Here is a 57,671-nt window from a genome sequence, read left to right as displayed (position 1 = left end):
AATGAAAATGTTGAAGGAGTTGCTGCGCCAAAACCTCCTAATCCTCCTAAAAAGGCTAGAGCGGTGTCAGGAGTTGTTGTCAGTAATAATCATAATTTTACCTACAGTTCTGCTGGATTCGGCCGTTCCAATGGGCCGAAAAGCTGGAAAGAAATTAAAGTGCCCAACTTGGGGAATAAGCTCCTATTAAAATTGGATAATGTTTATATCGAAGGGTATAAGGGAAAAGACGTGCTGATTACGGCCAAAGTGGAGGAAAGTGAAGAAAATGACCGCGCCAAAGGCCTACGTGTGATCAATGGCTCGGGCTTATCGGATAATTCAGGGCTTGGTATGAATATCAAAACAGAAGGTGGGGTGACTGAAATAAGTATGGTAGGGATGCCCTTAGAAGATTCTATTCGTATCAGGATACCGATGGATCTGCCTGTGACGATCAAAGGCGGTCGTGGAGCGATGTTTAATGCTGGGGAAATCGAATTAAAAGATATCCGGGCTGAGGTCGAAGTTGCTAGTACAATGGGGAATGTGAATTTATTGAACGTGACGGGGCCGATCAATGTCAAGGTTGCACAGGGAGATGTAACGGCCAAATTTGTTCAACCTGTTAAAGGACCGATTTCTTTGGTCGCAGCAATGGGGGCCGTAGATGTGGCCTTTCCAAAGAATTTTGGTGCTAATGTGGATGTGAAATCAGCCATGGGGAACATCTATGCAGCAGACGAGTTTCAGTTTGAGAAACAGTCTGAAGAGCCGAAGTCAACGCCAATGGGAAATGCGGTGAAAGGCAAAATGAATGGTGGTGGACAGGATGTTATCTTAAAAACATCCATGGGAGATATTTACATAAGAACACAGAAATAAAAAAAATAGCCTGTTAGAATAACAGGCTATTTTTTTAGTTCCATGCGGACGAGGTATTGATCATTCTCATCTTCATACAAAATTTGGACAACCCAGCCCAGTTCGTGCGAAATTTTAATCAACAAATCCTGATCTAAGTAGAGCCATTTGAACAGGTTTCCTTTTTTGCCTTTGTATTCGTATTGATATTGAATTTCCCCAAAATAATGCGCTGGTTTTTTGATGTTATAATCTTTGTACAGATAACTGATGTCTGAAGAGTCAAAAATCAGTTGGCCATTTTCAGTCAATAATTCTTTGCTATGCTGTAATAGTTTTCGAAAGCCATCTACGTCGCCAGCAAGGCCTATTCCGTTCATCAAAAGCAAAAGTGTATCGTATTTTTGGCCTTCGAATTTATAGAAATCTTCGCAGATAATATGTTGTACCCCGCGTTGTTGCATAATATGGCAGGCGGTCTGCGAGAGTTCCAGTGCATCTACTTCAAAACCTTTTTCTTGTAGATAAAGGCTATGGCTGCCAACTCCAGCTCCAACATCCAGTACACGTCCATCACATAAGGATAGACCAATAAATTCCAGTTCAGGGAAATCATCAGGTTCACGAAAGAAAATCTCGACCGGCATTTCGTCTCGGTCGCCATAACTCGTGTGGAGTACTAAAGGAAATTTTTCTTCTTGATGTACGAAATAATCATCTAAAGCTTCACCGTATACGTCTCTATGCATTGTCATCATCAATCATTAGTACTTTTTTTGCTATATATATGGAGTCTTCATCTCCCGTATGTTTCATGGGTTCGTCAGATAGTTTGATGACCGGGGTCCATTGATCATCTTCTGGCAAAGCGTCGGTCATCTTAATGACGATATTCATGGGTTTAAGACCGACATCATTGGTGAAATTGGTGCCAACGCCAAAGGAATGCAAGATTTTTCCCTCACAGTAGCTCGCGATTCTTTCGACTTTCTCATAGTCCAGTCCATCCGAGAATATAATTGTTTTGGAGAGGGGATCGATTCCATTCTTCTTATAATGTGCGATGACCTTATCTGTAAATTCAAGTGGATCTCCACTGTCGTGTCGGACTCCATCAAATAATTTGGTTAATTTTTTGTCAAACTGCTGAAAGAAGACTTCCGTCGTATAGGTGTCCGATAGTGCTATTCCGAGGTCACCCCGGTAGACATCAGACCAATGTTCAAGGCCAAGGAGATTCGCCATTTTATATCCGTATTTGGCAGCGTGGAACATAAACCATTCATGGGCATGTGTGCCGATTGGTTTCGTCTCATATTTCATTGCTAAATGTACATTGCTGGTGCCTATAAATGTTTTTTCGCCGTATTGCTTCAGTGTGCGAACGACCAAATCGTGGACTTCATAAGAATGACGTCTGCGCGTGCCAAAATCAGCAATTGTGATATTGAGTTTTTTATATTTTTCGATTTTATCTTTGGCGGTGGCGATCACAGCTGCATCCGAGGCACGTTGTAGACCTTGGGATTCATAAAAAAGTTCACAGATAAGCGACATTAATGGGACTTCCCAAAGAATAGTACGGTACCAATACCCTTCGATAATGACTTCAAGGTCGGGGCCATCCTGAAATATTTTGATTTCCTCGGGATCGTAGCGATAACCTTGAAGAAAATCGAAATAGGTTGGGTCTATATAAGGACATGTCTTGGCAAAGAAAGCCTTTTCTGCTTTTGTTAACTTCAAATTAGCCATCTCATGGACGGCCTCCCTCAGGAGTACATCAAAACCATCGGGAAATTTATGATGTCCCCGATTAATAAAATGATAACGTGCCTTGGCCTTTGGAAACAACTTGACCACGGCATGCTGCATGGTGAATTTGTAAAAGTCATTATCTAATATAGAGGTAAATGAAGCCATCTTTATCGATCTGTTTTTTGTTTGAAGCGGTAAATTTACTAATTAACGTGAAAATGTATGGATTGTTCATGATAAATATAAAAAGACATGCATATAAAAGGCGGGTAAAATTTTTCATTTTACCCGCCAGATGTGAATTATTATTTTATTCGGCTGTCATTATCTTGTTCTAGATCTTTCTGATCCTTGCGAAGAACGTCCAGAGTTACGTTCGCCTGAGCTTTCTGAAGACCTTGATCGAGATACTGAGGATGAATTGTCTGTATTTGATCTACTTCTTGTGTTTTCGTAGCTCCGATTTTGAGTTGGTTGTGCTACAGGTTGCGACACAGGTTGGCTCGAACGAGTTCTGTTGCCATCATAATTTCCATTTCGTTGCGGCGTTGTCGTAGGTTGCGCAACTCTTGGCGGCACAGCCTGATCGGAACCGTTCGCACTAGACCGCGAGCGTGAATTATAATCTGTGTTTCTATTGTAGTCTGTACTTCTGCCGTTGGCTACACCATTATTGTCAACGGAGCGATTTTGCCTATCCCTAGTGGTAGATGTAGGGTTGTTATTGTTTGAAGCATCCGACTGGCGACTTGATCGCGTTCTAAAATCATAGTTATTCGAATTAGGTTGTGTACCATTCGTATTTCTATTTATAGTACCATTGTCTCCGGTTCGAGTATTATTAATTGAACTACGGCTTGAACCACCGCTGTTGGCATCATTACGAGACCTTACAGAAGCATTTCCACTGTTGTCAATATATAACTCACGATTTCCTGATCTCGAGTCGATGTTATCTCTGTTGGTTATGACACGATTGGTTCGATCTGAAATCTCACTATTGTTATTTCGTGTTCGGGTAGAAGCATCTACGACATTCGTGGGGCGTGCAGAGGATCTTGTATTATGGTCTACATTCGGACGGTACATACTGATTTCATTACTGCGGTTGCTGCTACTGCGAACAGACCCAGGTCTATCGACACTTGCGATTCTATTCACTGTTACGCTTCTTCCTGTCGAACGTTCAATATCGGATCTTCGCGGACCGCCAACATAATAGTTGTTGTTAATTATCGTGGTATTATTGATAATGGTGGTTCTGTTGTAGATATTATTGTAATTTCTTCTATTAACATAATATCTATCCATGTCTCGCCGCATAAAGTGATTGACTCCCACAAATGTCCAAAAGTTCATTGGAATATTAACAGATACATTAATATTCATGCCTGGGCCCAGAGGAGCCCAACCGTAGTAGTCATTACTTTGACGCCAATTTACCCATGCTGGTCCCCATTCATAGTCAGGAACCCATCCCCAGCCATAACGGTCATTGTAGTTCCAGCGACCATAGTGGAAAGGGGCCCAACCCCAGTCATAATTGGATACCCAGGTATTTCCAAAGTCAGTCATTGTCCAATAACCATTGGTTGCATAGGGCTGGAAGTTCGGACCAACGTCCGGGATCCAAACATAGCCATAATTGGGATCATTAACCCATTGTCCATAAGGTGAAAGCTGATCATAGAATAGCTGGAACGAAACTCCATCATTGTTATAATTGTTATAACCAGTATTGTTATAACCATTATTATATCCACCCCGTTGGGCCATTGAAGTAGCGCAACTTGAAAAAGAAGCGATACCGATAAAACCAAGTACCCAATATTTTATGTTGCCTAAATTTTTCATTTCTGTAATATTTAAAAGTGTGACAAACTCTATGCTATTGTCTTTGTTATTATGACAGCATAACGTATAAAATGGTTTAATCGGTACATTAGAAATCTGATTTTTTATATATAAAAGTCAAATTGATGATCTTTTTACATAAACGACAATTTTAGATACATATTTTTATTTACCTTTACCGCTCGAATTGCTACGTGTTTGTTCAGCATAAGACGTGTTTTAAAACACATTAATTTGAAATAGACATCATTTAAATGGCTAAAAAACTTCAGACTTTTTTTCTAGAATTTGCAAACATTCACCGTTTTTTGCTACGGTTTTGGCGTGAATTGGTAACTCCACCCTATGAATTTAAAGAGATTGTCCGTCAGTGCTATGAAATAGGCTATAAATCGTTGCCTTTGATCAGTTTAACGGGATTTATTGTTGGATTTGTTTTTACAAAACAGTCACGTCCTTCTTTGGAGGAATTTGGAGCGACTTCGATGTTGCCTTCGCTTATTTCGATCGCTATTGTTCGTGCATTAGCACCATTGGTGACGGCTTTAATAGCTTCGGGTAAAGTGGGCTCGCAAATTGGGGCAGAACTAAGTTCGATGAATGTCACGGAGCAAATCGATGCGATGGAAGTTTCGGGGACTAATCCATATAAGTTTCTTATTGTAAGTAGAATATTAGCTACAACTATTGGAATTCCAGTACTGTGTTTTTATGTGGCAGGTATAGGCCTTTTAGGTGGTTACCTAAGTATGATGAGTAAAGATGACTTAAGTTTTTTGAGTTTTTTTACGCAAGTATTTGAAACGATAGCATTTAAGGATTTAGGCGCTATGGTGTTGCGGGCAGTTATATTTGGTTTTACCATTGGAGCTGTAAGTTGTTATTGCGGTTATTTTTCTTCAAAGGGAACTGAAGGTGTTGGAAAGGCAGCGAATGCGGCCGTTGTAGCTTCGATGTTCCTTGTCTTTATTGAGGAAATAATTATTGTTCAAGTTTTATCGTTCTTTGGATAGTGAGCTATGGAAAAGATTAAGTCAACCATCGACCATTCGAAGCCGGTCATTGAAATTAGGGATGTTAGTAAATCTTTCGGTGATAATCACGTCCTACGTGGTGTCAATCTGGATTTATATAAAGAAGAAAATCTCGTTGTGCTTGGGCGTTCTGGAACAGGGAAATCGGTGTTGATCAAATTGATTTCGGGCTTATTAAGACCGGATGAGGGGACGATCAATGTTTTGGGAGAGTCAGTTCTTGAATTAAATGATCGTGAATTGCGTGAATTACGTTTGAAAATAGGGTTTTCTTTTCAGAATAGCGCACTTTATGACAGTATGACTGTGCGCGAAAATTTGGAATTTCCATTGGTTCGAAATAAACGCAACTTAACACGTTCGGAGATCAATCAAGCTGTAGAAGAGGTGTTGGATGGTGTAGGGCTTTCGCAAGCGATCAATCAGATGCCTTCAGAGTTGTCTGGTGGACAGCGGAAGCGAATTGGTATTGCGCGTACCCTGATTCTTAGACCTGAAATCATGATGTACGATGAGCCAACAGCAGGGCTCGATCCGATTACTTGTTTGGAGATTAATGGATTGATTAACGAGGTTCAGGAGAGGTATAAAACAGCATCAATTATTATCACGCACGATTTGGCTTGTGCGAAAGAAGTGGGAGACCGGATTGTGATGTTGTTGGATGGTAAGTTTGAAAGACAGGGGTCTTTTGAAGAAATTTTTGATACAGATGACGCACGAGTAAGAGCGTTTTATAATTATAATTTTATTCTATAATATTCATGAGTAAGGCAGAAAATAAAAGAGCAATCATTGTCGGTATTTTTGTTTTTTTAGGCGTATTGATTCTTTTAGCGGGTATTTTTATTTTGGGTAGCCAGCAAAAGAAATTTACTAGAAATATTGAAATTACGACTTCATTTCCCGATGTCGCTGGATTGAAGGTGGGGAGTAATGTCTGGTTTTCTGGGGTTAAGGTCGGGATCATTAAGAATATACATTTTAAAAGCGTGCAGGATGTTGAGGTGGTATTGACCATTGAGGAGAAATCTGCTGAGTATATTCGTAAAGATGCCGTAACAAAATTGGGCTCGGATGGTTTGATCGGTAACAAGATCGTAGTGATTTCTGGAGGATCGCAAAACGCGCCCACTGTGGAGACAGGTGATTTCTTGCGTTCGGCGAAGACTGCGGACATGGAAGCGATGATGGAAACATTGCAGGTAAATAATGAAAACTTAGCAAAGATTACCACTGACTTTGTAGAAATATCACGTGGATTGGCGGATGGAAAAGGAATGGTTGGCGCGATGTTGACCGATACGTCCATGGTAAATACATTGCGTGCGACGTTATTATCGATCAGTGCTGCAATGAATAATGCAAACAAAGCTTCTGCTAATTTGGTCACCTTGACAAACTCTTTAAATAGCAATAAGGGCTTGATTCATGATTTAACGACCGATACCGCTATATTCTCTAATCTGCGTCAGTCTGCAGCGCAGTTGCAAGGAGTTTCCCAGACAGCAAATGCATTGATAAACAATTTGAATAATGCATCTGGCCGCTTGAATGATAAAGATAATGCGGTGGGCGTTTTGTTGAATGATCCAGCATCAGCAAATCAGATTAAATCGGCAATCAATAACCTGAATTCGAGTACCGCGAAATTGGATGAAAATATGGAAGCGTTGCAACATAATTTCTTATTACGTGGTTTCTTTAAAAAGAAGATGAAAGAGGATGCTAAAAAAGCTGAGTTGCTTAAAGCGGACACGACGAAATAAGTGGATTAAAAAGAACATAATGAAAGGCTGTACGCTTGCGTAGAGCCTTTTTTAATAAATAATACCGTCAATATGGGCTCCAATTCAACAGACATTTAGCTCTGTATAGCATTTGGATACCCCCTTTTAATTTGAAAAAATGAATCATACTGAAATTACAGATAAAGACGTCATCTACGAAGACAATCATCTCATCGCTATAAATAAGAAAGCCGGGGATATTGTGCAGGTGGATGAAACAGGAGACCTATCTTTAGAGGATATGGTGAAAGTATATTTGAAAAAGAAATATGATAAGCCAAATGATGCCTTTGTTGGTGTTATTCATCGATTAGATAGACCTGTTAGTGGTATGATTTTGTTCGCCAAAACAAGCAAGGCGCTAGAGCGAATGAATAAATTTTTTCAGGATAGACATGTGAAAAAGACCTATTTGGCAATCGTCAGACAACGTCCGCGAAAAACGGAGGGGAAACTGATCAATTGGTTGGTTAGAAATAGACAAACGCGCGTAACAAAGGCTTTTCCACGGGAGGTGAAAGGTGGAAGTTATGCTGAGTTGGATTATACCTTGGTGGGTGAGTTGAATGGATTCTATTTGCTGCGAATAGAACCTTTAACAGGTCGTACACATCAAATTCGTGCGCAACTTGCAGCGATGGGCTGTCCTATTGTTGGCGATAATAAGTATGGATACCCAAGAGGTAGTTCTTTGGGCAGTATCTGTTTACATTCGCGTTCATTGGTCTTTACACATCCAATTAAAAAGGATAAGATGGAAGTGATAGCTTCACTGCCTAAAGATGGCTTTTGGGATAAATTTGAATCTTTGGCACGCTAATCGCTAAAATTTCAGTACCTTTGTGTTATGAAATGGTTTAAATATTTACTCCTAATATTTACCTTAAGCTGCTCGGCTGTATCTGTTTCTTACGGACAGTGTGCGATGTGTACATTGAACGCTGAGAATTCTACGAAGGAAGGGAATATGCAAGGAAGAGGTCTGAATGACGGTATCTTGTTTCTGTTGGTAATACCTTATCTTGCCGCGGCAGGCCTTGGTTATTTATGGTATAAGAAGTACCGTAAGAAGAGCCCTGTAACAAAGAAATTTATAAACGAAATAAAATAGATTCTTAATGCCCACATCCAAATTCCATGCAATGATACACTCCAAATGCCCAAAGTGTCATATTGGTAATGTATTTGTAGGAAAGGTCTACAGTTTACACAAGCAGCATATGAATGATACTTGCCCATATTGTGGCGTCAAGTACGAGGTTGAGCCAGGTTACTTCTACGCTGCGATGTATGTGAGTTATGCTTTGTCTGTCGCTGAGATTGTTACTGTATCTGTTGCTATCGCAATTTTGACTGGAAGCGAGTCTCCGTGGCTTTATCTGATTGGTCTAGCTGTAACCATTTTGGTCTTTGCACCTTTTAATTTTAGATATGCCCGTTTGATTTTACTTCATTTTTTAACGCCAAAAATCAGTTATGATCAACGTTATGAATTGGCAGCAGAGATAGGTGAAACGTATAATAAGAACCTTACCAAAGATAGTAACGGTATTAATGATCTAAAAAAATAAAAGAGCGCTAAAGAGCTCTTTTATTTTTTTAGATACTTCATGGTACTGTCAAAAAGGAAAACCTTGTCTTTATATACTTCTGAAATGAGTTGTTGTAATGGAATGAGATGCACTTGCTGAAAATCTGCTACAAGCTCTTCTGTAGGAAGTATGACTTGGATGCAATAGGTCATACCTTCATGCGGCGACTGGAGCATTTCCAGAAAATGCACTTGAAATTTTTGGGATTGCACGATATTATCCTGAATCCATGAAACGACCTCTTGATGGATTGTTTCTTCTGCGATAACGGAGACGTTGTATAAAAACATACACAAAAATACGCTATTTTTCTGCTATAAAAAAGAATCTAAAGAGCAGAAGGGAGATAAGTTTGAATATTACATTTAATTACTATATCTTGTAAAAATAAGGTTGCATTTAATGCAATTTCGTATTTAATTGCAATATTTGGAATAAATGATAAGGATGTAACTGGGATTATGAGGATGAAATTTTGGATAGGTTTGTTTTTTTCTGCCATGATCATGTTGGGGTGTCAACGACATAGCGTTGATCGTATTCCAATAAATCAATTTTTTTCTACACCTGAAAAATCAAATTTTAAGATTTCCCCAAATGGTCGATTTATAGCTTACATTGGCCTAGACAATCATTGCAAAAATATCTATTTGATAGATTTGGTTCATCAGGATAGTTCCAAGCAGCTTACGTATCAAAATGATATTAATGTAAAATCTTTTGCTTGGAATAATGATTCAAAAATTTCGTTTTTGACAGAGCAATCCACACAGGATAGTTTACGTTTATATGCTGTGGATATCAATACAGAGAAAATTTGGCCATTAATTAAACCGGTTCGGGGACGATTTCGGTGGGTTCATGCCCTGGTGACCGGAAGCGATAGTTTTATTGCGGGAATCAACGATCGTGATTCTTCATTTTTTGACCTTTACCGCATCTATTTAGATGGGAGACCACGGGAATTGGTTTTACAGAATCCGGGAAATATGAGTTCTTGGGTTGTGTCCAATGATGGGCAGGTAAGATTGGCGGTAGCCAATGATTCCGTACAGCAGTCTGTGCTCTATCGAAGTTCCGAGAAAGAACCTTTTAAAGAGATTATACGCTGTGATGTGGAGAGCAGTTTTACACCTTTGGGTTATCAAGATAGTTCTGATGCGATCATTTATGCCTTATCCAATATAGACCGGGATAAACTGGCATTGGTTAGCTATGATTTGGCAAACCAGAAGGAGTTAGGGGAACTTTACAGCCATAAAGATGTTGATGTGAGTCCTGGAGGGTATTTTACGGAACAAAATAAGCTATTGTTCGTAAATTACAGTACCTCTAGACAAAATAGGCATTTTTTTGATGAAGCTACCAAAAAGAAATATGATCAGTTGTCCAAGCAGATCGATGGATTTGAATTTCAGGTGCTAAATACCGACATTTCGGGTGACAAAGTAATTATCAAAACCTATACGGACGTAAATCCAGGGGGTATTTATTTTTATGACTTTTCGACGCAAAAATTAACAAAGCTAACAGATAATAATTCCGATCTAAAAGACAAAGAGCTATCGCCCAATGAGTATATCACCTATACAGCACGCGATGGTATTCAGATTTCAGGCTATCTGACTTACCCCATACATTCCAATCGCAAAGATCTTCCAATGGTTGTATTGCCTCATGATGGGCCAAATGGGCGGGAAGTATGGGGATTTGACAATGAGGCCCAATTCTTGGCAAATCGGGGATATTTAGTTTTTCAGATGAACTATAGAGGTTCAACAGGTTTTGGCAAGAAGTTTTGGACGGCGGGATTTAAAGAATGGGGCGGGAAGATTCAGGATGATATTACCGATGGGGTGAAATGGCTGATTAAAGAAGGAATTGCTGATCGGGAACGTGTCGCTATTGTAGGGAAAGGTTTTGGGGGCTATTCTGCGCTACATGCAGCCTGTTTTAATTCTGATCTATATAAGTGCGCCGTGTCTTATTCCGGTTATACCAATCTATTCACTTACTTTAGGGATATTCCGCCATACTTTAAATCTTATGTGCAGAAAATGTATCAAATCGTTGGAAATCCGATTCGGGAGGCAGAACTATTCAAAAATATTTCACCTGTTTTTCATTCGGATAAAGTAAAGATACCGGTGTTATTGGTCCAAGGGGGGAAAGATCGATTTAGTTCGGTTCCGGACGCAAATCAATTTGTGCAGAAATTAAAGAATAATAATGTTCCTGTGCAATACATCCTGAAAGAGGATGAAGATAGAACTTTTAAACGGGATGAGAATGTCTTTGGTTACTATAATGAGCTGGAGCGATTTTTGGCGAAATATCTTGTAGACTAAAGGCGGGGAGACTATGAAAGCAGAGAAATATAGCTATCGAAAAAACTACGGCCTATTGTTGATGTTTTTCATCGTGATTAGTGGTCTGTACATTTTTGCCCTTTTTCTTTCCCGTAATTATACAGAATCGCATATAAAAAATGAATTCACTAACCGGAAATCAGAAATATTTGATCAAACCTTAATCCCTTTCAACGATTTTTTTCAAAATAGAATTCCTGAAGTTTCTTTTTATCAGGGTTTTTTGGATTCAGTGCAGGCGGGGAAATATGCGTATAGTATATTAAGTTCATATCCTTTTGTTCGGGAAATCGGTTTTTTTGATTTGCAATTTAATAATGATCATAACTTGAACTATGGTTTTATTGTTAATAATCTTAGAATTCAACCGAAGACCATAACCATTTTTACCGTTTCCCGATCCGGGCTGAATAAGAATACGATTCGAGACCGTGGGCAGATGGGCCTGCATTCTGAGGAAATTAATAATATTGGCGTCAAGCTGGCAACTTATATCGATAAATTGCAACCGAATGCCAAGCTTTCTGATAAGGATATTCTGAAGGTTTTTTATACGATAAGACCCGGACAGATTACCTACTTGAATATTCCGAGGGTCAATGACTTAATTGTCTATAAGTCCATCATGGAAGGTAATTTGGATCATACTGTGGGATATGAACAGGACATGTTCAATTTTCAGATCGATCCAATGTATCTGGAAGTAAAAAATAGCTATTCAAATCTTTATGAGAAAGTAGAAATAGTTCCGTTGGTGGGTGCCCCGATCACGCCAGAAAATGACGAGATTTCTACTGAGATGCCTTTACCAGGAGCCTTAGCTGACTATAAACTTCTTTTTAGATCGAGTAAGAGTTTTCTATCAAAAGAGATAAACCGCAGTTTTTGGCCGGTATTGGGCGGTGTATCCCTGATTTATATTATTTTAATTGCAATACTATATTTAATTTATAGAAATTTAGAAATTAACGGAAGACTTTTTAAATTGCAGTACGATTTCATCAATAATCTTACGCATGAGTTTAAGACGCCTGTGAGCGTTATAAAAATTGCTGGAAATAATATTAAGAGTGCGCAGGTACTCTCTGATGAAGAACGGAAAATGTATGGAAATATATTGGATCAGGAGGCAGACCGATTAAATAACCTGATGAATAAGCTATTGTCGTTTAGTCAGATAGAAAATAAAACCATAAAATTAAATAAAGAAGAAGTTGATTTGGAGGAATTTACCGAAAATCTAGTAGCTTCGTCAAGAATAAAATACTCGGATTTCAAGATTAGCACAAAAATTGATGTAAGGACATCAATGCTTGCAGATCCGGTACTATTGAGTAGCGTGTTTCAAAATATGATTGATAATGCCTATAAATATTCGAAAGCGGGGCATAAAATCTTGGATATTGCGATACAACAAAACAAGAAGAATTTTGTTATCACTTTTAAAGATGAAGGAATAGGGATTGAGAAGGCTGAGTTTAACAACATCTTCAAAAAGTTTTATAGAATAAAAAGTCAATATAATCAGCAAGGAAGTATCGGTTTGGGATTGGCTTTCTGTAAGGAGATTACTGAATTTATAGGCGGTGATATTACAGTAAAAAGTCAGTTGGGACAAGGGACCACCTTTACCTTGGTATTTCCGGTTTAAAAATAAATTTAAATATGAATAAAGACATCACAGTTGCTGTTATTGAAGATGATGAGAACCTACGTTTCTTGGTAAAACATCGATTGGAATCCGAAGGCTATCAGGTCATTCAAAGCGGAAATGGGAATGAAGCGGAGGGTTTGATTTTGGAAAAGAGGCCCGATGTGGTTTTGCTGGATTGGATGCTTCCAGGAAAAGAGGGCAACGAGATCTGTGAAGATGTCCGTAAAGCCGGCTTTGAGAATATCATTATCATGATGACAGCTAAATCTCAAGATGTAGACAAAATTGAAGCCTATAGCTTTGGTGTGACTGATTACATCAGCAAGCCGTTCAATATGGATGTGCTTATTGCTATGATCGATAATAAGGTGAAATTTTTCTTGCCTAAAAACAGTCCCGAAGTTTATAAATTTGGTCAGACGGAACATCATCCCAACATCCATTCCTTAATACGTGACGGAAGAAAAGTTGAGTTGACTATCTTGGAGAACCGAATTTTACTTCATTTTCTACAAAACTTAGGTCGAGAGATTACGCGCGAAGAGTTAATGGAAGTTGTCTGGGGATATAGCTCAAACGTCAACACACGGACCTTGGATATGCACGTGGTTCGTTTAAGAAAAAAGATAGAAACAAACCCTGATAAGCCACATTATCTACAGACCGTAAGGGGGCTGGGATATAAATTTGTTGATGAGGAAGAGATTTAATTATATTTAACAGGTAAGAATTTGTTTTGTTGAAAACAATTATTATCTTCGTATAGATTCGAAGCAAGACCATGTTTCCCGACGAGGGTAATATGGTCTTGTTTCTTTTTTAAAATGTAGAAAATAAGAAAAAAGATAAAATTATGGCAGAAGTAACTTATTTTACGGAAGAAGGATTGCGTAAGCTTAAAGAAGAATTGGCTTATCTGAAGACGGAAGGAAGATCTAAAATTGCCAATGCTATTGCAGAGGCAAGAGACAAAGGGGATTTGTCAGAAAATGCAGAATATGATGCTGCTAAAGAAGCTCAGGGGCTTCATGAGGCTAAAATTGCCAATTTGGAGAACACACTTGCGACAGCCCGTTTAATTGATGAGTCCAAATTGGATACATCTAAAGTTTTGGCGTTATCGATTGTTAAGATCAAGAACAAGAAGAATGGTGCTGAAATGACTTATCAATTGGTTGCGGAGTCAGAAGCGGATTTGAAGTCTGGTAAGATCTCTGTTAAGTCTCCTATTGCCCAAGGTTTATTGGGTAAATCAAAAGGTGATACAGCTGTTATTGAAGTGCCAGCAGGGAAAATTGAATTCGAAATCGTAGAGATTTCAAGATAATATATGTCGGTTATGTGCGGTATGCCATAACCGCACATCCACAAATTAACTTTATATTAAGAAGGTCGTGATATAGTAATCGCGACCTTTTTTGTTTATATTTGTTGACAGTAGAAAAACAGGGTGTGATAAAATCTACAGTTAAATTTTTAATTGTTAACATACCGAAGGCTTTGCATTTTAAAGTCTGCTTTCTGCTAATCACTGTTTAAAAGATTTATTCCAAGATTAGAATAATATGTCGACAATTTTTTCAAAAATCGTTGCTGGGGAGATTCCAGCTTACAAAGTTGCAGAAAGTAATGATTTTCTGGCTTTTTTGGATATCAGCCCATTGGCTAAGGGACACGTTCTGGTGATCCCTAAGAAAGAAACAGATTATATTTTTGATATAGCGGATGATGAATATATGGCACTTTGGGTATTTGCTAAAATTGTTGCTCAAGGTATTAAAAAAGTGATTCCTTGTGTAAAAGTCGGTGTAGCAGTAGTTGGCTTGGAGGTAGCTCATGCACATATACATCTGGTACCTATTAATAAAATTAGTGATTTAAATTTTGCTGGACCTAAATTGAGCTTGGCTAATGATGAACTTCATGAAATTGCGACTACTATTCGCGAGTCTATTGTCGGTATAACTGCTCAAAATCAATAACTAGAAAAGATTATATTACACTTGATTTACGTTCGTTTTTTAGAAGAATGCTATATTTGTACTTTGCTGTTTAAAATTTGTACAAGGAGAAGCGTAGGATTTGTTCTAAAAAAGAAACGCAATATTGATTTTTACTAAAGATTATGCATGAACTTTTGTTGTCATTTCAACAATTATTAAATCCAGAAGAGTTATTGAGCTCTGGTGGATTTTATCTGGTTATCTTAATTGTATTTGCTGAGACAGGTCTATTTTTTGGATTTTTTCTACCTGGTGATTATTTATTATTTCTTGCAGGATTATTTTGTGCACTAAATAAAATTGACGTTAATATATACACGCTTTGTTTAGGCTTGTTTGTTGCGGGAGTATTAGGGAATTTTACAGGGTATTGGTTTGGTTATCGAGCCGGACCAATGTTATTTAAGCGAAAAGATAGCTTCATCTTTAAGCGAAAGTATGTGGTCATGGCGGAAGAGTTTTACCATAAATATGGTGGAACAGCTTTAATTATAGGAAGATTTGTTCCAATAGTTCGTACTTTTGCACCTATCTTTGCCGGTGTTGTAAAATTAGATTTTAAGAAATTCGTTCTGTACAATGTTGCCGGGGCTGCTATTTGGGTACTTGTGTTGACCCTTTCTGGATATTTCCTCGGTATAGAGTTCCCTTGGATTTTACATTATGTAGAATATGTTGTCGTTGGTATGATTGTGATCGCATTTTTGCCGATTGCAATAACGTTATTAAAAAAGCGTATTAAAGATAAAAGAAACAAACAAAATATACAGTAAATTAAAAAATGAGTAAACAAAACCCTTGGCACATGGTTTCTCCAGGTGAGAATGTTCCAAATGCCGTAAATGCTATCATTGAGATTACAAACGGATCCAAAGGAAAGTATGAATTAGACAAAGAAACTGGTTTGTTGCTTTTGGACAGAGTAATGAGTTCATCTGTCGTTTATCCTGCTAATTATGGTTTTATACCACAAACTTATTGCGATGACAAAGATCCTTTGGATATTTTGGTTATTTGCTCAGTGGATATTTTACCTTTGACATTGGTTGAAGCACAGGTTATTGGTGTGATGAATATGGTTGATGGTGGAGAACAAGATGATAAGATTATTGCGGTCGCCAAAAATGATCCTGTTTTTAATTACATTAAAGATATTGATCAATTGCCTCCGCATACGATGAAGGAGATTGTACAATTCTTTGAGAGTTATAAAGCACTCGAAAAGAAACATGTCATTGTTGAGGGTGTAAAGGGACGTGAAGAAGCGCAAAGAATCTTGATCGAGGCTATCGAGTTGTACAAAAAAGAATTTGTTAACAAATAACCCCAAGCATGGCGCTCGATATATTTTGGACATTGTTTTTAGTATTGGCTAACGGCTTTTTTGTCGCGGCAGAGTTTGCTATTGTCAAGGTCCGAGTCTCCCAAATTGAAGTTCAGGCAAAAACAGGTAGCAAAGTTGCCACAATAGCCAAAAGTATAACGGAGCATTTGGATGGTTATTTGGCCGCTACACAATTGGGTATTACACTTTCTTCACTCGCCTTAGGCTGGGTAGGAGAGGCTGTAATGACCCAAATTGTGCAGGGGTTTCTCGGTTTTTTCGGTGTTGAATTGACAGGTACAATCGCGACGAATGCAGGACATATATTGGCTTTTACAATTATTACTGTGTTACACATTGTATTTGGAGAGCTCGCTCCTAAATCAATTGCGATTCAAAAACCTGTAGCAACAACCATGAAAATTGCGGTTCCACTGCAATTTTTCTACTTTATCTTTAGACCATTTATTTGGATTTTAAATGGTTTCGCTAATTTTCTACTGAAAATTTTGGGATTTGAAGTCACTAAAGGTGAATCTGCGCACTCTTCTGAGGAGTTACAGTACCTGTTGGATAAAGGTAAAGAGTCTGGTGCTTTGGATATTTCCGAGCACGAATTGATTAAAAATGTATTTGATTTTAACGAACGTATCGTTAAGAATATTATGGTACCCCGTACCAAAATTGTCGCTGTTGAAGTTAGCGCTGATGCCTCTGAGCTGATTGAAACAATGACTGAAGAGGGGTATTCCCGTCTCCCAATTTATGAAGATAACATTGATCAAATCGTTGGTATTGTACATACAAAGGATATTCTTCCCCTCTTAGCTAAAGGAAAGGAAGTTGTCATGAAAAATATCATGCGCAAGCCCTATTTCATTCCTGAAACGAAGAAGATTAATGATCTCATGGCTGAATTTCAGCAAAAGCGTCTACAGTTGGCGATTGTACTGGATGAATTTGGTGGGACAGCAGGTATGGTTACCCTGGAGGATATTGTTGAGGAGCTGGTCGGTGAGATTCAGGACGAATATGATGAGGAAACTCCAGTTGTTGAACGAATTTCTGAAACGGAATATATGGTCGATGCGGGAGCTAGTATTCATGATGTGAATGAGTTTCTCCCTATAGAATTGCCAGAGAGTCAAGATTACGATACCATGTCGGGTTTGGTGAGTGAGATTTTTGATAAAATTCCCGAAGTAGGCGAGCGGAAAGAAGAATATGGCTACGTATTCACTATTATCCGGAAAGCCCAACAGAATATTGAGTTTGTCAAATTGGAATTGGTCGAATCGGCCGATGATGATACAGAAGAATAACCTAATAACGCTAATACATGCAGTTATTTTTTACACCGGATTTAAATCCTTCGTTAGAAAATTTTATCCTTAGTGAGGAAGAAAGTAAACATGCTATTCGCGTGCTTCGTATGAATACTGGCGATCATTTACATCTCATCGATGGTCGTGGTGGTTTATACGAAGCTCAAATTATTGACCCTCATCCCAAACGTACCGTTCTTACTATTTTAAATGTCAAGGAAGACTTTCAGCAGCCGAGGTATCATCTACATATCGCTGTTGCTCCAACGAAGAATATTGATCGTATAGAATGGTTTTTAGAGAAGGCAACTGAGGTTGGCATTCAGGAAATAACTCCAGTTATCTGTGAGCATTCTGAGCGAAAAGAGGTAAAATTAGATCGTCTGAACAAGGTGGTTGTTGCAGCCATGAAACAATCATTGAAAGCCTATCTTCCCAAACTTAATCCAGCTGTATCGTTTAAACAATTTTTGAGAGATATTCCAACAGAAGGCGTTCAAAAAGCAATTGCACACTGTGTTGATGCTGAAAAAAAGTATTTAAACCAGGTTTTGGAGCCTTCGCAACATTATATTATCCTCATTGGTCCAGAAGGAGATTTCTCTGAGGAGGAAATTGATTTGGCACTACAAATGGGATTTCATCCAATTTCTTTGGGAGAAGCGCGCTTAAGGACCGAAACGGCCGCTTTAGCCGCATGTATGGAAGTTTCGCTGCTGAATAGATAAAATAAGCCGCTGCGTTGGTTTGGCAAATTGGCTCTGAAGAATAATTTGCAAAGCCAATTTGATCGTTCAAATGGACGCTAGTTTATTTTATTGGTTCCGCATCTACAATCTGGATCTCAGCATTTCCCTTAAGTGGATCTTTGGTAAAGATCATCTTCCCTTTTAATTTAATTGGATCTTCGGAAAATTTTATCGCGCTACCTTTTAACGTTACTTCAACCATGGGTGGAATTCCATTCGATCCACAGAATTGGCACTGCATCACGGGTAATACAGACATCATAAAGTTTTTATGGTTACGACCACTATGAAGAGGAACCATGTAGCCCGGTAATTCAACTATTTTATTTTCTAGGGCTTTAAGTTCTTTTGGATAGAATGGAGTATATACTTTCTTTGCCCCATTATAGGTTACTTTATAAGCCATCTTATCAATCGCTTCCCATGTTTTGTTCATCATAGGCGTATGGTCCGGAACATCCGGATTACTGCCTATTTGAGCCTGTGATTGTATTGTACAAAATATTATAAATAGTAATACTGTCAGCGTTTTTTTCATGTGTTATGCTATTGTTTTGTATCAAGAAGCTGTTCTTCTATATTTTACGTTATCCTACCTATAGGTCAAACTGCTCTTCTTATTGCGATCTTTTTTGTAGTGTATTGATCTTAGTTAAACTTATTTACTTGATAGCGTTCCAGAAATACTTGTCCTGTAAGCTTTGATTGCTGGAATGATTGCTGCGAAGATACCGATTATACAAGCAGCAAACAAAAATACCAATTCTTTGGGATGGAGTTTAAAGGCCTCAATAAAATCAGCGCTTTGACTCGCTTGATTACTGATATAGTAGAGAGCCAAATGTGCCATTATAAGTCCAATTAATCCACCAATAATAGTAATTGTAAGTCCTTCAAGGAGCACAATAGCAAAGAGTTTTCCTTTGGAGGCTCCGAGCGTACGCATGATGGCAAGATCGTATTTACGTTGCTTTAATGCATTATATAGGTTAATAAAGACACTTAAACCTGCAATAAACATAATTACATAAGCTAGTATAGATAAAGAATCTATCCCTACACCTAATAAAGAGAATAGACGTGTACTTTCCATCGCAGGGGATGCGGCCTGCATATCGGTTTGTTGATCGATCAATTTTGGTAAAATTCCGATCGCCGCAGGAGATTGATATTTGAGTAGGATGGCGGTTATTTCCAGTCCATTTTGCTTGACCATATCGGCCCCTATGGACTTCACAAACATACCTTCCTCTGTGTGTTCAGGATGGTCTTCCTGTTCGTGATGTCCTTTTTCATTCATTTCGACGGGAGAAGATGAATTTTCTGCTATATCTTCGCCGTGGTGGTGGAAGTGCGCCTTGACGGTTTCCTCCCGGTCTTCTTGATTTTCGCGTAGTTGTTTCTCTGCTGCTGTTTCTTGATGCTCATGCTCATGTGCAATGCCATGTACATCCCAAACACTTTCTAAGTTGGTCAGTATTAAGTTGTCCGTAACGTTATTATTGTGTTTTAAAATACCCACAACGGTAAAAGGATGTTCATCATGATGGTGACCATCTTTGCTCAGGCCATGTGAACTATGGATCTGATCGCCAATTTTTAGCTGTTGTTTTTTGGCAACTTGATCACCAATGACTACTTCAAAATTATTTTGCCAAATATGGCCTTCAGCTATTGAGGTTTCATAAATAGCTAAGAACGATGAATCAGTTCCAACAATGCGGTGACCTTTAAAATTGTCGCCTAAAGATAAGGGGACTGCAAGCCGAACAAGTGGATTTTGGCGTAGTGGTTCCAGTTCCTCTAGTGGGATATTACCGGTTGGATTGTCGATATGATAAATACTCGATAAGATCAATTGAAGGGGGCTTCCCTTGGCACCGACGACCAAATCAATATTTTTACTGTTATTGTCAAGCTGCTTTTCAAAAGTTTCTCCGGTGATTGAAAGCACGGCAAGGATGGAAATTCCAAACGCCGTTAACAGCATGCTGAGAAAGACCGAGCCAAACTGCCTACTTAAATTTTTCCAAACCAATTGTATCGTGTTCATAACAAATTTTAAAAACTAAAGGTGACGCGTAAATAAAGTAAAACAATTATTTTAAAAGGTACATTTTGGAGAACTGATCTTTTATTCTCTTGTCGTGTGTTGTTATCAGTAAAGTTGACCCACCAGTGTCAGCTATCGATAAGAGGAGTTCTAATACCCTATAGGTATTATTGTCATCCAGAGCGGCAGTAGGTTCGTCAGCAATTAATAAGGCTGGTTTATTGATGACGCTACGTGCAATAGCGGCGCGTTGTAACTGGCCGCGGCTTAATTCGTTCGGATAGGCATCACTTTTTTGATCTAATTGTAGTTGTTTAAGAATGAGATGGATTGCACTGATGTCTATTTTTTTTCCTGCTAAAGACTGCGCCAACTTGATGTTTTCCAAAAGTGTTAGATTTCTCAGCAGGTGTGCCTCTTGGAATATAAACCCGATATATTGGGCACGAAACTCATCCAATTTGCTGTTTGATAACAATGCTAGATCTTGGCTATTGATCTTGACCTGACCTGTTTCTGGCCGAGCCAAGCCCCCAAAAATATTCAGCAGTGTTGTTTTTCCAGAACCTGAATCCCCTAATAACAGTGTATGTTGACCTTTCTCGATATGAATATCTGGAAATTCAATTGGCCTTGAATTGGGATACTGAAATGATAACTGTGTTGTCGATACGATTGGAGTGCTCATGCGGATCAGAAATTGAAAATATATTCAAACTTAGATAAATTGCTTTTTATATGCAATATAATTGCAATTATATTGCATATAAAAAGCAATTTACTGCGGTGAGTTAACAACTGCAATGGAAGATGATCGTTCGCTTTCAACTAGCAGTATCAGGTAGCTATGTAAACCCGTTACATGACATTCATTAAGGTATAAATTAGAAAAATAACCTATTGTGTTAATAAATTAAGTGCTTAATAATTTTATTACACTCCTTTAATATGATCTCCCTGGAGACCATTCAAATACTACGCAAATTGGCCATAAACAGTCTTTTTTGCTGAAAATCGAGAAAAAATTGGCTATAGGTAACATTAAGTTAACAACTGATTGATGTAATGGTAATTTGTTGTTAATGTTAATCTAATATTCTGCTAATAGCTTTGCAGAAACAAAAAACAAATAAATTGAAACCACAATTACAACTTAAAGGAATCGCTGCTGCCATGACGCTTGTAGTAGCTGCATCAACAACAGTTTATGCACAAAGTAGTGGGAAGTTAATGGGGACTATTACGAACAGTAAAACTGGTGAAACAATCACTGGTGTAACTGTGCGTATTTTAGGAACATCAAGGGGCGGAAGCTCTGATGTATCCGGAAAGTACAGTATTCCAGCTTTACCGGCAGGTAAATATACTGTAGAATATATTTACATTGGTTACTCGACAAAGCAAGTTACCGAGGTTGAGATTAAAGCGAATGATTTGACCAATTTAGATATCGTTCTTGATAATTCAGAAGGACAGGTGTTAGATCAAGTTGTGGTTACAGGATCTTTTAAGAAAGAATCTATCGGTGCTTTATATTCGCAACAAAAAAATAGTGCATTGATTTCTGATGGTATTTCAAGTGAGCAGATCAGAAGATCGCCAGATAAAAATACATCCGAAGCATTACGTCGTGTCAGTGGTACGACAATTCAAGATAATAAGTTTGTTATCGTTCGCGGTTTGAGTGATCGCTATAATGTTGCTATGATGGATGGCTCGGTATTACCAAGTACAGAAGCCAATCGTCGCGCATTTTCATTTGATATTATTCCAGCGGCTTTAATTGATAAAATTACAATTTCGAAGACTGCAACACCTGATCTTCCGGCGGACTTTGCCGGAGGGGCAGTTCAAATTTCTACAAAAGATATTCCAGATCGAAATTTTGTCTCTTTCGGCTTGGGATATGGTTATAATTCTGCATCGACATTTAAAGATTTTTTACAAACTAAAAAGAACGTTCAGAATTATTTAGGTTTTGATGATGGATCAAGTCAATTGGCTAAAAATTTTCCATCTCGGGCAGATGTTGATGGACAGCTATCTCAAAAATGGCAAAGACTGGCGCTAAAATCACTTCCGAATGATTTTGGTATTCAGACAAAAAGTGCGTTGCCTTCACAGACATACCAATTTTCTTTGGGGCGTGTAAAACAATACGAAAATAATAGTCGTTTTGGAGCTTTATTTTCTGTAAACTATCGTAATTCGCAGAATATTCTTCCAAATATTGAACGCAATTGGTTTACCTATGATTATCGGGATCAACAGTACAAGTTCTCTACTAATTTAGGTGCTTTAGCGAATTTTGGTTATACATTTGGAAAGAATAAAATAACTTGGAAAAACTTGTACAATCGAACTTATGATAACACATATACGGAACGATTTGGAACAGATGGTAGTTCATCTTCCATTAACAAGTTTTATGCATTTGATTTGATGCAAAAATCCCTGTTTAAATCTACGCTAGATGGCGAGCATGTATTGAGTGATAAAAATGATAAGATTAAGTGGACGGCGTCTTGGAGTAATATTGGGAATAACCAGCCGAATCAAACTAAAATAAATTATCAGAAACACGAGGATTATGCAAATGACGCTTCTGTTCCATATCTTGCAAATTTGACCACTGTGGGTAAAGCGAATTCAAGGCTGTTTGCTGATTTGAATGAGAATATCTTTTCCGGAGAGGCGAGTTATTCTACGCCTTTGAATTTTTTAAACGCACCAAGTACTTTTAAAGCAGGAGCTGGAAGCCAATTTAGGAAGCGTAATTTTGACGCTCGATTTGTTGGTTTTGAGTTAAATACGTTAGCGGTTAGCGGAGAGGAACAAACACGTATATTACAGCTTGCTCCGGATCAAATTTTTTCACCTTCACTGATTGATCAAAATGTATATAAATTTGGTGAAGTAAAAGGAGATGGTGATATCTATCATGCAAAATCATTATCGACGTTTGGTTATCTAATGATGGACCAAAAATTTGCAGATAAGTTCAGGATCGTTTACGGATTGAGAGTTGAAAATTACAATGTTCAAGTTGATGCCCTGCGGATATTGTCGAGTAAGATTGAAAAAAGTGTTGATGACAGCAAACTTGATTTCTTACCGTCGGTCAATATGACGTATAGTTTAACTCCCAAAACCAACATCAGAGCTTCATACTATCGTACTTTAGCGAGACCTGAATTTAGGGAATTAGCCCCATTCTCATTCTACGATTTCGAGAATATGGGAATGATTATTGGTAACGAGAAATTAAAAAGGAGTTCTATCAATAACGCGGATTTACGTCTCGAATATTATCCTTCTGCTGGCGAAATACTTTCTGTATCAGCTTTTTACAAAGGGTTTAAGGATGCAATTGAACCGTTCCGTTACGACGTGAATTCCACACCAGATATCAGTTATTTCAACGCACCTAAAGCTGACTTATATGGTATTGAAGTGGAAGCACGTAAAAATTTGAGTTTTATTGATGAACAAGAATTCTTAAAAAATACCATAGCATATCTAAATGTTTCGTTGGTACATTCTAAGGTGAAAAACCCGACTGATTTGGATTACATTGATAAATCAAGACCTATGGTAGGGCAGTCTCCATATGTTATAAATGCTGGTTTACAACACACAGCACTTGATAATAAATTAAGCCTTAATATACTTTACAATAGAATTGGTAAACGTATAACGCAGGCGAGTGGGGTTCGTTTTGCAAGTACTTGGGAAGCGCCACGAAATGTGTTGGATTTCCAGGTGGGGTATAAATTGATGAAAAATAAAGGCGAGATTAAACTTAACGCGGGAGACATCTTAAATAATGCCATCAATGTTTATTATGATAATAAACAGTTAAATATTCCTAATGAGACCAGCTTTAAATATAAGCCAGGTTCAAACTACTCATTGTCATTTAATTATACATTTTAGATTATAATATAAAATTAACAGGAATTTAATTTAGAGGTTAAAGTAATTGAATTTATTTGTACAGTATATAAAACTTAAAAAATGAAAAAAAGATTTTTATTCTTATCCTTATCTGCATTGTTAGTTGCAGGGGCATGTAAAGAAACTACAATTACAGATAATGGTGATGGAACAGAAACTCCGACGAATCCAGGGAATCAAAATGTGGTCGAAATTTCAGGAGAAATTACAAGTAACACCACTTGGACTTCCGATAAGATTTATGTGTTGAAGGGATTTGTGTATGTATCTAATGGTGCGACGTTAACAATTCAGCCGGGTACGATTATCAAAGGTGATAAAGCAACCAAAGGAACATTGACAATTACACGTGGTGCAAAAATAAATGCTGTTGGAACTGTTGAAAAACCAATTGTGTTTACATCAGGTTTGGCATCAGGAGCTCGCTCGCATGGAGATTGGGGAGGCCTTATCATACTTGGTAAAGCGCCTGTAAACCAAGGAAACGATGTTAAAATTGAAGGTGGTTTAGCAGCTCCAACTGGTAAAGACGACAAGAATTATATCTACTATGGTGGTACTGATGCTGCGGACAATTCTGGAACATTAAAATATGTTCGTATAGAATTTGGCGGAATTCCTTTTTCCCCAGATAATGAGATTAATGGTTTGACATTGGGTGGTGTTGGTAGTGGAACAACATTAGATTATATTCAGATATATCGTTCGGGAGATGACGCTTTTGAGTGGTTTGGTGGTACGGTAAATGCAAAACATTTATTGGCAGTAGGTACTTGGGATGACGATTTTGATACCGATTTTGGTTATTCAGGAAATGTTCAGTTTGCCGTGGCTCAGCGTGCTAATGCTGCAGCCGACGTTTCGCAATCTAACGGTTTTGAATCGGATAATAACGGCAGTGGAACAGACCAAACGCCAAAAACGGCGGCGGTCTTCTCTAATGTATCTATTATCGGACCGATTTCTAAGGATGGATTTTCCCCAAATGCTAATTTCCAACATGGTATCCAACTCCGTCGTAATTCCTCTATCAGTGTTGTAAATTCTGTCATTTCAGGATTTCCTATTGGAATTTATGTTGATGATACAAAGGTTACTACAGCAGAGTCAACCTCGAAGAATGTTGTTGATGGAAATGCGTTATTTGCTAATAATTTGTTTTATGGAAATCCAGTAGGGATAAAGACGACTGCAGCGACGAGTATTGCAGCTCAGGTAGAAGCGTTAATTAAAGCAAATAATACCTTTGAAAATAAAATGTACGCTAGTAGTTTGTTTACATCTCCTTACAGTTTTGGAAAGGATTTCTCCAGTTCTCCGGCAAATCCAAACTTTACGTTATCAACTGGATCGGCAGCTGCAATAGGAGCAAACTTTACAAATGCGAAAGTTTCCGTTAGCTTCTTTGATAAAGTTGCTTATAGAGGTGCTTTTGGAACAGAGGATTGGACAGCTGGCTGGGCACATTTTGATCCGCAATCTTTGCCCTATACAACGCCTGGACAAGTGAAGTAATTATAGTTTAGTTAAATAGATAATAGAAAATCCTGCCTTGTGTAGGATTTTTTATTTAATGTGAGCGGTATGAAAAAGTGGTCCGGCTTCTGAGAGCTTTCTCGCTGCTACATGAATTAGTTGCGAAAAAATTGACTAGCTTTTTGTGGCAGAGGCTGGTCAACGTCTGGTCGAAGTTTATCCAAGGTCGATTGTTCATCAGAAGCAGACATGAGCATGGCCCGAACCAAAGCGCACTCGACTTAATTATTGGCTGGTGACTTATATTTCAGAACAGATTTTTTGTCGCATTTTCAGTCGCCAAGTCGTTATATAGTCAAATAAGATAAATTATAAAACATGAAAAAAGCGATTTTCTTGGTTGTAATCGGTGTTCTCCTTCTTTTTGGATGTAAAAAATCGGATGATACCAATGATTCCCCATCTTCTGGACTGAAAGTTGAAATAAAAGGAATTTCCGGTTGGGGTAATTTTGTAAATATCAGCATTGATCAAAATAAGACTGAAGTAAAATATTCTAAGTTACCTTCGGGTGCACCTCAAGATTCAAAAGATAAGAGGTACTATAATAAAAAGCAAATATTATTTCATTTATTTTTCCCTAATTCTTTGCTAACTTTGTTCTCCATGAGGAAGCATATTGTGATTGTTCACTTGTGATGTTTACCTTGTGTAGTGCTGGCAAATTAGTCGGCACTACTTGCTTAATAAGCTGTGCTAGAATTCACCGACTATCGACATTTTCTAAATAGAAAGCTCCTTTTCCTCTTGTTTGTTATATTTTCCATCGTACTCTTGGTCATTCTTCCAGAGCGAATAGGTTATTACTAGAAGTTTTTTTTGGACTGCTACGTAGCTTTTCATTTTTATACCATGTTTAGCATAAGTCCGCTCGTAAAGATCCTCAAAAGGGCCCACTTTCCATCTGACCACTCCGAAAGCTGGCAAGTGCAAAATTCTTCGAATATGACTATTCCCTTTCTTTGAAATTCGAGTTCTTCCGTGATGGCTCCCTGATTGGTTTTCAACGATATCATATCCTGCAAAACTAACTAATTGTCTAGCATTTTTAAATAATTTGAAGCCGTTCGTTTCTGCTATTAGCGTTGCCACAGTTCTTACTCCAACACCTTTTATCTTACATATTTTTTTACTTTTTCCGCTATTTCTTTATTTGAGTCAATGTGCTCTTGGGTTGCCATGTCCAGGTCTTCTAACTGCTTTTCAATCAGCTTAAGCCGATTAAGAAGTGTTTTATTGACAACTTTATTTTGATGCATAGCATGTTGAAGGGCGTGCATCTGGTTAACAACCACTGTTTTTTGCTCCTGGAGATTTTCTATTTCTCTAGTCAATAGTCGTAAACTATAATAAAACTCGCCGATAGGCTCCCATAGCTCAAGTGACTTTTCAGCCCCCATCTGTGCAAGTCCCTGCGAATCAATTTTGTCATTCTTAGATTTTACCCCCGAGGCCTGTAAATATCTCTTTGCATAATTTGGAAGAAGTACGGAAACCGAGAATCCAGCTTTGCTAAGATACATCGCACAATTTTCATAATAAACTCCTGTGGCTTCCATGCAAATCACCAGCGGAATCTCTTTTTGCTTTCTATGAAGTATAACCCAATCCTCAAGATCCTTAAAACCTTTAAAGGTATTTGCAATCTTGCGACTACCTTTTTAATGCTTACCCTCTGACTGCTGTCAATTGTCGATAAACAGCAGTGAATTTCTTTAGAAGAGATATCCAATCCCAGTGAATACTTTAACATAATTACCTATTTTAAAATTATAAAAGAACAGATATTCTGAATAACCATTACTCATCTTTTATACAGGATTATCTAACGTGATAGATATCTTTAAGTACTATTCTGGCTCTCTTCAGAAAGAGACTAAAGCAGGTTTCTCTGTGTCCCAGCATCCTCAATGTAAAGTGCCTAGTTAGATGTTCAAGTTGCTGCTTTAGCTCTGTTAGTTTTTAATATAAAAATATTGATTATACATTATTTTCAAAGATATGAGTTGGTGTTACACTCCCATGAAATAATATTTGCTTTTTATTATAGTACCTCACTGACGGACTTTGATGTGAATGCAGTCTAGAAATACAAAGGGATAAACAGCTTATAAGGGCCTAGCACGCTACTCATTTACTGCTGGGAGAACACTCTCAGTTATACGCGATATTACTGTGGCAGAGATCTCCATGGCACACATTTCCCTAATAAACTCACTTATAGCCCGTGTGCTCATTTCTTTGGCATACATGCTCAGCACATATCCCCTAGCTGTTCAGTGATGATTAATTGTCTTTCGGGCACTACTTTAGACTCAAACGTACCGGATTTATCATGGCCTGTCTCCAGCTCAAAAGTTCCAGTGTTAAGGCCACGTACAGTCTTTTTAGTCTTGCCATTTCGCCGGTTGCTATTACCTGACGCCTTTTCTTCATTCAGATTGCTTTGCAGTTCTCTGTCTATCTAACGAAAAATCGAATGGGGTCTTTTCTTTCATAAGCCTGTTGTTTGAATAATAGAGTATAAATAATCTTATCGAATTATTCATCTGAGACAGTTTACATTATAGTCTCGTGAGTTGTCCAATATCCAAGCTCTGTGGTTGAGGAGTAGGTTCACAGACAGAATAATATTTTCCATTGTACAAAATAGCATCACCGATAGATTGTAGATTTCTTTTACCAGATAAAAATCTTGAACCTTTGTTACAGTTAACTGCTTGTTTGAATGAGTGAAAGTTTTTGTATTGTTATCATTTTTTTTGTTGATGTATTGTTTGTAATGGTATTGTTTTTTTTGTTTTTATTTAGTTTATTATTTCTTAATATATGTTTTTTAATATTGTGGTATGAATTTTAATTTAATTTTTTTAATTAAACTCTCAATAGTTGGGGGGGGGGAATATTGTTTTTGAATCAGAGTTGTTCAAAAGATAGCGTGACTATGGAGTCACATAATAAAACTGTCATTAATTTAGAAAACAAGACTGAGGTAGTTAAATTTTTTGCATATGCTCTGAATGTTTCAGAGCGTGAAATTAAGTATGATAGTTTATCTCAAGAACTTTTTATTCCCAATACAATAGTACGGGAAAAATATAGTCGTGTTGAAAAGGAATATAATAATGCAAATATCTACAAGGCTCAAAATAATATAAAATAATGAAAAGAATAATTATTTGTTTATGGCTGTCTTTTGGTACTTTGATTTCCTTTGCAGCTCCTCAACTCAACTCATTTAATGTGCTTTCAAATTATCTTCAAGATGGAAAGATCAAAGTAACAGATAATGGAACATCTCAATTTATAGCGAGTATAACCTCTACAAGAGCTAATGCATCGTCTGGCTACGAATCTGTTCAAATGGAGGTAACCGTTTTTGCTGACTTAGCAGGAATGACAAAAGATCTTAAAGTGATAAATATAGCGACATCAGATTATGAAGGTCCCTTTTTAAAATCTGGATACCAAGTAACTGTTCAGATTCCAACAGAAATGAAAAATGCTCAAATTCGTGTAAAATATAGATATAAAGATAGTAATGGGGCATGGGTTCCAAATTATTCACCCGGTTTTCTTTCTACTAATATTAGCTATTATACGATTAATATAACCCCGCTGGCCGATCCTATTCCATTCTTTCTAATCTCCTATAAGAACATTAAATTTGGATTTAACGATGTTTTTAAACTTTCATCTAATGAAAATTTTCCTATTAATAGTTTTGACGGACATACTTCTGGTAGACAATTTTTAGCTTATTCGACAGCAGCTTCGATAGAGAAAGCTGGGGCTATTTCAATATACGAGCATAAATTTCGTATATATGATTTAAATGGGAATCCAATTCAAGATGGCAGTGAAATTTTCTTCTATACTGTAAATCCCGTTGAGCCTCCTCCAGTAGCACCATCAGGCTTTACTTATGAGCACTCTAGTTCAAGTATTGCTTTTTATGCATTTAATGTAAATCGCCCTGGAACTATTCCTGTCTATCATTGTGTTCATAGATCTGTTCCGAATATGCAATTATATCGCGTCAATAGAGATAATATTAATGAAGATTTATGGGATGTAAGGCAAATTGCATTTTATGCTTACCCAGTTCCAATTCCACATTAATATTTTTTATAGACTTAAAAAGTGAAAGTAATAGCGAAGAAATAATTTAAATTACATATTTTTTTAGCTATTACTTTTACCTCGGCTCGTAATGATAAACAATCTGATAGGACTGATTTTTAAGTTGTTCGGAGAGCTGTCCAATATCCAAACTCTGTGCTTGAGGAGTAGGCTCACAGACTGAATAATATTTTCCATTGTATAAAATGGCATCACCGATAGGGTGTTCAAATTGGACGGCCATCGTTACATGGGTGGGATAGAGCAGGGTGATCATCGGTAGATTGTAGATTTCCTTTACCAGGTAAAAAAACAAGGCAACACGGTCGTCACAGTCACTGTATTTATTCAATAGCGTTTGTTCTGCAGAAAGACGTTTCTCGGTCCCGAAATTCTCTTCGTCATTTTCATACAAGAATGCATAGCGGGTGAACCGCATTAAATAATCGACACCTTCTTGTTGATTTTTTCCTTTTAAATTTTCCTTGAGTGCAGGTATCAGCGATTGATAAGTCTCTTTGCTGAGTGGAATATTGAAATAAGTTTCGAAATCTACACCAGGATAGTTTTTAAAAAGGTCACTGATATCTTCATTCAACTTGACGTTAAAATGGTAGGCTTTATGGCCATAATTGAATTCAATTTGCTTCTCTTTATAATTAGCTGGAACAAAATCAGGTAATTTTGTGATTTTATAACTAAAATCTTCAGTAGCTTCCGGTACTTTAATCTTAACGGGGATATAAGTGTCTGCGCGTTGAAAGAGTTTCCCATAATCATGAAAATTTAAACAGGTATACTTCTTTCCGTCAATTTCAAAAAAAGGAATATCAGAAATGTCTTCTTTGTTTTGAATGAAAAATATAATCTGATTATTCCCCACAGCCAAGCGGGCATCATAACCCGATTTACACATTAAAAACCATTTATATAAAGTATAGCGTGTATAATTTTCAGCTTTGGGGGCAATTTGTTGTGCGGTGCGACGAATCAGCTGATAATAGACCCAATCATTCAAATGATGCTCATCTTTGTATTCGAGCAAACTGTTTACAAGTTGTATATAATCGGTTTGATCAGCGATTTGATAGAATTTTTGTACATGAGCTATCGTTAAGCTGTCTTTGAATGGAATGTTAAAGGCGGGTGGAACATCAATGGATACCTTCCCATCATAAAAATCGAAATCATGATGTTGCGCCCAAAGCTGTTGTGAAGCACAGGTTAACCAAATTAGCATGGTCAAAAACATCCGATGTATTTCCCTTAATTTCAATTATTAACAATTTGATAACATTGTAGTAATATAAAATTAACGATAAAATTTGCTTTTTTTGTGCATTGAAGGAATTATTATTAAAAAATTACAATCTATTTTTAGGTTTTAGATGCTCCTTTTTCATTTTTAAAATCCGTATCTTCGTGCAATGGATAATTTTATTGTTTCTGCACGTAAATACCGCCCGATTACCTTTGATTCGGTTGTAGGTCAGCAACACATTACGGGTACCTTGAAGAATGCGATACACAACAACCAGTTGGCGCAGGCATTTTTGTTTTGTGGTCCCCGTGGTGTGGGTAAAACGACCTGTGCACGTATTTTAGCGAAAACAATAAATTGTGAAAATATCTTAGCAGGCACCGAACCTTGTGGCGCATGTGATAGCTGTAAGTCTTTCCAAAATGGAAATTCCTTCAGTATTCATGAACTGGATGCGGCATCCAATAATTCCGTAGACGATATCCGTAACTTGATTGATCAAGTACGTATACCACCGCAGGCTGGAAAATATAAAATCTATATCATAGATGAGGTGCATATGCTTTCTCAAGCGGCTTTTAATGCTTTTTTGAAGACTTTAGAGGAGCCACCTTCCTATGCCATCTTTATTCTGGCGACTACAGAAAAACATAAGATTTTGCCAACTATTCTTTCGCGCTGTCAGATTTTCGATTTTAATCGGATCAAAGTGGAAGATATGGCCAGTCATTTAGCTCGTATCGCTGATGGAGAAGGCATTGCTTATGATCAGGACGGTTTGCATATCATTGCCCAAAAGGCAGATGGTGGTCTTCGGGATGCCTTGTCGATGTTTGATCAGATCGTCAGTTTTTCCAATAAAAATGTCACGTATCAAGCGGTAATCGATAATTTGAATATCTTGGATTACGATTATTATTTTAAGCTAACAGACGCTATTTTAAGGGAAGATGCGGCACAAACTTTATTGATTTTCAATGAGATTTTAAATCATGGATTTGATGGCAGTCATTTTATAGCCGGTCTGTCAGCGCATTTCAGAAATTTACTGGTGGCTAAAGAGCCAACTACGCTTAAATTATTGGAAGTAAGTGATAGTATTCGTCAAAAGTATTTACAGCAATCCCAAAAAGCCTCTCCAGGATTTTTGTTGTCTGCATTGAATATTTCCAATCAATGTGAAATAAACTATAAGACAAGTAAAAATCAACGCTTACAAGTTGAACTTTCACTCCTCAAGACATGTCATATTGCAAGTGCAATTAAATTGAGCCAGCTAGGGTCCATACAGATTCCTTCGGCAGCCGAGGGTGTAAAAAAAAAACTTCCTGAGCCAGTAGCGGGACAACCACAACAAAGCTCCGTAGCTCTTAGTCCGCAAGCGACTTCTCCAGTGAATGCTCCTGTCGTTGAAAACCAGGTAACACCGCGTCCGCAAGCTAACCCCGTAAATTATCAGGCTTCCGAGACAAAGGAAGAGGTGAAAAAAGATACTATTTCCAATGAGCCTCCTAAAGTAAAAAAAGGGGGCTGGGGAGCATCTACTGCTGCAATTATTCCGTCTTTGCCGGATTTGAATACCATATACGATAACAATACCGTTGCCAAAGAAGGTGATGAACCTGAATTAATACGTGGAAGCGAACAGCGTGATGTTTCATTCGGCCAATTTATTGCTGTTTGGAATAGTTATGCTGAACAGCTGAAAGCAGAAAACAAGATTAACTTGTATACCATGATGACTGCTATGCAACCCCGCTTAAATGGGGTATTGATTGAAATTGATGTCGAAAATGGTGTTCAGATGGATGTATTGCAAAGCGCAAAGGTTGATGTGCTGAATTACCTGCGTGTGAAACTTCAGAATTTTTCGCTTGATCTTCAGGGGGTAATGATGGAACATACTATCTCACGCAAACCCTATACTTCTCAGGAGAAGTATCAAGCTATGGTCAACAAAAATCCGCTCTTAGATACTTTGAGGAAAGAGTTTAACTTAGGACTAAGCTAATTCAAACACAATAGTTATTTTTTATTTTTGTACATTTGCAAACTCTTCTATGAAGAGGCAGATATTTAGTATTTATTATGCAAGGAAATTTTCAGAGACGTGATCGCGACCACGGGGAAAGACGTGAAGTGAATCAGATGGTATTTGGTATTCGTGCTGTCATCGAAGCAATCGATAGTGGTAAAGAGATCGAGTCATTATTTATACAACGTGGTTTGAGCGGTAGTTTGATTCTAGAATTGAAAGCCTTGTTAAAAGAACATAATATCGCTTCTCAACAGGTGCCAATTGAAAAATTAAACCGGATAACACGTAAAAATCATCAAGGTGTAATTGCGGTTATTTCTCCAATTACCTATCATGACATAGAGGAACTTCTGCCGCAGATTTATGAAAAAGGTGAAACTCCTTTACTGCTGATGTTGGATGGAGTAACTGATGTTCGCAATTTGGGAGCCATTGCACGGACTGCTGAATGTTCTGGAGTACATGCCATCATTGTCCCTAAAAAAGGCTCGGCTGAGGTCAATCCTGATGCGATCAAGACATCTGCTGGCGCACTCTATAAAATCCCTGTCTGTCGCCATGATAGCCTCTCAAAAGTTGGTAAATTTTTGATTGATTCAGGTGTGCAGTTAGTTGCCAGTACAGAAAAAACAACCTCGAGTATCTACGACGTAGATTATACTGCTCCAACTTGTGTCATTATGGGTGCGGAGGACGTTGGTGTTTCCAATGACCTAATCCGCATTGCCGACCATCTGGCCAAGATACCAATGTACGGTGAAATAGGTTCGTTAAATGTGTCTGTATCGGCCGCAGTAGTGATCTATGAAGCGATTCGTCAACGGATTGTTAAAAAATAATATAATTGATTATAGAAAAGCCTTTGTTTTTGACAAAGGCTTTTTTTGTAGGCTAGATTTTATAAATTTCTTCAATCTCCCGATCGTATTTTTGTAAGATAACTTTTCTTTTCATTTTTAAGGTCGGTGTCAATTCACCCGTTTCAACAGTCATTTCGTTGGAGAGAATAGCGAACTTCTTGATCTGTTCCCAGCCGCCAAAATTTTGATTAATACGGTTGAGTTCCGATTCGATTTTCTGCTTCAGTTCTGGACTATTTAGAAAATCTTGTTTAGAAAGATCGGCAAGGGAGGGAAAAGTTCCTTTCGACCATTCTAGCAGTTTATTATAGTTGGGAACGATCAAAGCAGCAGGAAATTTGCGGGCTTCCCCAATTACCATGGCCTGCTCGATAAACGAGGATTCCACCAGCTTAGATTCGATCTGCTGAGGAACAATGTATTTTCCACCAGAAGTCTTGAACATCTCTTTCTTTCGGTCTATAATTTTGAGAAATTTACCGTCTACCCATTCACCAATGTCTCCTGTGTAAAGCCAACCATCTTTGATCACTTCAGCTGTTGCCTCTGGATTTTTATAATACCCGATCATGTTATTTTCACCTTTGGTTATTATCTCTCCATCGGCCGCGAGCTTAATTTCAATATTAATTAGCGGTAAGCCTACAGTACCAATTTTCATACCTCGTTTATAGCAGTTTACAGCGATACATGGTCCCGCCTCAGTGAGGCCATAACCTTCATATATTGGAATTCCTGCTGCCATATACAGACGGATTAATCTTTCCTGTAAAGCAGCACTCCCGGAGGCAATCCCCTTGATATCACCACCCAATGCGTCGCGCCATTTTGAAAAAACTAATTTGCGTGCAATGCTAAGCTGAAAATCATACCACCACGAACGCCCCGCTAGTTTGTATTGTTCGCCGAGACTTAAGGACCAGAAGAATAGTTTGCGTTTAAGCCCAGTCAACTGCTCTCCGGTAGCCATAATCTTTTCATAAACTTTCTCCAATACACGTGGTACAGCCGAAAAAATATGGGGTTTTACAGATTTAAAATCTTCACCTATGGTATCCATAGACTGTGCAAAGAAGATGGTTAACCCTTTGTACATATAAACATATTGGAATACGCGTTCGTATGCATGACATACAGGAAGAAAGGAGAGGGCACGATCACCACGTTCGACCGGAAAGGAATATTCACTACTCAATGTATCTGCCAATAAATTTCGATGGGATAACATCACGCCCTTGGGGTTACCCGTGGTGCCAGAGGTGTAAATGATCGATGCCAATGTATCTGTTTGGATAGTATCACGCAATTGGTTTAGTGTCTCATCCGGAATGATAACGCCTTTCGCAACAAAGTCCTCCCAGTGATTGAGGTCATTCTCCTTGTCGAGACTGTAAATAGCTTTCAGTTGTGGACAATCTTGTTGTATCGCTAATATTTTTGTATATAGTTTCTTTGAACTAACGATACAATTTCTGATTTCCGCATGATTGAAAATATAAGCGTAATCTGAAGTCGAAATATTGGGGTAAAGGGCGACGACTACAGCACCGATTTGTTGGATTGCGAAATCCAAAATATTCCATTCGATACGGTTCTCACTAATCAATGCCACATTCTCTCCAGGTTGAACACCAAGGGCGATCAAACCTTTTGATGTCTTATTGACCCGATCAATAAATTCGGTATTACTGACCTTTACCCACTCGTTGTCTTTTTTGAAAGAAAACATAGGGAAATCTGGCGCAATAGCATATTGCAAGCTTGCTAAATCAAATAATCTCGTTGCTGTTGGCATGTTGGAAATCCAGTTCGTGTAATACAGCTAATTTACGGTTTTTTAAAGATACTATTGTATTGGCAGACGAGATTATAGTAGTTGTACCGGAAGAGGATGTAAAAGAAAAGACTCTGGCATCTCAAGCTGATCGCTTTTGTGCCAGAGTCTTTAACTCTTATGCTAAATACGAATGATTAGTATTTGCTTTTTGATTCTTTACGTTTTCCAGAGAAATCACGGAAGCCGCCACCATTGCTGCTGCGCTCACCACGATCACGACGTTCGCCACTGAATCCACCTTCGCGTCTTCCGCCACGTTCACCGCCTCCAAAACCACCTTCACGTCTTCCGCCGCGATCACCGCCACGGTATCCACCTTCACGTCTTCCGCCACGATCACCACCACGGCTTCTTCCGCCACGGTCGCCACGACCTTCACCTCTTGCTTCACCAGATACTTCGATACGTACTTGACGACCGTTGTAATCTACACCTTGGAATCCTTGGAATACTTTTTCTACTTCTGCATCTTGAACTTCGAAGAATGTGAACACGCCTTTCAAATCAATTTTACCGATTGATTTTCCTGAAATATTCGCATTGTTACAGATGAAGCCCAACATGTCTCCACGAGAGAATTCATCTACTGAACCTAAGTTCATAAATAAACGCGTGTAGCCTTTTGAACCTTCACGTGAACGACCATCACGTCTATCACCGCGGTCTTCACGACCACCGTCACGCGCTTCGATATTTAAATCAGGTGCATTTTTGTAATAATCCAAGAAACGGTTGAACTCAAGAGAAGCGAATCTTTTGATGATATCTTCTTTTGAAAGTGACTCCAAATTTTCCATAATTGCAGGCAAGAATGGGCTGATTTGTTCGTCGTTTACTTCAACATTTTCAATCTTTTTAACGATAGAAAATAATTGTTTTTCGCAAACTTCAGCGCCTTGAGGTACTTGTTTTTTCTCAAAAGGCTTACCGATGATCTTTTCGAGATGACGGATTTTGCTTAGCTCTTTTACGTTTACCAAAGAAAGTGAAATACCAGTTTTACCTGCACGGGCGGTACGGCCTGAGCGGTGTGTATAGTTTTCTGTTTCATCAGGTAAAGAGAAGTTGATAACGTGAGTTACATCACTCACATCAATACCACGAGCGGCTACGTCTGTTGCGATCAATAATTGTAAACTACGGTCACGGTAACGTTTCATCACTTTATCACGTTGTTGTTGTGATAAGTCACCATGCAGTGAATCTGCATTGTAACCATCTTTGATCAACGCTTCAGCGATATCCTGTGTTTCGATTTTTGTACGACAAAATACGATACCAAAGATATCAGGGTTTGAATCCACAATACGTTTGAATGCAGCATATTTATCTTTTGCTTTGATCAAATAATAGTGGTGTTCAATGTTGGCATTACCGGTGTTTTTTGTACCTACAGTAAGCTCAACTGGATCGGTCATATAATTCTTTGCGATACGACGTACCTCAGCAGGCATTGTCGCCGAAAATAACCAAGTTTTTTTCTCGTCAGGAGTTTCTGACAAAATGTTGTTGATGTCTTCTTTGAAGCCCATATTGAGCATCTCATCCGCTTCATCCAATACAACATATTTTACATTTGAAAAATCAATCGCATTTCTGCCGATGATATCCAACATACGACCTGGGGTCGCTACTACAATTTGCACTCCACGTCTAATTTGACGTAGCTGGTCTGAGATATTTGCACCTCCATATACAGCAACAACATGTACGTTGTCAACGTATTTAGCAAATTTTTCTAAATCTTTTGAGATTTGTAAACATAATTCCCGAGTAGGGCAAAGAATTAATGCCTGTGGGTGTTTTTGAGAAAAGTCTAATTGCTCTAATAATGGAAGACCAAATGCCGCGGTCTTTCCTGTGCCAGTTTGGGCTAATCCGACAAAATCGTCGTTACCAGTCAATAAAACAGGAATGGCTTTTTCCTGAATTTCAGAAGGTTTTTCGAAACCTAATTCTGAGATGGCATTAACAACTTCCTCACGGATTCCCAGTTCTAAAAATGGGTTCATGAAATATTTTATACAATAGGCACTATTGCCTAAGGCGTTGCAAAGGTAAGAATAATATTGGAATAAACAAATAATTTAAATAATTGATTTTTAGGGTGATCGGATTCTTTTCTGCTAAGTGATAATAAATTGAGCCGTGTTATATAGATTTAGCTCGCTTTGAAAAGTTTTATTTTGAATGTGAAACTATTTTATAGTCTACAGTTTGTTTATTCATTTATTAATAGAAACTTAATATTTCAACCTTATATTTGGTGTAGCATGAATCAAGGACCAGTTGTACATCAGCGTTGGCTGCAGGCTATAAAAGAGAATAACGATACGGCTGCATACGAGGAATTATACCGATATTGCTGGAAAGATCTTTATCAGCATGCTGCTCGTCGAATCCTAGACCGACAGGATGTGGAGGACATTCTTCAGGAGCTGTTTGTTCAATTTTGGGAACGACGTCATACCATCGATATCCAGATGAACCTCCAGGCCTATTTGAAAGGAATGCTCAAATATAAAATTATAGACTTTTTTAATTCCAATAAAGCCAAAGATAAATTGTTGGATCATTGGAGCAAACATATTTTTGATTATGTACAGGAGCATCCGGAGGATCTCAACACTTATCTAGCTTTAGAGAAGTTGTTGGAGGAAGAACTGGAGATTATGCCCCATAATATGAGACAGGCCCTTTTATTGAAATGGGAACATTTATCCATTCGAGAGATTGCCACGCGTATGGGCCTATCTGAGCAAACGGTCAAAAACAATCTTACGGAAGCATCCAAACGACTACGTAAAGCTATTTTGGGCTACCAACATGTTCAAAACGGTAGTTTCACCCTGCTCTTGGTCTTTATTATTGACGAGTTCATTAAGTAGCTTGCTTACACATTCCCAAAATTTCTATTTCCAGAACTTGGATCATTTAACAATTCTTTCATACAACATTAACTATTTCTTGAAGTACTTTGGGGCTTTTTTGCGGACTTGTATATAAACAGTGGGCATAAAAAGTGAAAAGAAGAATTTTTGAATTGTTAATGGATAGGTACCGCCAGAATAAGGCTAGTACAAGTGAACGCAGACTGATTGATCATTGGTATGCTGGACTGGACAAAGAAGAAGTGCCTGATGATAACGTTGACGAAAATCAGTTATGGGGAAGGATTCAACAACAGATTGGAAATACGTCCACGAAGAGCGTGCCCGTCCGAAAGATGCTGTATTGGTCTGGAGCGGTGGCGGCATGTTTATTACTCTGTTTGAGTGCGTTGTTTTGGAAAACAGCTGATCAAGCAGTTTCTCGCAAAGAAGCTTTACTTCAGCCAGGATATCGGATTTTTGAAACGGGCGTTGCGCAACGTAAAAAAGTTCAGCTTGCCGACGGGTCAACGGTGATTTTAAACGCACGTTCGAAGTTAAAATTGGATACAGTTTCTTTCGGTAGAAAGGATCGTGTGGTGGAACTCCTTGTTGGGGAAGCTTTTTTTGATGTTAGGAAAGATTCTACTAAAGCTTTTATTGTCAAAGCTCAACAAATACAAACTACTGTTTTAGGAACTTCCTTTACGGTGAAGAATTACCTCGAACTTGATGATATTTCGGTGTCCGTATTTACTGGAAAAGTGCAGGTCACTGCCAATAACAATCCGCTGGGTGTGCTGACCCGCGGCGAACAGATCCGTCATACCAAAAATAACCACAATAGCAATCAGGAGACTTTTGATCTGACGACACGTAATAGCTGGATTGAGGGAAGAGTTTATCTTAAGCAAAGCAGTTTTGCAGATTTGGCACTAGCGGTCAAAAATATCTATGATGTGGATATAAAAACTGACGATCAGCGGATTGTCAAACAACGGTATAGTATGCCAATATCAAAGCAGCTGTCCTGGACGGCAACCTTGGAAAGTATCAAAGCAATTCATCACAACAAATCAAGGAAGGAGGGCAGGATAGTGCATATTTACTAATTCGAGGATAAAAAAGAGAGCTGACGACGGCCATCGTCAACTCTGCATCTCGTACCATTTGGAGATGGTATAAATAACATATACAACAACTTAAGAGATATTATATACGCATACAAATTTATGAAATTTAACCAATACGTTACGCAAAACGATATTAAGTTTATGATAAGGACATCGTTGGTAGGTTTACTTCTTTCGATCGTGTCGGCCGAAATGCTCTTAGCTTCGGGCGCATACGGGCAGTTACTCAATAAAAAGATTACAGTTTCTTTTAGTGAATCCAATATTCCGGCGGCTTTCGAACGTTTGGAATCCCAAAATATACATATCGCTTTCGATGCAGCGAAATATAATCTGGCAAAGAAAAAGGTAAATGCCAAAATTTTTAAAAGTAATAGTGTTCGCGATGTCATGCGTTATCTGCTTAGGGAGACTGACCTGATGGCTCATGACAACGGTGTCTATATTACATTAGTCAAAAAACCGGTACAGCAGCATGGGTACATTTCAGGTAAAGTTATTGATGATCGCGGTCAGCCTTTGGCTAATGCCAGCATCAAACTGATCGGAACCAATAAATCAACACAGAGCGGTATCGATGGGAGCTATTTTTTGAATGCTGAACCGGGAACCTACGTACTGGAAGTCAGTTACCTCTCTTACCAGACCCAACGTATTGAAGGGGTTAGGATACAGGCCGGACAACGGACAGGGTTAAACATTGCCATGAAGATGCAGGTAAGCGCGTTGGAAACGGCAGTTGTCAGTGTATCCTTTAAAAAAGCTTCTGTAGCGGGATTGTATGCGGTACAAAAGAATGCTGCTTCGGTGACCGATGGTATTTCGGCTGAACAGATCGCCCGTACACCGGACAATGATATGGGGCAGGTTTTAAAACGCGTAACAGGATTGACAACGGTTAATAATAGAAATGTAATTGTTAGAGGAATGTCGGATCGCTATAATCAAGCGATGCTCGACGGTGTGGTGATTCCCAGCACGTCGCAGAATAGACGGGATTTTTCGTTTGATATTATTCCGACTGAGATGGTAAGTTCTGTGGTCGTTAATAAAACAGCAACACCGGACGTGTCGGCAGAATTCTCCGGTGGACAGGTTTCGGTGAATACATTAGACATTCCAGATCAGAATTTTACCACAATTCAATACGGATTAGGTGGGAATTCCCGTACAACAGGCAAAGACTTTTATCGGCTGGGGGAGCGGCATACGAGTGAATATTTGGGTTTCTTTAACAAATCGTCCAAGATGCCCGATGGAATAAAAACTTGGCAGTGGAATAGTCGGGCGATACAATTGGATGCGCCTCCCGGTTATATTTTGACTGATCCTGAATTGAACAACACTCCTTTAAATCCAACGGAGTTTGGCGATGCCGTGAAGTATAACGATTTGGATGCTATCGCACAGTCCAAGCGTTTTAATAATGATGCATTGCGACAATATAAATATAAAGCATACCCCAATCAGAATATGCGTTTTTCGCTTGGACGGGTTTATGAATTAAATAATGGACAGCGATTGGGGTTTGTGGCATCCACAAATTTTAGAAACGAACAAAATATCATTGCATTTAATAATGTACGTAATTCGGTAAGTATCAATAATTATATTGATAGTGTAGGTCTCGGTGACAATGGAGCCGGAACATCCTATCGCTTCAATAGCAGCGCCGGATTAATGGCCAATATGGGCTGGCAGGGACAAGCTTTTAAAGTTTCCTTAAAGAACATGTATGCGCGTACGTACAGTGATATTTATAATGAATCTATTCAAAAGCCCTATAGTGATTCTAATCCTGAAGTAAGCAAACTGAATTATCAATTGCCTGAAGCGATGTCTTTGCAGCAACACCAATTGGTTGGAGAGTATCAACTGCCGTGGGAGATAAAAGCTGAAGGAATGTTTACGGTCAACAAAATTAAACAGCAAATTTTAGATGAACGAAAGCTTTCCTATAGGGTCACTGCCATGATAGATAGTATTCCTTATTTTCAAACCCCGGGGTTATTAACTCATCGTAGTTCATCTGTGGCGGGGGTTTTCAGGGACTCGCGAAGATGGACAAATATTGATGAAACAGATTATAATTGGAGCGCTGCATTTTCGCGAAAATTCGGCAAAAATGCAGCTGTTCCAACGTTGGTGAAATTAGGCTATCAGGCCTGGTTGAAGAAGAGAGCGTTGGATTTATTCAATTTCGTCCCTTGGACGAGAGCATGGGCAGAAGGCACTACGAACCAGTTGCCTCCAGAGATAGAAATTCCTTATGACCAGTTATTCAGCGCCGATAATATCGGCAACGGAAATGGGCAGGCCTATTACTACGCAGATGCATTGGGCGGTCGATATTATGATGGTAAAATGTCTTCACAGGCAGTGTATCTGATGGCAGATCAAATGCTATGGCATAAATTGCGTTTGGTGTATGGTGTGCGTTCAGAATATTTTAATTTAAACTCTAAGCAGGAAGAATTATATAGGAGGACTTATCAGGATGAACCAGATCCCAATGATGTCCAAAGACATCGTTTTGGTGTAAAAGAAAATAACTGGCGGTTTTTGCCCTCTATTAATGCCACCTATAAGGTGACATCCGATTTCAATATTCGAAGTAGCTACTCAAGGACGGTAGTTAGACCAGATTTTAGAGAAGTTGGCATGTTTGCCATGTATGATTATGAGTTAGACGGTTACGTTTATGGAGAGCAAGTTAAATCCACGTTGATCGATAATGTAGACCTTCGATTTGAATGGTACCCCTCACCAGGTGAAATCATTTCTATAACGGGATACTATAAATACTTGGATAAGCCCATAGAACTTGTTCATAGTGGGGGGAACACGTATACTTTTGCTAACATGGAAAATGCGAAAAATCTTGGACTTGAAATGGAAATCAGGAAGAATTTAACATTTCTGTCGGAAAAGGAGTGGTTTAAAAACTTATTTGTCTACGCTAATGGAACACTACTCAAATCGAAAGTCAATGTCTTAAGTCATTGGGAATGGATTAATAACCCTGAAACCCAAGTTGCCGAGCGCGTTCAACAGCGCTATCCCAATCAAGATAGACCACTGATTGGGCAGTCACCTTGGTTATTGAATCTAGGCGTAGGATATTGGGGTGAATTTTTCGGAGTAACAGCAAGCTATAATCATCGAGGTTATCGAACAAACATAGCGAATGTTAATATGAATAATGTTGAATATGAGTTGGCGCCAAAACAATTGGATGCACAACTTTATACACGTTTTCTAAAGGGCAAGATGGAAGTGAAATTTAATATGGCCAATCTATTGGATGAATGGACGCGGTATTATATGAATATTCAAGATTATGAACAAGATGATACAAAGTTCTATGTATTGAAAAAAGGTAAATCTATACGATATGATAAAAACGAAGGAGATATTATTACTTATCGTAGAAGAGAGGGACAAAGGTTTAATCTTTCATTTAGCTACAATTTTTAAATAGAAAAATTTCTGCGCGAGGCAGTTTCATATCACTCCTCAATACTGTACATAAGTTCCGGGTTTGTCCAAGTCGCACAACAGGAGATAAAATAGAAAAATACAGAAAAAGGGTGATTGAAAACAACTATGCAACCTTATGAAATGCTATCCCACAGGGATGCATAGTCTAAAAAATGATCTTGTGATGGCAAAACTAGTAATTATTTAACACAAAATGAAAAAAATCTTAACAGTAGCGAGCGTATGCGCAATCGCATTGGCTTCTTGTAACAAAGACAACGTAGGACCTAATTCAGATTTGAATGCTGGTTTGCCAAACAAACCTCAGGCAACGATCCCAACTGATGCTGCCGGTATTATTACTAAAACTACGCTTTCTGCAGATACCGTATGGAAAATTGACGGAGTTGCTTTTGTAAAACCAGGTGCGACATTGACGATTCAAGCTGGTACTTATATTACTTCTGGTTTAACTAAAGCATATAATGACCAAATCACCGGAATAACACAAAATATCAAAGGCGTTTTGGTTGTTCCTAAAACAGCGAAATTGATCGCTAACGGTACTGCGTCCGCACCAATCGTATTCACTTCTCCAAATGCGGCAGGATCTCGTAACCCTGGTGATTTCGGAGGGGTCGTATTGCTGGGTAGCGCAACTACCAATCAAGCTGCCACACGGAGAATCGAAGGAATTCCTCAACCTGTGGGTGTAGATGTTACTTATGGTGGTACAAATGCTGCGGATAATTCAGGTTCATTGAAATATGTGCGTATTGAATTTGCTGGTTATAACTTAACTGCTGATAATGAGATTAACGGACTAACCTTGGGCGGTGTGGGTACTGGTACTACCTTGGAAAATATTCAGGTATCTTGGGGTAAAGATGATGCGTTTGAGTTTTTTGGGGGTACTGTAAATGCGAAATACCTGGTAGCCTTGTCGAATGACGATGATGACTTTGATTTCGATCATGGATACACCGGAACAATTCAGTATGCCTTATCATTAAAGGATCCTAATTCAACCAATAGCACATCAAGTGGTAGCTCGGATTCAAATGGTTTGGAGTCGGATAACGAAGGTACAGCGCCATATGCAGCGACACCTAAGACTCGCCCAGTATTGAAAAATTTTACATTCTTGGGAATTAAGGATGCTACTGTAGCTGCTACAAAACTGAAATTTGGTAACCGTTGGAGAAGAGCTTCACAGTACGATATTCAAAATTCGATTATCGCTGGTTATGGAACAGGTGCTGCATTTCAGGATGGTGCAACAGGTACTTTTACAGGGAATGTTGTACATGCTTATACTGCGGCATTCAGTGGTGCTACACCAACAGGAAACCAAACAAATGTGTCAACAGATGCAACGACATATTTGAATTTAGCAGGAGCTGGAAATATTTTTTATCCAACAACATCTACATTTAATCCTGCTTTTTTAAGACCATTGTCAACTTCTCCTGCATATGGTGATGGAAGTACTACTTATAAAGGTGCATTCCATCCGACAACTGCTCCTTGGACTGCGAACTGGACTCAATTTGCTCCAAAAACTTATTAATATTGATTATTTAATTGAGTGAGCCATACAATGGCTCACTTCTTTATCCTTTATATATGATTAAAAATTTATTTTGCTGTTTGATAGCTCTTTGGATTGGATCGCTATTGCCTTCCTGTCAAAAAGGTGAACTTATTGTAGAAACTGAAGAACTGGCCCGGATTGCTTTTAGATCCTATAGCACGACGTCAGTGGATGTAAAAAGAGTAACGATAGATGGAAAAGTTGCTAATCCAAGCGATGCTAATTTTATTTTTATCCGAAATAAAGATGCCGATTCTTCATCGGTCGTTGCATATAATAACAATGATCAGGTCATCCTAGAGCAACGGCTTCCTCTCAAATCGGGATTGAATACCTTTGGTGTACATAGTAAAAGTCCCATTGATCCGTCACTCGTTGTCGGGCCAAATCCATTAGGAGATAATGTCGAATCGATTCCGGGTGTGAGACAAGTAAAGATCTTAAATTATAATAAAACAATTTCACCTAATGGTGAGCCAATTCGATTGGCAGTTTATCAAGGTAAGCCTGTCTATGATGAAAGTTGGGGAATGGATATGGTCAAGTATGACGAAAATCCAATCCTGATTACCGACTTGATATCAGATAAAATTCCCGAAGAATTTATCAAAATACCGATTGATGCTACTTTTGTGCCAAAGGCGCAAGTATTGGATAAGGATTTAAAACCGATCCTTATAGATGGACAAAAAGTCTTTTTGTTTTTTAATTTTTCGGTAGACATTGGTATTGTGTATCTCGTTCAAAAAGAACCCGATGCATTTTTTGATGTTGATGCATTCTCAGAAATTGGAGGTATAGGCTATGGTTTGGATAATATCTGGTTACAGAAATAAAACTCATTACAAAACAAACACAGACACCCATCAATACTTCCATAAATGGTAAGCCATTAATTCAAAAGAAGAGTCACTATGAAAGGCATCAATGCTATAAAACATCGTAATTTATTTGCTGTCTCCCTGAAAATTCAGGGAGGTGTAGATCAGTCCATTGACGCCGCTGCGCCGCTCGCCTTACGGAATGAAATGGCGGAGCTGAATGAACTTTATCGGCAATATTTGGAACTGTTGCAGCAGCTGAAAGGCATCGTGCAGGAATATGAATCGAAGGAACGGACCATTCGTTCGAAAATCTTGTCTCCTTCTCTTCGCAAATTAGCCAAAAATGGGCAAACAGGGGCTGATCTTCGGATGGTGATTAATTCGTTAAACTCCTGTGCGCATTGATGAAACTATTTTTTTGACTTATCCTGTATACTTACTTCAATAGGTATTGTCTGATAGCTGCTGCCTATATATTTTGGACTTAAGGCATTCATTTTTTCATATGTAAGAGCAGTGCTTTTGGTGCGCGCGCTTTTAGTATTGATTATTTTCAAGGCTTCCTGTATTAACGGATCTTTACGGTCACCTATTGGAGTTAAAGGTAAATAGGCAAACTCATCCGTCACTTTCTGCGGAGTAATTCCATTGCCATAATCTCCTTGCCCTATAGTATTGTAGATTTTATAGATCATAGGGATCAAATGCCATGAACGCTCATTACCGTGGATCTCTTCGGGAGTGGAAATGGTTGTTGAAGCCATATCTTTACCATAGGTTCTGGCACCAACCTGAACAATTTTTAGGTATGGATTTAATCCATTAATCATCATTTCGGATGCGGAAGCCGTGTTCGGTCCGGTCAGGATAAAGATTCTTTTTAGTTGTAAACCTTGTTTTAGTACTTCGCTAGCGATAAAGGAATAGCCATCTGGCTGTCTCTGTAGCGTTGCTTCAAACGTTTCTTCAATAGGTTTAAGATTTTTGTTTCCTCGATATTTGGCAAAAATATCGTTTTCTTTAATATCCGCCATTAATAATGCACAGAATGCGGCAAAGGCGACTTGACCACCTGGATTATATCGAAGATCGACAATCAATTCCGTTACATGTTTTGATTTGAAATCTTTTATTACTTCTAATAAGGAATAGGCTCCGCTGAAATCAAATTGGCTTATAAAAATGTAACCGACGTTGGGAGAAGATGAAATGACTTTTGATGTATAGACAACCGGCTGTGAGATGTACGACGATGGAAGGTTGAATACTTTACCGTCAAGTCGTTTTACTTGGATCGTTGGTAAACGTAATGATTTGTTTAATAGTAATTGGAAGTTCATCTGATCCATTAATGTCGAATTCATATGGGTTAGACTGTCTCCTCTTTGAAGTCCTGCCAAGTCTGCTTCACTAAAAGGAATTACTTGGGTCACTAATTGAATAGGTCCCGACTGATTGTGTAATTGAACCATATCGAAGCCAAAAGTATTTGTTAGCGTATTTCCATAGGTGTCACTGTTTAGGGTTTGTAAGATGGTTGAAAAATGATCTTCAGGATATAGGATGCCTTTGAAAAACAAATCCGGCCTTTGTTGGTAACCTTCGGTTGATTCAATTTTATCGTTCCAGTAGTAGTACTGTTTCATCTGGTCTAATGTCCATCGGTTAATGGTTGCATTTGACCCTGGCTCGTTAAGTGGAGTATCTTTCTCGCATGAGAATAGAAACGATGAAAAAAAAGCTAAAACAATAATTTTTGATTTACGCATTTTTTAAAATTTTGCTGAAATAAAAATACGTATTATGTTGGTGATACTTGTGTTATCTTTTTGTTGTTCAAATGTTTAATTGCTTTAAATAGGGTGGGCTAATGTAGCTTTTACCCTGTCAAAATGAAAGTTCTATAGGGGGGATTAAAAAAAGGCATCACGGTGAAGTGATGCCTTTGGTTTGTTATAAATCGAAGAATATCGATTAGTAAAGCGTAAACTCTACGCGGCGGTTTTGTTGACGACCATCCGCAGTTTTATTTGATGCAATAGGTTGGTCAGGACCATATCCTGTAGCTTCAATACGTGATGCATTAGCACCCTGCGATACAAGGTATGCTTTTACTGATTCAGCACGTTCTTTTGATAAACGCATGTTCAATTCACGAGAACCTGTATTATCGGTGTGACCAGCTAGTTTTAAGCTGAAATTTTTCTCGATTAACAGTTCGGCTACTTTATTCAATGTCGCGTATGACGTAGGACGTATTGTCGCTTTTCCTAAATCGAATTCTAAGTTCTTAATGGCATCTGCAACGACTTTTCGGTCAGCCTCCGTCACAACAACCTTTTCAACCACTCTAGTTTCGTTTTTCACAACGATTGGACAACCTGCGCCGTCTACCTGTACACCTGAAGGTGTGCCTGGACATTTATCATACTTATTAGCTACACCATCGCCATCATCATCTTTCAAGTCACTGTTTAGGCCATCCAATTGATTTTGTAGCGCTTGGTTTTTAGCATTTAAAGCGTCATTTTGCGCCTTAAGATCATCATATTTTACCGTGTAGTCGTTCACTAAAGTAGCGACGGGGTTTGAATTGTTCAATGCAGGTTTGCTGCTGCTGCCCAATGCAAACTCTAAGCCACCGTGAATGTAAGTAAATAGATCGTTTTTATATTGGCCGCCTCGAATACCATCGAAGTTTTGATTAACCCAGTTTAATTGGTATCCAAGCTCAAAGTTGATTCCTTTGGCAACAGCAAATTTAAGTCCCATATCAAATGGTACATATATCTTAGAAATACCATCGGCTTCTTGAGAAGTAGAACCTGTCGTCAACGTTGTTTTGCTATTCATGACACCAACACCAATTGACGCATAAGGTTTGATAAAACTGTTGAAGAATCTCCAATTGGTATTCGCCGCTTGGAACTCTCCAGACAAAGCAGCAGACCAAGGCGTTTTCGCTTCAAAAGATTGTGTACCATCTTTAAATGCACCACCTGTTTTACCACCAAAGTAGCTCGCTTTAATGCCAAAAGAAGGAGAGATTTGTTTCTTGATATAGGCACTGTAACCCAAGTTCCAAGCTAGATCGTCGTATCCTTCACGATTGAATCCAGCAATGTTAGTCTGATTTGTCACCCCCGCGCCGATACCGATGGACCATGTTCTGTATTGCGTAGCAGGACCAAATGGGGTTGTCCCTTCAATAGATGATACCTTTGTACTTTGAGCAATTGCAGTATTGGCAAATAAGCCTGCAGATGCTAAAGCAAGTGCTAATTGTAATTTTAGTTTCATAGAATTTGTATTTGTAAAAACCGATGCAAAAGTAATGGATTAAAAATTAAGTTAGCAATCGATTTGTAGTTGATATATGACAATTGGTAAACAAAAAGGTGTTTTAATTTAAAAACACCTTTTTGCTAGTGTAATTTATTAGTTATTAATAAAGTGTGAACTCAACGCGGCGGTTTTGTTGACGACCCGCTGCATTTTTATTGGATGCAATTGGTTGGTCCGGACCATATCCAGTCGCTTCGATACGCGACGCATTGGCACCTTGAGATACTAAATATGCTTTTACAGATTCTGCACGCTCTTTTGATAAGCGCATATTTAATTCACGTGAACCTGTATTATCAGTGTGACCTGCGAGTTTTAAACTGAAATTCTTTTCGATTAATAATGCAGCAACTTTATTCAATGTGGCATACGAAGTGGAGCGAATCGTTGCTTTGCCCAAATCGAATTCCAGGTTTTTAATGGCATCAGCAACAACTTTTCTGTCTGCCTCAGTAACCACGACTTTCTCCACGACTTTAGTTTCGTTTTTCACAACAATTGGACAACCCGATCCGTCAACCTGAACACCTGAAGGCGTGCCCGGACATTTGTCATATTTGTTGGCAACACCGTCGCCGTCATCATCTTTTAGATCATTGTTTAATCCATCTAGTTGACCTTGCAAAGCTTGATTTTTAGCATTCAATGCATCGTTTTGAGCTTTCAAATCATCGTATTTAACCGTGTAATCATTCACGAGGGTTGCTACAGGATTTGAATTATTCAATGCAGGCTTGCTGCTGCTGCCCAATGCAAATTCTAGCCCGGCATGTGCATAGGTGAATAGGTCATTTTTGTATTGTTGGGGTGGGTTCGTATTATAACGATTGTCAAATCGTTGATTCGCCCAATTCAATTGGTATCCTAACTCAAAGTTGATCCCTTTTGCGACAGCGAATTTCAAACCGAAATCTGCGGGTACAAAGATCTTAGAATAGGAATCCCCATATTCGCCTCTGTTTCCACCTGCAATTGCAGCAGTTTCAGCATTCATGACCCCGACACCAATCGATGCATAAGGTTTGATAAAACTATTGAAAAATCTCCAGTTGGTATTAGCTGCCAAGAACTCACCCGATAGCGCAACAGACCATGGTGTTTTGGTTTCAAAGCCAGTTTGCTTGTCGCTGTTATCATATCCAGCTGTCTTTCCTCCGAAATAAGTTGCTTTCAGTCCGAAAGATGGTGAGATTTGTTTCTTGATATAAGCACTATATCCTAAATTCCAATCCAGTTTATCATAGCCACCATTGTTAAATTTGGCGATATTTTGCAAGCTGGTAACACCGGCGCCTACACCGATAGACCAAGTTCTGTACTGTGTTGCCGAACCTAGTGGAGTTGTGCCCTCAATTGATGCTTCTTTTGTGCTTTGCGCAAAGGATGCGGTGGATAAAATTCCTGCCGCAACAAGTAATCCTGATTTTTTAAGGCTAATTTTCATAATGCGTGTTTGTAAAATTATCTACTATAATACTGTTGTTAAATTAACTCACTGAACACTCTTGCAATAAATTTGCCAAAAATTATTTGGTTACTCTACACGTCCAAAAAAGTTTGGCACCTCAATTTCAAAAGCCAGATGCTTAACAATATTTTCTGTAAAAATGTTTTGGAAAAAAGTTTTCCTACTTTTTGTAATCAAAATAACATCAACATCTTCATCCCGGATAATGGTATGAATACCGTTTGCAATATTCTCTCGGGAACCTGCAAAATAACTTGGCGATTTGATGATATAGGAAATGTCCTCGATACCGGTTTCAGCAATGATCTCTTCAATCCAATTTTCAAGTTTATTTCCTAATGTGCTGATTTCCAGTTCGTTTTTATTGATGTGAATAAGCTGCAAATGAAAGTTTTTTCCGTACAATGGTATCGCTTGTTTGAGGACTTCAAGTTCTCCGGGTTTGAAATTTGTCAATAAAGCAATGTTGTCATTTTTGAATTTTATCGCATTTTTCGGGATGGCTAAAACGGGGATCTTCGACTCTTTAATGACATCATAAGTATTGCTTCCGATCAAAACAGATTCGAGTCCGGTAACTCCTTTTGTACCCATAACCACGGTTTGATAGTTCTCTTTTATCTCTTGTTTTTCCAATGTTTCGGCCAAAATACCATTGGCAAATAGGGTAGAAATTTTAAGCGAAGGATATTCCTGTAGAAGTTCGGCTACAAGTTTTTCCATTTGATGGCGGGCTTCTCCCTCGGTGGGGTCCACTAAATGCTTCGCATTTGCAAATTTGTTGATATGTGAAGTGAACGAATGAAAGAGTGTAATCTCATCATGTGTTGTCGCTGCGATTTGAGCTGCATAAAACGCGGCAATTCGTGCGTTTTCGGAATAATCTACGGGTATTAATAGTTTAGACATGGCTATAAGGTTATGCTTTAGTGAAAAATATTGGAACTAAGGGATGACTAAATAGTGCTTTTGCAACTGAACGCGTAAAGACACGTTCAAAGAACGATTTTCTCGATCGTGTCACCAATAATATTTTGATCTTTTCCTCATGGATCATCTCATTAATGACTTCCGGAACTGTATCGAGGTCTTCAATATCACCCTGTATTGAATCGACCTCGATAGCAATGTTGGTCACACCGATATATTTTTTGATCTTATATTTCCATACTTCAAGCTTGTCTTCGATTCTGTTTTCTGATGAATGATCGTAGTGAACATGCATCAATTTTAATTCAAAGTCTTTGCCGATAATGTTAACAAAATCCTGTACGGTCTGTACCTCTTCTTCTTTAAAATTAGACAGTAAACCAACTTTGTCAATAGGTGTAAAGGAAGCTTCAGTTGGAATGGCCAAGACAGGTATCTTGGCTTTTTTGCTGATGACATAGGTTGTGCTGCCGATTAGCTGGCTATCGTCATTGGTGATGCCCTTAGTACCCATGATGACAAAATCAAACCGATTAGGAGTGGCGAGTTCCGGTAGCGTTTCTGTAATCATACCGCGCTCACATTGCGTTGTTAGTTCAACCGAAGGATGCTTTAATTTTATTGATTCTGCCAGATTTTTGATCAGGATATCAGCTTTGAATGTTGAAGAATTAGCCTCATTACGGCCATTTTCCTCTTCAAATACTGCAGAAGCTGAAGTATAATTGTGGTAAAGATGGAGTGAATATCCTTTTTCGAGAGCAAGATCCACTGCGTAATTTACAGCATTATTAGAATGAGCCGAAAAATCTACCGGTAGTAGAATGTTTTTTTTCATTAGAAGGAATTTAATCTACAAAATCTAATCTTATTTATTTTGCCTTTAGGGAATATGCGTGAAAGTGTACTAGATTCCCTATCTTACTATCAAATGTAATAAAACAAATGTAATTGTGAATGACCTTAGGTCAAATAGTTTTTGTTGTTTTACATGTTGAATTTGACGAGCTTTAGACAAATATGAATAACGAATAACACTTTTAAAATGTTGTATTTAATATCAGTTTGTGATTTCTATCACCTATAAAATACCTGTGCCCTAATTGTCTGTATGTTATGTCCTGATTTTTTTGTTTGAAAAGTCAATATTGATTTTTGATCGTTTAGAGAAAACAGTCGTTTCAAGGTCAATATATGGAATTCTACATTGCATAACCTACCAATTTTGAGTAAGTTTGCACATATTTTTAGATAATTAAATGACAAGTAGAGAAATTCGTCAAGCCTTTCTGGACTTTTTTAAAAGTAAAGGGCATCAGATAGTACCTTCGGCACCAGTAGTTGTAAAAAATGACCCTACATTAATGTTTACCAATGCGGGGATGAATCAATTCAAAGATTTGTTTCTTGGTGAAGCACCCATCAAATTTCCACGTGTTGCCGATACACAACGTTGTTTGCGTGTTTCCGGCAAACACAATGATTTGGAAGAAGTAGGGATTGATACCTATCACCATACATTGTTTGAGATGTTAGGAAATTGGAGCTTTGGTGATTACTTTAAGAAAGAAGCTATTGCTTGGGCCTGGGAACTGTTGACAGAAGTATATAAGTTAGACAAGGATCGTTTATATGTAACTATTTTTGAAGGGGATGCAAAAGAAGGTTTAGAACGTGATATGGAAGCTTTCGATTTCTGGAAAGAATGGATTGGCGAAGATAGAATTCTCCTTGGAAACAAAAAAGATAACTTCTGGGAAATGGGCGAGACAGGACCTTGTGGGCCTTGTTCCGAAATTCACTTCGATATGCGCAGTGCAGAAGAGCGTAGACAAACTTCAGGACAGAGTTTGGTCAATGCAGACCACCCTCAAGTAATTGAGATCTGGAATCTTGTTTTTATGCAGTTTAATCGCTTGAAAGATGGTTCACTTCAGTCATTACCAGCTAAACATGTTGATACAGGAATGGGCTTTGAGCGTTTGGTGCGATGCATCCAGGGAAAGATCTCCAATTATGATACAGATGTATTTACACCTACCATTGATTTTATTTCTGGGAAGTCAGGCATAAAATACGGTACAGATGAAAAGTCTGATATTGCTATGCGTGTAGTGTCTGATCACATTCGTGCGGTTAGTTTTGCAATTGCCGATGGTCAATTGCCATCTAATAATAAAGCTGGTTATGTGATCCGTCGTATTTTACGTCGCGCGGTACGTTATGCTTATACATTTTTAGGTTTTAAGACTCCTTTTATCAACGAACTCGTCCCTGTGTTGGCATCACAGTTTGCCGGTGTATTCGACGAACTGATTCAACAGCAGGATTTTGTACAGAAAGTAATCTTAGAGGAAGAAGTTTCTTTCCTAAGAACACTGTCTACGGGGGTCCATCGATTTGAAAATTATGTAGAGGATCACAGCGTAATTAATGGTGATTTTGCTTTCGAGCTTTATGATACTTACGGATTTCCGATCGACTTAACTGAATTATTGGCCCGGGAGAAAGGGTTAACGGTTGATATGGAAGGTTTCAACCAAGCACTTCAAATTCAAAAGGATCGTTCTCGTGCTGCCACTGCTATAGATACAGGTGATTGGGTTGTGGTAAATGATGATGAGGGATTTGAATTCGTAGGCTACGACACATTAACTGCCGTTACAGAGGTTATTAAATACCGTAAGGTTGTAGCAAAAAATAAAGAGCAATTCCAATTGGTGCTTTCTGTTAGTCCTTTTTATGCTGAGGGTGGTGGCCAAGTTGGTGACTCTGGAGAATTGGTTTCCGAGGAAACGGGCGAAAAGATTTATATCACGGATACAAAAAAGGAAAATGGTCTATTTGTACATTTTACAAACAAATTGCCATTAGAATTGAAAGGAACATTTGTTGCTCGGGTCGATAAAACCAAAAGAATCGATACCGAAAACAATCACTCGGCTACCCATTTATTACATGCTGCGCTAAAACAGGTGCTAGGAAGCCATGTGAATCAAAAGGGATCATTGGTCAACGCCGATATTTTACGCTTTGACATCTCTCATTTTGCGAAAATGACTGACGAAGAGATTAAACAAGTTGAAGATATTGTCAATGCTAAAATTCGTAAAAATATTCCGCTGAAAGAGGAACGTAATGTACCTTATCAACAGGCATTAGACTCGGGTGTAACAGCACTATTTGGTGAAAAGTATGGCGATTTTGTTCGTGTGATCACCTTTGAAGATCAATATTCTAAAGAATTATGTGGTGGTACGCATGTCAAAGCAACTGGTCAAATTGGGTTTTTTAAAATTGTTTCTGAATCTGCTGTTGCAGCCGGTGTACGTCGTATTGAGGCAATTACCGGAACTCGTTCAGCTTCGGTTATCCGTGAGCATTTCGAATTGGTGCATCACCTGAAAGAGCTTATGAATAATCCAAAGGATTTCGTTTCTGCATTAGGTAAAATCATCGACGAAAATGGCGCTTTGAAGAAAGAAGTCGAGAAAAGCATTACAGAAAAATCCTTGGCATTGAAGTCAGATCTGGAAGCGAAGATTCAACAAGTTGGATCTATAAACTTCTTGTCCACAATTGTTGATCTGCCCAATGCCGAAGCTGTGAAAACCCTAGCCTATGCGGTTAAGGGGGCGGTTAACAACTTGTTTTTGGTCATCGGTGCTGAGTTTGAAGGTAAACCAAGTTTGACCGTTGTCATATCAGATGAATTGGCCAAAGAAAAAGGGTTGAACGCAAGTCATATTGTTCGTGATTTAGCGAAGGATATCCAAGGCGGCGGAGGTGGTCAACCATTTTTCGCAACAGCTGGAGGTAAGAACCCTGCTGGATTAAAGGTTGCAATTGAGCGCGCAATAGATTTTTTGAAATAAATTTTACACAATACCAAGCCATCAGATTTATTCGACATCTTCGTTGGAAGATCCGGATAAATCTGATCGTTTGCACGATTCTTTAAGTTGTGACATGTAACGTGAATCAAACGGAGCAAAGCCATTTGCGTAATGGGGAATAGGTACTTAACAAATAAAAATAAACGGATGAAAAAGGCAGTTTTTTTAGCAGTAGGGATCGTTGGTTTGATGATGGGTTGCCAAAATAAAGAGCAGTTTACCATCGCTGGAAATGTCGAAAATCCTGGCAATATCAAAGTTATTTCATTATATGAAGGTGATACCAAGCTGGATTCTATGTTTTTTGGCGATAATAACAAATTTCAGTTCATACGACCTGCTAGCCAATCCAGACTGTTGTCTTTGCGTATAGGTAAAAATCGGTATGATTTGATTGCTTCTCCGGGGGAGACGATCACATTTAAGACAGATCTTCACAAAGATGTAAATGATTATCAGGTGGATGGTTCTGAATTGTCAAAGACGATACAGCCTTTTGCCAAAGAGCGAAATTATCGCGATTATCTACAGGACTCCTTACAGTCGGTGTTTTCTAAGCTAACAGCCAATTCAACAGCAGCTGAGATCGAAAAGATTCGTGCTGAATATAAATCAAAGTTTGCTGAAGAATTGCGTACATATACAAAAAAAGCCGTCGATTTCTCTAATAAACACAATGATCTTGCAGGTTTTTATGCGATCTCTACCTTAGATCCCGAAGTCGCCGAAAATGAAATCATTACCTATGCAGAGAAAATAAAAAATGAATTTACGGAGAACAGATATGTGACACAGTTTAAAGAGGAGACCCAAAAGCTGAAAAAAATGGCAATTGGGCAACCTGCTCCCGAACTGACTTCATTTACGCCTTCCAACAAAGAGGTAAAATTGTCGAGTTTTAAAGGAAAATATACCTTGGTTGATTTCTGGGCTTCATGGTGTATGCCTTGTCGCCAGGAGAACCCCAATCTCGTTAGGTTGTACAATACTTACCACGCTAAAGGCTTTGATATACTCTCCGTTTCATTTGATGATAATCCTGGCTCATGGATGCGTGCTATCGAAGATGACAAGTTAACCTGGACACATGTATCAGATTTGAAAGCTTGGAGCTCACCAGTTGTGATTGATTACCGTGTGAAAGCCTTGCCTACCTCTTATATTCTCGATCCGAACGGCATTATTATAGCAAAGAACCTGCGCGGCGAGGAGCTGGAGGCATTTTTGAAGAAAACAATTAAATAATCAATCTGTTATTGTTAAATATTATATTACTTAATAATTTGGTAACATTAGATTAACTGATTGTTATCATTTTGTTTATAATTTAGCAAAAAAAATAAGACAAATGAGTTCTTCGAAACAAAAGATTTTAATTGTTGATGACGAAAAAGATATCTTGGATTTAATTGCATTCAACTTAAATCGTGAAGGTTATCAGGTCTCTACAGCGCAAAATGGGGAAGAGGCAATCAACGTTGCCAAACAAGTAAATCCGGACCTCATCATTTTGGATGTGATGATGCCAAAGATGGACGGAATTGAAGCTTGTCGCATCATGCGCGCAATGCCTGAATTCAAAAGTACATTTATGGTGTTTTTGACTGCTAGAAGCGAAGAGTATTCGGAGATCGCAGGATTTCATGTCGGTGCAGACGACTATATTGCAAAGCCGATCAAACCGCGTGCGCTAATGAGTCGCATCAATGCTATCTTAAGAAGAAATGCTTCCGAAGAGTCAGATGCTGCCGTTCAGGATAAAATTGAAATTGCCGATTTGGTTATTGATCGAGATTCTTTCTTAGTCTACAAAGGGGAACAAAAGATCGTTCTTGCAAAGAAAGAGTTTGAGCTATTATATTTGTTGGCTTCAAAACCGAATAAGGTGTTTACGCGTGAACAGATCTTAAAGAGCATCTGGGAAGATTCTGTTGTTGTGACTAACCGTACAATTGACGTTCACATCCGCAAGCTGCGTGAAAAGATAGGAGACGATTATGTAACCACTGTAAAAGGAGTGGGATACAAATTTGATAAAGAATAAAAAAAAGAGGCTTTGGCCTCTTTTTTTATTGATTAACTGTCTCGTCCTGAAATATCGATACACAAAAAGAATCGTTATGGAAGAAGGAACAAATTATGTAAAGCGGACTCAGCGTGATTACACTTTAA

At 38.4% G+C, this 57,671-nt stretch carries 49 protein-coding genes and 1 pseudogene (1 of these 50 running past the window's edge); 32 read left to right on the top strand and 18 right to left on the bottom strand.

All coding sequences use genetic code 11. The features are described 5' to 3' along the window. A protein-coding gene (locus BGP15_RS09090; RefSeq protein ID WP_070567332.1) for a DUF4097 family beta strand repeat-containing protein crosses the window boundary here: on the top strand, positions 1 to 864 show its 3' portion. 69 nt of this gene lie to the left of the window's left edge; 864 of the gene's 933 nt are visible here — the last part of the coding sequence; its start codon lies beyond the left edge, outside the window; its stop codon occupies positions 862 to 864. 26 nt (positions 865 to 890) lie between these two features. Here BGP15_RS09090 and BGP15_RS09085 read toward each other — a convergent pair whose 3' ends face one another. The 3 genes from BGP15_RS09085 to BGP15_RS09075 form a co-directional block, all read right to left on the bottom strand. Beyond that, a complete protein-coding gene (locus BGP15_RS09085; RefSeq protein ID WP_286752909.1) occupies positions 891 to 1,592 on the bottom strand; it encodes a class I SAM-dependent methyltransferase in 702 nt (233 codons plus the stop codon). Continuing rightward, positions 1,585 to 2,766: a nicotinate phosphoribosyltransferase gene (gene pncB / locus BGP15_RS09080; protein ID WP_070567330.1), complete on the bottom strand. Its 1,182-nt coding sequence runs from the start codon at positions 2,764 to 2,766 to the stop codon at positions 1,585 to 1,587. Before pncB ends, BGP15_RS09085 begins: the two co-directional genes overlap by 8 nt. Positions 2,767 to 2,925: 159 nt before the next feature. Next, the gene (locus BGP15_RS09075; RefSeq protein ID WP_286769289.1) at positions 2,926 to 4,455 is read right to left on the bottom strand and encodes a DUF6600 domain-containing protein; all 1,530 of its coding nucleotides are present in this window, start codon (positions 4,453 to 4,455) and stop codon (positions 2,926 to 2,928) included. 254 nt (positions 4,456 to 4,709) lie between these two features. On the opposite strand from BGP15_RS09075, the gene BGP15_RS09070 reads away from it, so the two are divergent. From BGP15_RS09070 to BGP15_RS09045, 6 genes are all read left to right on the top strand, one after another. Further along, on the top strand, positions 4,710 to 5,468 hold the full coding sequence (locus tag BGP15_RS09070; protein ID WP_046674222.1) for an MlaE family ABC transporter permease: 759 nt from the start codon (positions 4,710 to 4,712) through the stop codon (positions 5,466 to 5,468). A gap of 6 nt (positions 5,469 to 5,474) precedes the next feature. Continuing rightward, positions 5,475 to 6,248 carry an ABC transporter ATP-binding protein gene (locus tag BGP15_RS09065; protein WP_046674221.1) on the top strand — a complete coding sequence of 258 codons (774 nt, stop codon included), beginning with the start codon at positions 5,475 to 5,477 and terminating at the stop codon, positions 6,246 to 6,248. A 5-nt stretch (positions 6,249 to 6,253) separates the two neighbouring features. Next, on the top strand, positions 6,254 to 7,258 hold the full coding sequence (locus BGP15_RS09060; RefSeq protein WP_046674220.1) for an MlaD family protein: 1,005 nt from the start codon (positions 6,254 to 6,256) through the stop codon (positions 7,256 to 7,258). Between the two features lie 139 nt (positions 7,259 to 7,397). Next, positions 7,398 to 8,099 carry an RluA family pseudouridine synthase gene (locus BGP15_RS09055; RefSeq protein WP_286769288.1) on the top strand — a complete coding sequence of 234 codons (702 nt, stop codon included), beginning with the start codon at positions 7,398 to 7,400 and terminating at the stop codon, positions 8,097 to 8,099. A gap of 27 nt (positions 8,100 to 8,126) precedes the next feature. After that, positions 8,127 to 8,390, top strand: a complete 264-nt coding sequence (locus tag BGP15_RS09050; protein WP_046674218.1) for a CAMCR motif-containing small membrane protein — start codon at positions 8,127 to 8,129, stop codon at positions 8,388 to 8,390. 109 nt (positions 8,391 to 8,499) lie between these two features. After that, a complete protein-coding gene (locus BGP15_RS09045) occupies positions 8,500 to 8,850 on the top strand; it encodes a DUF983 domain-containing protein (protein WP_353681981.1) in 351 nt (116 codons plus the stop codon). A 20-nt stretch (positions 8,851 to 8,870) separates the two neighbouring features. On the opposite strand, the gene BGP15_RS09040 is transcribed toward BGP15_RS09045, so the two are convergent. Then, positions 8,871 to 9,161 (bottom strand): DUF4286 family protein, encoded by a 291-nt coding sequence (locus tag BGP15_RS09040; protein WP_286752904.1) that lies wholly within the window; start codon positions 9,159 to 9,161, stop codon positions 8,871 to 8,873. Between the two features lie 360 nt (positions 9,162 to 9,521). Here BGP15_RS09040 and BGP15_RS09035 point away from each other — a divergent pair, with 360 nt between their 5' ends. From BGP15_RS09035 to BGP15_RS08995, 9 genes are all read left to right on the top strand, one after another. Further along, complete coding sequence (locus tag BGP15_RS09035; RefSeq protein ID WP_286769286.1) at positions 9,522 to 11,219, top strand: alpha/beta hydrolase family protein; 1,698 nt, start codon at positions 9,522 to 9,524, stop codon at positions 11,217 to 11,219. 13 nt (positions 11,220 to 11,232) lie between these two features. Further along, positions 11,233 to 12,891 (top strand): sensor histidine kinase, encoded by a 1,659-nt coding sequence (locus BGP15_RS09030; protein ID WP_286752902.1) that lies wholly within the window; start codon positions 11,233 to 11,235, stop codon positions 12,889 to 12,891. A gap of 14 nt (positions 12,892 to 12,905) precedes the next feature. Further along, positions 12,906 to 13,604, top strand: coding sequence for a response regulator transcription factor (locus tag BGP15_RS09025; RefSeq protein ID WP_286752901.1), 699 nt, complete (start codon positions 12,906 to 12,908; stop codon positions 13,602 to 13,604). A 143-nt stretch (positions 13,605 to 13,747) separates the two neighbouring features. Next, positions 13,748 to 14,221: a transcription elongation factor GreA gene (greA, locus tag BGP15_RS09020; RefSeq protein WP_046674213.1), complete on the top strand. Its 474-nt coding sequence runs from the start codon at positions 13,748 to 13,750 to the stop codon at positions 14,219 to 14,221. 238 nt (positions 14,222 to 14,459) lie between these two features. Next, positions 14,460 to 14,876 carry an HIT family protein gene (locus BGP15_RS09015; RefSeq protein WP_286752900.1) on the top strand — a complete coding sequence of 139 codons (417 nt, stop codon included), beginning with the start codon at positions 14,460 to 14,462 and terminating at the stop codon, positions 14,874 to 14,876. 143 nt (positions 14,877 to 15,019) lie between these two features. Further along, positions 15,020 to 15,670 carry a DedA family protein gene (locus BGP15_RS09010; RefSeq protein WP_115047603.1) on the top strand — a complete coding sequence of 217 codons (651 nt, stop codon included), beginning with the start codon at positions 15,020 to 15,022 and terminating at the stop codon, positions 15,668 to 15,670. Positions 15,671 to 15,678: 8 nt separating this feature from the next. Beyond that, entirely contained in the window at positions 15,679 to 16,221 is a 543-nt protein-coding gene (locus tag BGP15_RS09005; protein WP_115047605.1) for an inorganic diphosphatase, read from the top strand. A gap of 8 nt (positions 16,222 to 16,229) precedes the next feature. Further along, complete coding sequence (locus BGP15_RS09000) at positions 16,230 to 17,543, top strand: hemolysin family protein (protein ID WP_115047607.1); 1,314 nt, start codon at positions 16,230 to 16,232, stop codon at positions 17,541 to 17,543. Between the two features lie 17 nt (positions 17,544 to 17,560). Then, on the top strand, positions 17,561 to 18,274 hold the full coding sequence (locus tag BGP15_RS08995; RefSeq protein WP_046674208.1) for a 16S rRNA (uracil(1498)-N(3))-methyltransferase: 714 nt from the start codon (positions 17,561 to 17,563) through the stop codon (positions 18,272 to 18,274). Between the two features lie 82 nt (positions 18,275 to 18,356). Here the strand turns inward: BGP15_RS08995 and BGP15_RS08990 are convergent, their stop codons facing one another. The 3 genes from BGP15_RS08990 to BGP15_RS08980 all read right to left on the bottom strand — a co-directional run bounded on the left by BGP15_RS08990 (position 18,357) and on the right by BGP15_RS08980 (position 21,036). Further along, positions 18,357 to 18,734 (bottom strand): hypothetical protein, encoded by a 378-nt coding sequence (locus BGP15_RS08990; protein WP_286769285.1) that lies wholly within the window; start codon positions 18,732 to 18,734, stop codon positions 18,357 to 18,359. Positions 18,735 to 18,953: 219 nt separating this feature from the next. Next, positions 18,954 to 20,348 carry an ABC transporter permease gene (locus tag BGP15_RS08985; protein ID WP_286769284.1) on the bottom strand — a complete coding sequence of 465 codons (1,395 nt, stop codon included), beginning with the start codon at positions 20,346 to 20,348 and terminating at the stop codon, positions 18,954 to 18,956. Between the two features lie 46 nt (positions 20,349 to 20,394). Further along, positions 20,395 to 21,036, bottom strand: a complete 642-nt coding sequence (locus tag BGP15_RS08980) for an ABC transporter ATP-binding protein (protein ID WP_286769283.1) — start codon at positions 21,034 to 21,036, stop codon at positions 20,395 to 20,397. A 446-nt stretch (positions 21,037 to 21,482) separates the two neighbouring features. On the opposite strand from BGP15_RS08980, the gene BGP15_RS08975 reads away from it, so the two are divergent. The 3 genes from BGP15_RS08975 to BGP15_RS08965 all read left to right on the top strand — a co-directional run bounded on the left by BGP15_RS08975 (position 21,483) and on the right by BGP15_RS08965 (position 26,480). Continuing rightward, positions 21,483 to 24,284: a TonB-dependent receptor gene (locus BGP15_RS08975; protein ID WP_286769282.1), complete on the top strand. Its 2,802-nt coding sequence runs from the start codon at positions 21,483 to 21,485 to the stop codon at positions 24,282 to 24,284. Positions 24,285 to 24,365: 81 nt separating this feature from the next. After that, positions 24,366 to 25,820: a beta-helix domain-containing protein gene (locus tag BGP15_RS08970; protein WP_286769281.1), complete on the top strand. Its 1,455-nt coding sequence runs from the start codon at positions 24,366 to 24,368 to the stop codon at positions 25,818 to 25,820. Positions 25,821 to 26,159: 339 nt separating this feature from the next. After that, a complete protein-coding gene (locus tag BGP15_RS08965; RefSeq protein ID WP_286769280.1) occupies positions 26,160 to 26,480 on the top strand; it encodes a hypothetical protein in 321 nt (106 codons plus the stop codon). Positions 26,481 to 26,564: 84 nt separating this feature from the next. Here BGP15_RS08965 and BGP15_RS08960 read toward each other — a convergent pair whose 3' ends face one another. The 3 genes and pseudogenes from BGP15_RS08960 to BGP15_RS27065 all read right to left on the bottom strand — a co-directional run. Then, a complete protein-coding gene (locus BGP15_RS08960) occupies positions 26,565 to 26,933 on the bottom strand; it encodes a transposase (protein WP_286769279.1) in 369 nt (122 codons plus the stop codon). Between the two features lie 20 nt (positions 26,934 to 26,953). Then, positions 26,954 to 27,487 carry an IS110 family transposase gene (locus tag BGP15_RS08955; RefSeq protein WP_286769340.1) on the bottom strand — a complete coding sequence of 178 codons (534 nt, stop codon included), beginning with the start codon at positions 27,485 to 27,487 and terminating at the stop codon, positions 26,954 to 26,956. Positions 27,488 to 27,952: 465 nt separating this feature from the next. Next, a pseudogene (locus BGP15_RS27065) lies at positions 27,953 to 28,305 on the bottom strand (transposase); the annotation flags it as partial. 480 nt (positions 28,306 to 28,785) lie between these two features. Between BGP15_RS27065 and BGP15_RS08945 the strand changes: the two are divergent. After that, positions 28,786 to 29,004, top strand: coding sequence for a hypothetical protein (locus tag BGP15_RS08945; protein WP_286769277.1), 219 nt, complete (start codon positions 28,786 to 28,788; stop codon positions 29,002 to 29,004). Continuing rightward, entirely contained in the window at positions 29,004 to 29,963 is a 960-nt protein-coding gene (locus tag BGP15_RS08940; RefSeq protein WP_286769276.1) for a hypothetical protein, read from the top strand. The genes BGP15_RS08945 and BGP15_RS08940 overlap by 1 nt, the downstream gene beginning before the upstream one ends. A 76-nt stretch (positions 29,964 to 30,039) precedes the next feature. On the opposite strand, the gene BGP15_RS08935 is transcribed toward BGP15_RS08940, so the two are convergent. Then, a complete protein-coding gene (locus BGP15_RS08935; protein WP_286769275.1) occupies positions 30,040 to 31,203 on the bottom strand; it encodes a hypothetical protein in 1,164 nt (387 codons plus the stop codon). 187 nt (positions 31,204 to 31,390) lie between these two features. Between BGP15_RS08935 and BGP15_RS08930 the strand changes: the two genes are divergently transcribed. Both BGP15_RS08930 and rlmB read left to right on the top strand, forming a co-directional pair. Beyond that, the gene (locus BGP15_RS08930) at positions 31,391 to 33,235 is read left to right on the top strand and encodes a DNA polymerase III subunit gamma/tau (protein WP_286769274.1); all 1,845 of its coding nucleotides are present in this window, start codon (positions 31,391 to 31,393) and stop codon (positions 33,233 to 33,235) included. Between the two features lie 77 nt (positions 33,236 to 33,312). Continuing rightward, a complete protein-coding gene (rlmB, locus tag BGP15_RS08925) occupies positions 33,313 to 34,101 on the top strand; it encodes a 23S rRNA (guanosine(2251)-2'-O)-methyltransferase RlmB (RefSeq protein ID WP_046672182.1) in 789 nt (262 codons plus the stop codon). 52 nt (positions 34,102 to 34,153) lie between these two features. On the opposite strand, the gene BGP15_RS08920 is transcribed toward rlmB, so the two are convergent. After that, on the bottom strand, positions 34,154 to 35,917 hold the full coding sequence (locus BGP15_RS08920; protein WP_286769273.1) for an AMP-dependent synthetase/ligase: 1,764 nt from the start codon (positions 35,915 to 35,917) through the stop codon (positions 34,154 to 34,156). Between the two features lie 176 nt (positions 35,918 to 36,093). Continuing rightward, a complete protein-coding gene (locus BGP15_RS08915; RefSeq protein WP_286769272.1) occupies positions 36,094 to 37,971 on the bottom strand; it encodes a DEAD/DEAH box helicase in 1,878 nt (625 codons plus the stop codon). A 261-nt stretch (positions 37,972 to 38,232) separates the two neighbouring features. Between BGP15_RS08915 and BGP15_RS08910 the strand changes: the two genes are divergently transcribed. The 6 genes from BGP15_RS08910 (at position 38,233) to BGP15_RS08885 (ending at position 46,265) form a co-directional block, all read left to right on the top strand. Beyond that, on the top strand, positions 38,233 to 38,847 hold the full coding sequence (locus BGP15_RS08910) for an RNA polymerase sigma factor (RefSeq protein WP_286769271.1): 615 nt from the start codon (positions 38,233 to 38,235) through the stop codon (positions 38,845 to 38,847). Positions 38,848 to 38,981: 134 nt separating this feature from the next. Next, on the top strand, positions 38,982 to 39,941 hold the full coding sequence (locus BGP15_RS08905) for a FecR family protein (protein WP_286769270.1): 960 nt from the start codon (positions 38,982 to 38,984) through the stop codon (positions 39,939 to 39,941). A 120-nt stretch (positions 39,942 to 40,061) separates the two neighbouring features. After that, on the top strand, positions 40,062 to 43,439 hold the full coding sequence (locus tag BGP15_RS08900; protein WP_286769269.1) for a TonB-dependent receptor: 3,378 nt from the start codon (positions 40,062 to 40,064) through the stop codon (positions 43,437 to 43,439). A gap of 217 nt (positions 43,440 to 43,656) precedes the next feature. Continuing rightward, positions 43,657 to 45,012, top strand: coding sequence for a beta-helix domain-containing protein (locus BGP15_RS08895; protein WP_286752885.1), 1,356 nt, complete (start codon positions 43,657 to 43,659; stop codon positions 45,010 to 45,012). A gap of 56 nt (positions 45,013 to 45,068) precedes the next feature. Beyond that, positions 45,069 to 45,872, top strand: a complete 804-nt coding sequence (locus BGP15_RS08890; protein ID WP_286769268.1) for a hypothetical protein — start codon at positions 45,069 to 45,071, stop codon at positions 45,870 to 45,872. A gap of 78 nt (positions 45,873 to 45,950) precedes the next feature. Then, a complete protein-coding gene (locus BGP15_RS08885; RefSeq protein WP_286752883.1) occupies positions 45,951 to 46,265 on the top strand; it encodes a hypothetical protein in 315 nt (104 codons plus the stop codon). 5 nt (positions 46,266 to 46,270) lie between these two features. On the opposite strand, the gene BGP15_RS08880 is transcribed toward BGP15_RS08885, so the two are convergent. The 5 genes from BGP15_RS08880 to BGP15_RS08860 form a co-directional block, all read right to left on the bottom strand. Next, a complete protein-coding gene (locus BGP15_RS08880; protein ID WP_286769267.1) occupies positions 46,271 to 47,629 on the bottom strand; it encodes a S41 family peptidase in 1,359 nt (452 codons plus the stop codon). Between the two features lie 205 nt (positions 47,630 to 47,834). Further along, positions 47,835 to 49,160: an OmpA family protein gene (locus BGP15_RS08875; RefSeq protein ID WP_286769266.1), complete on the bottom strand. Its 1,326-nt coding sequence runs from the start codon at positions 49,158 to 49,160 to the stop codon at positions 47,835 to 47,837. A 145-nt stretch (positions 49,161 to 49,305) separates the two neighbouring features. Further along, positions 49,306 to 50,649, bottom strand: coding sequence for an OmpA family protein (locus tag BGP15_RS08870; RefSeq protein ID WP_046672191.1), 1,344 nt, complete (start codon positions 50,647 to 50,649; stop codon positions 49,306 to 49,308). Between the two features lie 90 nt (positions 50,650 to 50,739). Next, positions 50,740 to 51,582 (bottom strand): universal stress protein, encoded by an 843-nt coding sequence (locus BGP15_RS08865; RefSeq protein ID WP_286769265.1) that lies wholly within the window; start codon positions 51,580 to 51,582, stop codon positions 50,740 to 50,742. Between the two features lie 10 nt (positions 51,583 to 51,592). Further along, positions 51,593 to 52,441, bottom strand: coding sequence for a universal stress protein (locus BGP15_RS08860; RefSeq protein ID WP_286769264.1), 849 nt, complete (start codon positions 52,439 to 52,441; stop codon positions 51,593 to 51,595). A gap of 421 nt (positions 52,442 to 52,862) precedes the next feature. On the opposite strand from BGP15_RS08860, the gene alaS reads away from it, so the two are divergent. The 3 genes from alaS (at position 52,863) to BGP15_RS08845 (ending at position 57,543) form a co-directional block, all read left to right on the top strand. Continuing rightward, positions 52,863 to 55,478: an alanine--tRNA ligase gene (gene alaS / locus BGP15_RS08855; RefSeq protein ID WP_286769263.1), complete on the top strand. Its 2,616-nt coding sequence runs from the start codon at positions 52,863 to 52,865 to the stop codon at positions 55,476 to 55,478. A 168-nt stretch (positions 55,479 to 55,646) separates the two neighbouring features. Continuing rightward, positions 55,647 to 56,744, top strand: coding sequence for a TlpA family protein disulfide reductase (locus tag BGP15_RS08850; protein WP_286769262.1), 1,098 nt, complete (start codon positions 55,647 to 55,649; stop codon positions 56,742 to 56,744). A gap of 103 nt (positions 56,745 to 56,847) precedes the next feature. Next, positions 56,848 to 57,543, top strand: a complete 696-nt coding sequence (locus BGP15_RS08845) for a response regulator transcription factor (protein ID WP_046672195.1) — start codon at positions 56,848 to 56,850, stop codon at positions 57,541 to 57,543. Positions 57,544 to 57,671 lie beyond the last annotated feature (128 nt).

The organism is Sphingobacterium sp. 40-24, assembly GCF_001899705.1.
Taxonomy (GTDB): domain Bacteria; phylum Bacteroidota; class Bacteroidia; order Sphingobacteriales; family Sphingobacteriaceae; genus Sphingobacterium; species Sphingobacterium multivorum.
This window is presented reverse-complemented; position numbering and strand designations above follow the sequence as displayed.

Excerpts from the sequence above, each read along its gene's own strand:
- BGP15_RS09085 (WP_286752909.1), bottom strand. The coding sequence starts at position 1,592 with ATGCATAGAGACGTATACGGTGAAGCTTTAGATGATTATTTCGTACAT.
- pncB (WP_070567330.1), bottom strand. The coding sequence starts at position 2,766 with ATGGCTTCATTTACCTCTATATTAGATAATGACTTTTACAAATTCACC.
- BGP15_RS09075 (WP_286769289.1), bottom strand. The coding sequence starts at position 4,455 with ATGAAAAATTTAGGCAACATAAAATATTGGGTACTTGGTTTTATCGGT.
- BGP15_RS09070 (WP_046674222.1), top strand. The coding sequence starts at position 4,710 with ATGGCTAAAAAACTTCAGACTTTTTTTCTAGAATTTGCAAACATTCAC.
- BGP15_RS09065 (WP_046674221.1), top strand. The coding sequence starts at position 5,475 with ATGGAAAAGATTAAGTCAACCATCGACCATTCGAAGCCGGTCATTGAA.
- BGP15_RS09060 (WP_046674220.1), top strand. The coding sequence starts at position 6,254 with ATGAGTAAGGCAGAAAATAAAAGAGCAATCATTGTCGGTATTTTTGTT.
- BGP15_RS09055 (WP_286769288.1), top strand. The coding sequence starts at position 7,398 with ATGAATCATACTGAAATTACAGATAAAGACGTCATCTACGAAGACAAT.
- BGP15_RS09050 (WP_046674218.1), top strand. The coding sequence starts at position 8,127 with ATGAAATGGTTTAAATATTTACTCCTAATATTTACCTTAAGCTGCTCG.
- BGP15_RS09045 (WP_353681981.1), top strand. The coding sequence starts at position 8,500 with ATGAATGATACTTGCCCATATTGTGGCGTCAAGTACGAGGTTGAGCCA.
- BGP15_RS09040 (WP_286752904.1), bottom strand. The coding sequence starts at position 9,161 with ATGTTTTTATACAACGTCTCCGTTATCGCAGAAGAAACAATCCATCAA.
- BGP15_RS09030 (WP_286752902.1), top strand. The coding sequence starts at position 11,233 with ATGAAAGCAGAGAAATATAGCTATCGAAAAAACTACGGCCTATTGTTG.
- BGP15_RS09025 (WP_286752901.1), top strand. The coding sequence starts at position 12,906 with ATGAATAAAGACATCACAGTTGCTGTTATTGAAGATGATGAGAACCTA.
- greA (WP_046674213.1), top strand. The coding sequence starts at position 13,748 with ATGGCAGAAGTAACTTATTTTACGGAAGAAGGATTGCGTAAGCTTAAA.
- BGP15_RS09015 (WP_286752900.1), top strand. The coding sequence starts at position 14,460 with ATGTCGACAATTTTTTCAAAAATCGTTGCTGGGGAGATTCCAGCTTAC.
- BGP15_RS09010 (WP_115047603.1), top strand. The coding sequence starts at position 15,020 with ATGCATGAACTTTTGTTGTCATTTCAACAATTATTAAATCCAGAAGAG.
- BGP15_RS09005 (WP_115047605.1), top strand. The coding sequence starts at position 15,679 with ATGAGTAAACAAAACCCTTGGCACATGGTTTCTCCAGGTGAGAATGTT.
- BGP15_RS09000 (WP_115047607.1), top strand. The coding sequence starts at position 16,230 with ATGGCGCTCGATATATTTTGGACATTGTTTTTAGTATTGGCTAACGGC.
- BGP15_RS08995 (WP_046674208.1), top strand. The coding sequence starts at position 17,561 with ATGCAGTTATTTTTTACACCGGATTTAAATCCTTCGTTAGAAAATTTT.
- BGP15_RS08990 (WP_286769285.1), bottom strand. The coding sequence starts at position 18,734 with ATGATGAACAAAACATGGGAAGCGATTGATAAGATGGCTTATAAAGTA.
- BGP15_RS08985 (WP_286769284.1), bottom strand. The coding sequence starts at position 20,348 with ATGAACACGATACAATTGGTTTGGAAAAATTTAAGTAGGCAGTTTGGC.
- BGP15_RS08980 (WP_286769283.1), bottom strand. The coding sequence starts at position 21,036 with ATGAGCACTCCAATCGTATCGACAACACAGTTATCATTTCAGTATCCC.
- BGP15_RS08970 (WP_286769281.1), top strand. The coding sequence starts at position 24,366 with ATGAAAAAAAGATTTTTATTCTTATCCTTATCTGCATTGTTAGTTGCA.
- BGP15_RS08965 (WP_286769280.1), top strand. The coding sequence starts at position 26,160 with ATGAAAAAAGCGATTTTCTTGGTTGTAATCGGTGTTCTCCTTCTTTTT.
- BGP15_RS08945 (WP_286769277.1), top strand. The coding sequence starts at position 28,786 with ATGGAGTCACATAATAAAACTGTCATTAATTTAGAAAACAAGACTGAG.
- BGP15_RS08940 (WP_286769276.1), top strand. The coding sequence starts at position 29,004 with ATGAAAAGAATAATTATTTGTTTATGGCTGTCTTTTGGTACTTTGATT.
- BGP15_RS08935 (WP_286769275.1), bottom strand. The coding sequence starts at position 31,203 with ATGCTAATTTGGTTAACCTGTGCTTCACAACAGCTTTGGGCGCAACAT.
- BGP15_RS08930 (WP_286769274.1), top strand. The coding sequence starts at position 31,391 with ATGGATAATTTTATTGTTTCTGCACGTAAATACCGCCCGATTACCTTT.
- rlmB (WP_046672182.1), top strand. The coding sequence starts at position 33,313 with ATGCAAGGAAATTTTCAGAGACGTGATCGCGACCACGGGGAAAGACGT.
- BGP15_RS08920 (WP_286769273.1), bottom strand. The coding sequence starts at position 35,917 with ATGCCAACAGCAACGAGATTATTTGATTTAGCAAGCTTGCAATATGCT.
- BGP15_RS08915 (WP_286769272.1), bottom strand. The coding sequence starts at position 37,971 with ATGAACCCATTTTTAGAACTGGGAATCCGTGAGGAAGTTGTTAATGCC.
- BGP15_RS08910 (WP_286769271.1), top strand. The coding sequence starts at position 38,233 with ATGAATCAAGGACCAGTTGTACATCAGCGTTGGCTGCAGGCTATAAAA.
- BGP15_RS08900 (WP_286769269.1), top strand. The coding sequence starts at position 40,062 with ATGAAATTTAACCAATACGTTACGCAAAACGATATTAAGTTTATGATA.
- BGP15_RS08895 (WP_286752885.1), top strand. The coding sequence starts at position 43,657 with ATGAAAAAAATCTTAACAGTAGCGAGCGTATGCGCAATCGCATTGGCT.
- BGP15_RS08890 (WP_286769268.1), top strand. The coding sequence starts at position 45,069 with ATGATTAAAAATTTATTTTGCTGTTTGATAGCTCTTTGGATTGGATCG.
- BGP15_RS08885 (WP_286752883.1), top strand. The coding sequence starts at position 45,951 with ATGAAAGGCATCAATGCTATAAAACATCGTAATTTATTTGCTGTCTCC.
- BGP15_RS08880 (WP_286769267.1), bottom strand. The coding sequence starts at position 47,629 with ATGCGTAAATCAAAAATTATTGTTTTAGCTTTTTTTTCATCGTTTCTA.
- BGP15_RS08875 (WP_286769266.1), bottom strand. The coding sequence starts at position 49,160 with ATGAAACTAAAATTACAATTAGCACTTGCTTTAGCATCTGCAGGCTTA.
- BGP15_RS08870 (WP_046672191.1), bottom strand. The coding sequence starts at position 50,649 with ATGAAAATTAGCCTTAAAAAATCAGGATTACTTGTTGCGGCAGGAATT.
- BGP15_RS08865 (WP_286769265.1), bottom strand. The coding sequence starts at position 51,582 with ATGTCTAAACTATTAATACCCGTAGATTATTCCGAAAACGCACGAATT.
- BGP15_RS08860 (WP_286769264.1), bottom strand. The coding sequence starts at position 52,441 with ATGAAAAAAAACATTCTACTACCGGTAGATTTTTCGGCTCATTCTAAT.
- alaS (WP_286769263.1), top strand. The coding sequence starts at position 52,863 with ATGACAAGTAGAGAAATTCGTCAAGCCTTTCTGGACTTTTTTAAAAGT.
- BGP15_RS08850 (WP_286769262.1), top strand. The coding sequence starts at position 55,647 with ATGAAAAAGGCAGTTTTTTTAGCAGTAGGGATCGTTGGTTTGATGATG.
- BGP15_RS08845 (WP_046672195.1), top strand. The coding sequence starts at position 56,848 with ATGAGTTCTTCGAAACAAAAGATTTTAATTGTTGATGACGAAAAAGAT.